This window comes from Kribbella sp. CA-245084 (assembly GCF_050942355.1).
GTDB lineage: Bacteria > Actinomycetota > Actinomycetes > Propionibacteriales > Kribbellaceae > Kribbella.
Genome location: NZ_CP192053.1, coordinates 6,846,260 through 6,902,357 on the forward strand (window position 1 = coordinate 6,846,260; position 56,098 = coordinate 6,902,357).

A 56,098-nucleotide genomic window follows, 5' to 3' on the forward strand; every position below is an offset into this window, starting at 1 on the left:
GCCGGGAAGATGCGGCGGTCGGCGAACTCGCGGCGCAGCCGGAGCTCCATGTTGCCGGTGCCCTTGAACTCCTCGAAGATCACCTCGTCCATCTTCGAGCCGGTCTCGATCAGCGCGGTCGCGAGAATGGTCAGCGAGCCGCCGTCCTCGATGTTGCGGGCCGCTCCGAAGAACCGCTTCGGCGGGTACAGCGCGGACGAGTCCACACCGCCGGACAGGATCCGGCCGCTGGCGGGCGCCGCGATGTTGTACGCACGGCCCAGCCGGGTGATCGAGTCGAGCAGTACGACGACGTCGTGGCCGAGCTCGACCAGCCGCTTGGCCCGCTCGATCGCCAGCTCCGCGACCGTGGTGTGGTCGTCGGCCGGACGGTCGAACGTCGAGGCGATGACCTCGCCCTTGACCGTGCGCTGCATGTCGGTGACCTCTTCGGGCCGCTCGTCGACCAGCACGACCATCAGGTGCACTTCGGGGTTGTTCGTGGTGATCGCGTTCGCGAGCGCCTGCAGCACCATCGTCTTACCGGCCTTCGGCGGCGAGACGATCAGGCCGCGCTGGCCCTTGCCGATCGGGCTGACGATGTCGACGATCCGGGTGGTGAGGATCCCCGGCTCGGTCTCCAGCCGCAGCCGCTCGGTCGCGTACAGCGGGGTGAGCTTGTTGAAGTCCTGCCGCTGCTTGGCGATCTCCGGGTCGGCGCCGTTGACGGTGTCGATCCGGACCAGCGGGTTGAACTTCTCCTTGCGCTCGCCCTCCTGCGGCTGCTTCACCGCACCGGTGATCGCGTCACCCTTGCGCAGGCCGTAGCGCTTGACCATCGAGAGTGCGACGTACACGTCGTTCGGGCCGGGCAGGTAGCCGCTGGTCCGGACGAACGCGTAGTTGTCGAGTACGTCGAGGATGCCCGCCGCCGGGACGAGGACGTCGTCCTCGCTGATCGTCGGCTCGGCGTCGAACCGCTCGCCGCGACCACGGTTGCGGTTGCTGTCGCGACCACTGTCACGGCCGCTGTCCCGCCCGCCGTCACGGCCACCGTCGCGGCTGGTCGGCTGGCCGTCGCGGTTGCGCTCCCGGTCGCGACCCCGGCGACGGCGACGACGTCCGTCGCCATCCTCGCCACGGTCGTCCTGGCGGTTCCGCTGGTTGTCGGTCTGGCCGTCGCGGACGTTGTCGCGCCCGGTGTCGCGGGCATTGTCGCGGCCGGTTTCGCGGTTCCGGTCGCGGTTGCCGTCCCGGTTCTGCTCGCGGTTCTGCTCGCGGTTGCCGTCGCGGCTGCCCTGGCTGTCGCGCTGACCGTCCCGGGTGGTGTCCCGGCTCTGGTTGTCGCGGTTGCGGTCCCGGTTCTGGTTGCCGTCGCGGCTGTCCCGGCTGTCCCGAGCGCGGTCGCGGTTGCGGCTCTGGTTGTCGCCGCGGTCGTCGGCGCGCTCGTCGCCACGGGTCTCGACCCGCTCGGCGGCGCCGTTCTGGGCGGTGGTCCCGGCGTGCCCCGAACCCGCGACCGTGGCCGGCGCCTCGGCCGGAGCCGAGGAAGTGACGGTCGCGGCGGCCGGAGCGGTCACCTCGGGAGCGGCGCCGTTCTGCGCCGGCTCGTCCTTCGGAGTGTCGAGCGGTGTGTCTTTCTGGGCCGCGGCGCGGGTCCGGCGACTGCCACCCTCGCGCTTGGCCGGCGCCCCAGCGGTCTTCGCCGCGGGCGCTGGAGATGACGCAGACGACGCAGATGACTCAGATGACTCGGTGGCCTCATCGAGCGTCGGCTGTGTCACCTTCGCCCGGGAGCCACCGGTCGAGCCGCCCTTGGCGGTGGAACCGCCGGTCTGAGCGGCCTTGATCGCCTCGATCAGCTGGCCCTTGCGCAGTGCGCCGGTGCCCTTGATGCCGAGCGTCCCGGCGAGCTGCTTGAGCTCGGGGAGCAGCATGCCCTCGAGGCCGCCACCAGCTTTGCGGCGACGCGGCGCGGTGGTAGCCGCGGCGTCTCCTGCGCTGGAGGCTTCAACAGTTTCTGTCACGTGAGGTCCTTCCCACACGGATCGTCGAAGGCCTGCACGGCTCATCGACCAATTTCATTCCACCCACGACCGCACAACGGGCACGCGGGTTACAAGAGGCTCTCGCTCGATCTGAGTCCCCCCGGACTTCTCCGACGCAGGCGGCGCAAGGTCACATCCACAGGAGGGTCGCCACACAACACAGGGTGCCGGGAGCACAGCCCGGATCGTGACGAGAGTTCACCGATCACCTGGAGGGGATCGGGTGAGTCGAGACTAGCACCACTACGGGTCGTCCGGTTGACTCGGTCTGTACAACGCGTGTCAGCGCCTCAGGATTCCCCCGCCTCAGCCGGCTTCCATGGACCAGACCTGTACGCCGACTGGATCAATGCCCAGCTCGTACTTCGTCCAGCCGTCCGGCGGCTCCGGCGTACCGCCGAAAAGATCGCCCTGACCTGCACCTTTACCGTCGTGACCGCCCAGTACGGCGACTGTCGGACCGGCTCCGCTGATGATCGCGGCCAGCCCACTGCCGCGCAGTTTGTGCACCAGCGCGAGGCTCTCGGGCATCGCCGGCTCGCGGTACTCCTGATGCAGCCTGTCCTCGGTCGCGGTCAGCAGCATTTCCGGCCGGCCGGTCATCGCCGCGACGAGCAACGCGGCCTTGCCCGCGTTCGCCGCCGCGTCGGTGTGGGAAACAACGCCCGGCAGCAGTCCGCGCGCCTCTTTGGTCAGCACGCGATTGTCAGGTACATAAGCAACCGCAGCCAATCCGTCCGCCGGCTCCAACCGGACCGCGCGGCCACGCCCCTCAATCGATGCAGGCCCTTCTGTCCAAGCGATTGTGAACCCTCCGAGGGCTGCCGCCGCAACGTTGTCCGGGTGCCCTTCGAGCTCGTTCGCCAGTACGACGAGACGCTCGCGATCGACCGGCTCCCCCGCCAGTGCGTACGCCGCCGCGAGGCCGCCGACGATCGCCGCGGACGACGAACCGAGCCCGCGACCGTGCGGGATCCGGTTCTCGCAGCGCAACGTGAACCCGGGCACCGACGCACCGAGCGTTTCGAGCCCGGCCCGGATCGACTGCACCACCAGATGCGTCTCGTCCAGCGGTACTTCGCCTTGGCCACATCCGCTCACCTGAACGGTCACGCCCGATCCGCCGGGCGTCACGACCAGGTCGTCGTACAGCGTCAGCGCGAGGCCGAACGCGTCGAAGCCCGGGCCGAGGTTCGCGCTCGTCGCCGGAACCCGGACCCGGACCTGATCACAGGATTTGTGTTCGCCCATGGCTGTCAGGCGAGCCCGGCGACGCGGGCGACCGCGTCGGTGTCGGCAGGGGTGATCGGCGACTCGTCGACCGTGGCGTGGTCGAGGGCCGTGTCGATGTCCTTCAGGCCGTGGCCGGTGACCGTGATCACAACGGTCGAGCCGCCTGGGAGCCAGCCCTGCGCCTTGGCATGCAGCAGACCGGCGACGCCGGCCGCCGAAGCGGGCTCCACGAACACGCCCTCACGCGCGGCGAGCTCACGCTGTGCGTTCAGGATCTTCTCGTCGGTGATCATCTCGATCCGGCCGCCCGACTCGTCCCGCGCGGCCTCGGCCGGCGTCCAGGACGCCGGGTTGCCGACCCGGATCGCGGTGGCCGCGGTCTCCGGCTTCTCGACGATCGCACCGCGCACGATCGGCGCCGCGCCCTCGGCCTGGAACCCCCACATCTGCGGGGTCCTGGTCGCGAGCTTGTCCTTCGCGTACTCCTGGTATCCCTTCCAGTAGGCCGCGATGTTGCCCGCGTTGCCGACCGGAAGCAGGTGCAGATCGGGGGCGTCACCAAGCGCGTCGCACACCTCGAACGCCGCGGTCTTCTGCCCTTCCAGGCGGACCGGGTTCACCGAGTTCACCAGGGCGACCGGGTAGTGCTTGCCCAATTCGCGCACGATCCGCAGGCAGTCGTCGAAGCCGCCGTCGATCTGCACGAGCTTGGCGCCGTGCACGACCGCCTGCGCGAGCTTGCCCTTCGCGATCCGGCCGGCCGGGATCAGCACCAGCGGGACCATCCCGGCGCGCACGGCGTACGCCGCGGCCGAGGCCGACGTGTTGCCGGTCGAGGCGCAGACGACCGCCTTGTCGCCGGCCTGCGCCGCGAGCGAGATCGCCACGGTCATGCCGCGGTCCTTGAACGAGCCGGTCGGGTTGTTGCCCTCGACCTTCAGCCAGACCTCGCAGCCGGCCTGCTCGCTCAGCCACTGCGCGGCCACCAGCGGCGTACCGCCCTCGCCGAGCGTGACGACCGGCGTGTCCGCCGATACGGGAAGCCGGTCCCGGTATTCCTCGATCACGCCCTGCCACTGGTGAGCCATAGTTCTACTCGCCTTCCACCCGCATCACACTGCTGACTTCCCGAACGATGTCCATATCGCGCAAGGCCTCCACGGTCGCGGACAACGCGGCGTCGGTCGCGGTGTGAGTCACCACCACCAGCTCCGCGTCACTGCCCCGGCCTTCCTGGCGGACGGTCTGGATCGACACGTCGTGCTCGGCGAAGGCCTGGGCCACCGCCGCCAGCACACCGGCCTTGTCGGCCACGTCCAGCGACACGTGGTAGCGCGTCATCGCGTCGCCCATCGGCCGCACGGACCGCTGGGTGTACGACGACTCGCCGACACCCGGCACGCCCTTGAGCCGGTTGCGCGCGGCGGACACCAGATCCCCGAGGACTGCACTGGCCGTCGGGGCGCCGCCGGCACCACGACCATAGAACATCAGCCGCCCGGCTGCCTTGCTTTCCACGAAAACCGCGTTGTACGCGTCCCGAACACTGGCCAACGGATGCGTGACCGGGATCATCGCCGGATACACCCGGGCGCTGACCGAGTCGGTCGTCTCGTCGAGCTCGCAGATCGCCAGCGACTTGACCACACAGCCCATCTCGCGGGCCGACGCGATATCGGTCGCACTCACCTCGGTGATGCCCTCGCGGTGTACGTCGGCGATCGAGACGCGGGTGTGGAACGCCAGGCTGGCAAGGAGCGCTGCCTTCGCGGCCGCGTCGAATCCCTCGATGTCCGCGGTCGGGTCGGCCTCGGCGTACCCGAGCGCCTGGGCCTCCTCGAGCGCCTCGTCGAAGCCGGCGCCGGTGGTGTCCATCTTGTCGAGGATGTAGTTCGTGGTGCCGTTGACGATGCCCATCACCCGGATCACGTCGTCACCGGCGAGCGACTCGCGCAGCGGCCGCAGGATCGGGATCGCGCCGGCGACAGCGGCCTCGAAGTACAGGTCGCGCTCGTACTTCTCGGCGGCGGCGAACAGCGTCGGGCCGTCCTCCGCGAGCAGCGCCTTGTTCGCCGTAACGACGGAGGCGCCGTGCTCGAGCGCGGTCAGGATCAGGCTGCGGGCGGGCTCGAGACCGCCGATGACCTCGATCACCAGATCCAGGTCGCCGCGCGACACCAACGCCTGCGCGTCGGTCGTGATCAACTCCGGGTCGACCGCGATGTCGCGCGCGCGGCCGGGACGGCGTACCGCGATGCCTGCGATCTCCAGGCGGGCGCCGACGCGGGCCGCGAGATGGTCCGCCTGCTCGGTCAGGATCCGCACCACTTCGGTGCCGACCACTCCGCAACCGAGCAGGCCTACCTTAAGAGGTTTGTTGTCGTTCATTCGGCGGTCCCCATATCAAGGCGCAGCAGGTCGTCTTCGGTCTCACGGCGTACGACGACCCGCGTTCGACCGTCCTTGACCGCGATCACCGGCGGCCGCGGCACGTGGTTGTAGTTGCTCGCCATCGAGCGGCAGTACGCGCCGGTCCCCGGGACGGCGATCAGGTCGCCGGGCTGCACGTCGGCCGGCAGGAACTCGTCCTTCACGACGATGTCCCCGGCCTCACAGTGCTTCCCGACCACGCGGGCCAGCGTCGGCTCGGTGTCGGAGTACCGGTTGGCGATCGTGCAGGAGTAGTCGGCGTCGTACAGCGCGGCGCGGATGTTGTCGCTCATCCCGCCGTCGACGGACACGTACGTCCGCATAGCGCCGGCGTCGAGCTCGACCTCCTTGACCGTGCCGACCGTGTACACCGTGCACATCGCCGGTCCGACGATCGCGCGCCCCGGCTCGATCGACACCTTGGGCACGTCGACCTCGAACGCGCGGCACTCGTGCTCGACGATCTTGCCCATCTCGGTCGCGAGCTGCGCCGGGTCGGACGGGTCGTCCTGCGTCGTGTACGCGATGCCGAACCCGCCGCCGAGGTCGAGCTCCGGCATGTCCACGCCGAGCTCGTCGGAAACCCTTGCGTGCAGGGCGATCACGCGCTTCGCGGCGACCTCGAACCCGGACGAGTCGAAGATCTGCGAGCCGATGTGCGAGTGCAGGCCGAGCAGCTCGAGCTCGGGCGCTTCGTTGACCCGGGCAACGGCTTCGAAGGCCGCGCCGGACGTGATCGAGAAGCCGAACTTCTGGTCCTCGTGCGCGGTCGCGATGTACTCGTGGGTGTGCGCCTCGACGCCCGCGGTGACCCGGATCATCACCGGCGCGACGACGTTGCGCTCCCCCGCCAGCTCGATCAGCCGGGAGATCTCGTACTGCGAGTCGACGATGATCCGCCCGACCCCTGCGTCCAGCGCGCGTGCCAGCTCGGACTCGGACTTGTTGTTGCCGTGGAACCCCAACCGCTTCGGGTCGGCACCCGCCCGGAGCGCGACGGCCAGCTCTCCGCCGCTGCAGATGTCGAGGTTCAGGCCCTCTTCCATCACCCAGCGGACGACCGTCGTACAGAGGAAGGCCTTGCCGGCGTAGTAGACGTCGAAGTCCTTGAAGGCGGTCTTGAACGCCCGGGCGCGGGCCCGGAAGTCGTCCTCGTCCAGGACGAAGGCCGGGCTGCCGTGCTCGGCGACCAGGTCACGGACGTCGACGCCGCCGACGACCAGCGAGCCCTCGGCCGTCTTCTTGGCCGACATCGACCAGAGCGAGGTGACGAGGTCGTTGGGGTCCCGCGGCGCGCGCAGCCAGGGCGGAGCCCGGTGGCCGATGTCGGCGTGCAGCGCGCCCGCCTCGTGCGCCCTCACATCCGCTCCGGTGCGGAGACGCCGAGCAGGTCGAGCCCGTTGGCGAACACGGTCCGGGTCGCGGAGACCAGGGTCAGGCGAGCCTTGTGCACCGGCTCCACCTCCTCGTCGCCGCGTGGCAGCACGCGGCAGCTGTCGTAGAACTTGTGGAACGCCGACGCCGTGTCCTCCAGGTACCGCGCGATGCGGTGCGGCTCGCGCAGCTCGGCGGCGGTGGCGACGACGCGCGGGAACTCGGCCAGCGCGCGGAGCAGGTCGCCCTCGCGCTCGTGGCTGAGCAGGCCCGGATCGAACTCGTCCAGCTTGATGCCGAGCTCGTCCGCGTTGCGCAGGATCGAGGCCAGCCGGGCGTGCGCGTACTGCACGTAGTACACCGGGTTCTCGCTGGCCTGGCGGGTCATCTCCTCGATGTCCAGGGTCAGCGGCGAGTCGGTCGGGTAGCGGCAGAGCGTGTAGCGCAAGGCATCGACGCCGCCCTCCTCGACCAGCTCGGCGAGCGTGACGATCGTGCCGGCCCGCTTGGACAGCTTCATCTCCTCGCCGCCCTTGAGGATCTTCACCAGCTGGCCGATCAGGATCTCGATGTTGTGCTCGGGGTCGTCGCCGGCGCAGGCCGAGATCGCCTTGAGCCGGTTCACGTAGCCGTGGTGGTCGGCGCCGAGCATGTAGATGCAGGTCTCGAAACCACGCTCACGCTTGTTCACGTAGTACGCCGCGTCGGAGGCGAAGTACGTCGGCTCGCCGTTCGAGCGGATCAGCACGCGGTCCTTGTCGTCGCTGAAGTCCGTGGTCCGCATCCAGAGCGCGTCGTCCGCGTCGTACAGATGGCCCTGCTCGCGGAGCTTCTGGATCGCGTGGCCGACACCGTCCTGCTCGTGCAGGCTGCGCTCGGAGAACCACACGTCGAACTTGGTCCGGAAGTGCTCGAGCTGGGACTGCTGCTCCTTGAGCTGGCGCTCGTACCCCGCCTCGCGGAACGCGATCGGCTGCTCGGCGTCCGGCAGCTCGGTGATCCCCGGCACCTCGGCGACGATCTGCTTGGCCAGGTCGAGGATGTACTCCCCGTGGTACCCGTCCTCGGGGATCGGCTGCCCGTGCGCGGCCGCCTGCAGGCTGGCCCCGAACTTGTCCATCTGGTTGCCGCGGTCGTTGATGTAGAACTCGCGGGTCACGCTCGCGCCCGCGGCGGCCAGCACCCGGGCGAGCGCGTCGCCGACGGCCGCCCAGCGGGTATGACCGAGGTGCAGCGGGCCGGTCGGGTTCGCCGAGATGAACTCGACGTTGATCGCGCGGCCGTGCAGGCTGTCGCTCGACCCGTACGCCGCGCCGGCGTCGAGGATCGACTGCGCGATCTTGCCCTGGGCGTCGGCGGCGACCCGGAGGTTGATGAACCCCGGTCCGGCGATGTCCACCGCGGTGATCGCCTCGTCGTCGCGGAGCCGGGCGGCGAGCAGCTCGGCGAACTGCCGCGGATTCATCCCGGCACGCTTGCCGAGCTGCATCGCGACGTTCGTGGCGTAGTCCCCGTGCTCGGGGTTCTTGGGGCGCTCGACCTTCAGCTCGCGCGGCAGCCCGCCCTCGACGGCGATGGCGCCGTCGTCGGCGAGCGCGGCCAGGGCCTGCAGGATCTTCTCAGCGAGCTGTTCCGGAGTCACCGCCTCAGCCTAATGGCCCTACCCCCAAACCCTTGACCCGCTATCCACAGCCCGGTACGCGGTCAGCTCCGCGCGCTCACCGTGATGTGGCCGTTACGCACCAGCGGGGTGTCCCAGGCGGCGGGTGAGCCGTTCACCGCGACCTTCAGGCCGGCGCAGGCATCCGCCAGGCAACGGGCGTCGTACTTGATGCCCCAGAGGGTGAAGAACTGGGACAGGGTGGGGTGGTCGGAGGTGGTTTTGGCCTCGACCCAGACCAGGCCGTCGGTGGTGTGGGTGTGTACGGCGGCCTGCTCGGCCCGGAGCTTGTCGATGCCGATGCCGGCCGGGACCTCTACCGGCTTGCCGTCCACGGTGACCGCGATGTGCACGGTGTACGGCGACGGGCCGGAGAAGTCGAGCGGTAGGCGTTCGAAGCCGGCCTTGTCGATGTACGAGACCGCGTCGCGCGGGGCGTCCCAGGGCGGTGCGGTGGTCCGCAGTACGGCGGCGGCCGGGGGCGCGGGACCGACCTGGCAGCCGCCCACCACGCTGCTCGTGAGCAGCAGAGCGGCTACCGTAACGGCCGTTCGCCAGCTGCCTGCTCTCATGCAGAGCAGGTTGCCATGCGGCGCGACGTACTCCGCCGGAGGGTCAGCGCTCCGACGGCATCAGCACCCACAGCACGATGTAGACGAGGAACTGCGGGCCGGGCAACAGACAGCTGACCACGAAGATCAGGCGCATCGTGTTGGACGAGATACCGAACCGGCGAGCGAGTCCGGAACAGACACCGCCGATCCAGCGATCATTTGACGGGCGGACCAGAGAGCTAGCCATGAGTACCGTTTTCCTTTCCACTGTTGGGCCTTACCCCCACTATGACGGCGCCGGTACCCGATCTGATCCCGCCGCACGGGGGTTCCAGGGTCCGCTCAGGGGTCCCCCGTACGACGATCGAATTAGCGCTGGAAGCGGTACGTCTTGCTGTCGATCCCGACGCAGACACTCGGTGACATGACCACGACCCGCAGCGTCCCGTCGTTCTCGTAGTAGTCGATTCCCTCCACCTCGAAGGAGCCGGAGCAGCCGCTCTGGAGCGGGAGCTGGCCTAGTGAGGTGACGTGGCCGGTCACGTCGCCGGACCCGACCGGCGCGGTCAGATCGACCTGGAGCAGCGGCTTCGTCGTACCGAACAGGCTGCCGTCCGGGTCGTCGGAGGAGCAGAGCAGCTGTGTCGCGGTGGCGAAGTCACAGCCCTGTACGTCGCGGATCTGGTGGTCGAGGCGGACCGCTGAGGCGTACGGGAGGTTCTGCGCCGGGTCGGTCGCGGCGACACCTGGCATCGGGAGGACGAGCAGGCGGTCCATCGTTCCCCACTCGCCGGTGACCATCCACTGCGCGTCGGGCGAGACGGCGGCGAAGCTGTTGTTGTTCGCCTCCCACGGCTCGAGCGCGTGGACGTAGTTGGCCCAGGTGCCGCTGGGCGACTGCACGCGGTACAGCTTCCCGTTGCGGTCGTCCCGCTGGTACGGCTCGACGTACCAGCCCTGTGCGGCACCCGGGTCGCCGACGTGATTCCAGCCCCGCACCAACAGGTCGGCCGGAATGGTGCCTAAACCGGTGTAGCGGTACTGCGTACTGCCGCCACGTGTGACTGTGGCGAGTCCCTGACTTTCATCCAGCGGCCGGGCGTTGTCGGACCCGACGATCCTCCATCCGGTGACGGCTTGAGCCTGAGCAGGCACAAGCAGGGCGGCGAACACCATGACAAGAGCAATCCCCAGTTTGCGCATGCCCCGGTTTCTACCCGGCCCAGGTGTCCCCCAATTCGGGATCAAGCGAACTTTCCTGCTACTGTTCTGCAAGTTCCTGAGCCCCCGTAGCTCAGGGGATAGAGCACCGCCCTCCGGAGGCGGGTGCGCAGGTTCGAATCCTGCCGGGGGCGCGTACAAGCCGAACCATTGCGGTTCGGCTTTTGTCGTTTCAGAGCCCGATTGCGGACCGGCAGTAGGTCCACATCTTGTGGCGGTCCGCGTCTGTTTCGCGGGTTCGGTTGAGGTAGTGGGTGGGGCGGGGCTTGCGGTCGTGCCAGAAATGGCCGGTGGGGAGGGGGTGGGTTGTGGCGGCCAGCCAGACGGTTGTGTCGGCTCCTTCGGTGGGGGTGCGGAGGAGGGGGCGGGTGAGTTTGGTGAAGAGCGGGAGTGATGTGGTCAGGCCCGGAGTGGTGGACCAGCCGGGGTGCATGGTGGCTACGAAGGTGGGGGCCAGGTCGGTGGCCAGGAGTGGGGTCAGGGCTACCTGGATGCGCTTGGAGCGCGCATAGGCGGTCGCACCGCGGTAGGTGCCCTCGCGGTACTCCGGATCCTCGGTCGGCAACTGCTGCGTGTACATGCCTCCGGACGCGACGAAGATGACGCGGCCGTTCGTCAGCAGGGGTTTCAGGAGCTCTGTCAGTAGTAGCGGGCCGAGGACGTGGGTGGCCAGCGTGAGTTCGTGGCCCTGGGGTGATTCGGTGCGCTGAGGTGGCATGACGCCGGCGTTGTGGATCAGAGCGTGGATCGGCTCGGTCAGCCGGCCGGCATAGCGGCATACGGCGTCGAGGTCGGAGATGTCGCACTCGTCGACCACGAAGGTGGCATCGGGGACCTCACCGCGCAGATCGGCCACGGCGCGCGCTGCCTTGCCGGCGTCGCGGACTACCAGACGGACCGTGGCGCCCAGCCCGGCCAGGCCGGATGCGGTGGCTTTGCCGAGCCCGCTGCGCGCACCGGTGACCACAACGGTCTTGCCTTGCAACGCGTCACGCGCGGGATCGTTGCCAGGCCATGCGCGGCTGCGGAGCCGGTAGCCGAGTTTGCTGTAGCCAGGGATGACCGTCCGGTCCAGGAGCGTGTCCAGCACACTCATGCCGCTAGCTTCCCCAGAGCGTCGCGCAGCCCCTGCTCGGCATCCTCTCCGAGCCGGTCGAACGGCTTGCGGAAGAAGGGCTCGGCCAAGCGGGCCAGGCCTTTCAGCTGGAACTCGGCGCGATAGGTGATCCGGGTGATGTGCGCCTCGACGCGGAACGACATGGTGTCGTGGGCAACGACTGTGCGGTTCTCACCGCGCAGGACGATGCGGTCCGGCCGGATGCACTCCACCACCTCGTAGAGCAGCTCGGTCTCCCGGCCGGCGAAGCGCGAGGTGTTGCGGTACGTCGTACCGATCCCGCCGTCGCCCTGCAGCAGCACGGTCCGGACCGTACCTGGGTCCCATTCCTCGGTACTGCGGAAGTCGGCGAGGTAGTCGAAGACGCGCTCGGGGGTGGCTGCGACGGCCACTTCACGTTCGATGACGATCATCGGGCCTCCTCGGCTCGTTCGGCGGCGTGCGCGATGTTGCGTTGCATGCCGCCGAAGACGACGTCGTGGAACGGCCGGATGGCCGCCCAGTACAGCTCCCCCGGCAGACCCCGTGGATGGAACAGCGCGCGCTGCCGGAACAGCGTCCGCCCGTGCTCGTCAGTCCCGGCCCGCAGCTCGAGCCAGGCCTCCCCCGGCAACCGCATCTCGGCGCGCAACCGCAGCAGCCGGCCGCGCTCGAGCGTCTCGACCCGCCACCAGTCCAGCGGATCGCCGACCGACAACGTGTCCGGATGCAACCGGCCACGCCGCAGCCCGGGCCCACCGACGATCCGGTCGAGCAGTCCGCGAGTCCACCAGCCCAGGCGCCACGAGTACCAGCCGCGGCGACCGCCGATGCCTTCGATGACATTCCAGAGCCGCTCCGGTGACGCGTCGACCGCACAGTCGCGTTCGTCGAGGTACAGCGAGCCGCCCGACCAGTCCGGGTCGCTCGGCAACGGATCGCTCGGCGCACCGGGTGTCGAAGCGGACGCCCACGACGTACTGACGTCCAGGTCGTGCACCTTCTTCAGTGCGAGCGAGACCGCACGGTCGAACCCGATCCCGCCGGACGGCCGCGGCTCGACGTACCTGTCGATGTCGTGGTCTTTGCAAACCACCTCATGCACCAGGCTGTCGACCAGTGGCCGTGCGATGCCACTGGGGACCGGCGTGACCAGTCCAACCCAGTGACTGGACAGACTGGGAGTCAGCAACGGCACCGTCCTGATCCGGCGCGGGCGCAGGCCCGCTACGGCGGCGTACCGCTGCATCATCGCGCGGTAGGTCAGCACGTCCGGTCCGCCGATGTCGAAGCCACGGTTCACCTCGGCCGGCATCCGGGTGGACCCGACGAGGTAGTGCAGTACGTCGCGAACCGCGATCGGCTGGATCCGCGTGTCCAGCCAGCGCGGCGTGATCATCACCGGCAGCCGCTCGGTCAGGTAGCGCAGCATCTCGAACGACGCGGACCCGGACCCGATGATCACCGCCGCCTGCAGCACCGTCGTCGGTACGCCGCTGGCGAGCAGGATCTCCCCCACCTCACGACGAGAGCCCAGATGCGGCGACAGCTCCTCGCCGTCGGGGTGCAGACCGCCCAGGTACACGATCCGCCCGACACCGGACTCGCGGCAGGCCTCTCCGAACGCCAGTGCCGTACGCCGATCGCGCTCCTCGAACCGCCGGCCGGTGCCCATCGAGTGGATCAGGTAGTACGCGACGTCGACGCAGTCCAGTGCCCTGGTCAGCACCGCCGGGTTGGAGGCATCACCCTCCACCACGTCGATCCGGCTGCGCCACGGACGCGCGTCGAGCCGCTGCGGATTCCTGGCCAGGACGCGGACCTCGTACCCGGCCGCGAGCAGCTCCGGCACCAGCCGTCCGCCGATGTAGCCGGTGGCTCCCGTGACGAGGACACGAGTCATCGGTCGGTCCATTGCTCGGCGGCGGTCACCGGGTCGGCATCGACGTACTGCGCACCGACGGCGGCGGCGAGCTCGGTGGACGCACCAGGTCCGGCTAGAGCGACAGGCCAGACCCGCGCCAGCTGGGTCAGGTCGGACTGCACCCGCTCGAACCGCTCGGGATCAGAGGCCGACAGCATCACCACATCCGGCTGCAGCACTCCGGCTGCATGCTCGATGTCGACCATCGGCGAGTCCGAGCCCAGATAGATCACTCGCCAGCCGGACCGCCGCAGTACCAGCCCGAAGGACAGCAGGGCTATGTCGTGCAGCTCACCGGGCGGACAGGCCAGCAGTGCCCGCGGGCCCTGGCCTCCACCCCACCCAGGGGCCAGGCCCGCGAGCCGGGACCGGATCAGGTTGCTGGCGAAGTGCTCCTGCCCGACCGTCACTTCGCCCCGGCCCCACCGGTCACCCAGCTCGTGCAGGTAAGGAATCAGCACGTCCCGGATGACAGCCTCGATGGTCAGCGCACCGAACAGCTCGTCCAGCACGCGGTGCGCCGCCCGCTCGTCCAGGTCGTCCAGCGCCGCCCGCAGGTTGGCTGAACCGCCGGCCTCCGCCTTGCGTACGGAGACCGGGTCGGCAGCCACGGTCGAGCGTTCGGCCAGCACTGCGCGAGCCGCCTCAGCCGCGGACAGCCCCTGGGCGAGGAACGCCCGCATGCGCTGCACCCGGCGTACGTCGCTCTCGGAGTACAGGCGGTAGCCGCCGGAGGAGCGCGTCGGCGTCAGCAGCCCGTACCTGGTCTCCCAGGCACGGAGGACGTGCTCACTGACGCCGGCGCGCTTGCTCAACGCACCGATCCGCAGACCGCCGGGCACCGAAGTCTCCACAAGGACACTATACAAACTCTAGACAGACCTTTGACTAGCTTCAACCGATCTGCCTAATCTCTAGACAGACCTTAGACAAACCGTGAGGTGCTGCCGATGCGAGAGACCGTGGCCGTGGTCGGTGCCGGAGTGTCCGGCCTGACCGCCGCGTATCTACTGACCCCTTGGTACGACGTGACGCTGTTCGAAGCCGAACCGCGGCTGGGCGGGCACGCCCATACCCACGACCTCACCGACCCCGCCGGCCGTCCGCTCGCGATCGACACCGGCTTCATCGTGCACAACGCGCGGACCTATCCCCTGCTCCGCCGGCTGTTCGCGGAGCTGCACGTACTGACACAACCGACCGAGATGAGCATGAGCATCAGCGACCCGGCCAGCGGCCTGGAGTTCGCGGGAGGTCGCGGGCTGACTGGTGTCTTCGCCCAGAGCCGCCGCCTGTCGGACCCACGTTTCCTCCGCCTGCTGACCGAGGTACGCCGCTTCCACCGCCGCGCCGCCGCCTATGTCGAGCGGACCGCCGACGACGATCTCGCGACGTTCGGCAAGTTCCTCGAGGCGGAGCGGTTCAGCCCGGCCTTCATCCGCCTGTACGCGGTCTCCGTCGTCTCCTGCGTCTGGTCCTGCGGCGGCGGTTCGGCCCTCAGCTACCCGGCGCGCTACCTGTTCCGGTTCCTCGACCACCACGGGATGCTCTCGGTGAGCGGTTCGCCGCAGTGGCTGACGGTCACCGGCGGCTCCCGGCAGTACGTCGATGCCCTCGCCGCCCGGCTGGATGCTGTCCGTGCGGGCCTTCCGGTGCAGGCAGTTCACCGCCACCCCGACGGCGTCACCGTGAACGTTGCTGACGGCAACACAATGGACTTCGACCGGGTCGTGCTGGCGACGCATGCCGATAAGGCGCTCGATCTGCTCACGGACGCGACGCCCGCGGAGAAGACGGTGCTCGGCCAGTTCGAGTACAGCCGCAACGAGACCGTCCTGCACACGGATGCGTCGTTGCTCCCCGCAACGAAGAACGCGCGCGCCAGCTGGAACTACGTCGTCCGCGACGAGGCGCCGCTGACGACGTACTGGATGAATCGGTTGCAGGGCCTCGAGACCGAGGAGACGTACCTGGTCACGCTCAACGGTGGCGAGGCCGTCGATCCGGCGAAGGTGATCGCGCGGATGGACTACGAGCACCCGATCTACACCCCGAAGGCAGTGGCCGCGCAGAGCAAGCTGGCGGCGCTGAACACCGGCCGGATCGCGTTCGCGGGGGCGTATCACGGCTGGGGATTCCATGAGGACGGCTGTCGCGCCGGGGTCGCGGCGGCGGAGTCCTTCGGGGTGCGCTGGTGACGATCGTCGGTGAGTTCCCCACCCTCCCGGCGGTCGTCACCGGCTTCGTCCGGCACGCGCGCTCGATCCCGATCCGGCACGCGTTCCGGCACCGGGTCTACCAATGGCTCGTCGATCTCGACGACCTGCCGCGCCTGCCCTGGTACCTGCGGCCGCTCGGCGGGTTCGACGTACGCGACCATCTCGGCGGCGACGGCCCGACGATCAAGGCCGGGGTACGCCGCTACCTGGCCAGTCAGGGCATCGAGTACGACGGGCGGATCGTGATGCTGTCCAACGCCCGCGTACTCGGCCACGTCTTCGACCCGATCACCGTTTTCTGGTGCATCGACAGCCCGTACGTCGTCGCCGAGGTCCACAACACGTACGGCGAACGGCACGCGTATCTGCTCACGCCGGATGCGGACGGCAACGCCGAGACCGCGAAGAAGTTCTACGTCTCGCCGTTCAACGACGTGTCCGGCGACTACCGGCTCCGGTTCGAGCTCGATCGAAGCCGGGTGCGGGTCCAGGTCAGTCTGTCCCGCGGCCACCACACGGTCTTCGGTGCGAGCTTCGACGGCGTACCGCGACCAGCCACCCGCCGGGCGGTGCTCGGGGCCGCCGTACGCATGCCACTGATGCCACAGCGGGTGTCGGCACTGATCCGGCTGCACGGCCTGTACCTGTGGGCCCAGCGCCTGCCGGTCGTGAAGCGGAAGTCACTGCGCGGCCGCGTCGCCCGGTCGATCGTCGACCGGGTGCTGGACCGCGTGCCGGTATGTGCGGTCTACCCGGACGGCACCGTCCGCGGCGGCGGTCGCCCGGACGCGCCGACGCTACGGATCGTCCGGCCTGACGCAATGTTCGAGCGGCTCGCGCACAATCCGAAGATCGGTCTCGGCGAGGCCTACACAGTAGGCGACTGGACAGCGGCCGAGGGCACGGACCTCGGTGAGCTGCTCACCCCGTTCGCCGCGCAGCTAGCTCAGCTCATGCCGCACTGGATGCTGCGCTTCCGTCGGCTGGTCGAAGAGCGCGTCCCCGACCGACTGCGCAACACGCCGAATGGTGCCCGCAGCAACATCAGCGCGCACTACGACCTCAGCAACGCCTTGTTCGCGGCCTTCCTGGATCCCGGGATGTCGTACAGCTCAGCCATCTTCGAGAGCGCCGAGCAGTCCCTGGAAGACGCGCAGACGCGCAAGGTGGAGCGCATCCTCGATCTGGCCGGGGTCCGGCGAGGCAGTCGCGTGCTCGAGATCGGCATCGGCTGGGGCACGCTCGCGATCGCCGCCGCACGCCGTGGCGCCCACGTCACCGGCATCACGCTGTCGAGCGAACAGCTGACGCTCGCCCGCAAGCGGGTCGCTGAGACCGGGCTGAGCGTCGATCTGCGGTTGCAGGACTATCGCGCGGTGACCGGTTCGTACGACGCGATCGTCAGCGTGGAGATGATCGAGGCGGTCGGCGAGGAGTTCTGGCCGGAGTACTTCGGCACGCTCGACCGGCTGCTGGCACCCGGCGGATCCGTTGCCCTGCAGGCGATTCTGATGGACCACGACCGGATGCTCGCGACCCGGCACTCGTACAGCTGGATCCAGAAGTACATCTTCCCGGGCGGACTGATCCCCTCCCGGACCGCGATCGACGAGACGCTGGCGCGCCATACCGCCCTGGTGGTGCAGGCCGATCATCGCTTCGGTCCGGACTACGCCGAGACCCTGCGCCGCTGGCGGCGGCAGTTCAGCGCGAACTGGCCGGCCGTCCGCGCGCAGGGTTTCGACGAGAGCTTCCGGCGTACGTGGGAGTTCTATCTGGCCTACAGCGAGGCCGGCTTCGCGTCCGGCTACCTCGACGTCGGCCAGCTCCTGCTCAGGCGGTCCGATCCTCGCCCGGAGTCCGGCCGAACGCCTGATGGTAGGTCCGGGTGAAGTGCGCGGAGCTGGTGTAGCCGACCTGGAAGCCGACTTCGGCAGCGGTCAGGGACTGGGTGCGGAGCAGGATCCTGGCCTCCTGCAGCCGGATCTGTTTCTGGAACTGGATCGGTGTCATCGAGGTCGCCGCGCGAAAGTGCCGGTGGAACGTCGACGGACTCATGCCGGCCAACTCGGCGAGGTCGGCGACCAGAAGAGGTTCGTGGTGATGGCGGCGGATCCAGCTGATGGCTCGGGAGATGTGAGCCAGCATGCCGTCGGCCAGACCGATCTGCCGGACCAGTCCGCCCTGTTCACCGGTCAGGAGCCGCCACAGGATCTCCCGCCGGATCCCCGGCCCAAGCACCCGTACGTCGTCCGGACGGTCGGCGATCCGCAACAGCCGTACGACGGGATCGAGCAAGTCAGGCGTCGCGTCGCTCACCACCAGACCGGCGTACTGCGGCGGCCGCGGCGGGATGTCGAGCAGCAGCGGAGCGATCTCGACCGGATCGAGTCGCAGGCTGACGACGGCGAACGGTTCGTCCGGCGTCGCCTTGAGCGCCTGGCCGACGACCGGGAGATCCAGCGAGGTGACGAGGTACTGGCCGACGCCGTACTCGTAGGCGACGCCGTTGAGCATCGTCAGTTTGACGCCTGAGGCAACGATCGCGACCGATGGCTGGGCGATGCTCGCGGTCAACTCGGTCGGTTCGTCGCGCCGACTGACCTGTACCCCGTCGATCAGGTGCACGCTGTGCCCGCGCTGGCCGGCCGCGTGCCGAATGATCAGAGTCCGGAGTTCGTCGAGCGGGTCCACCTCTCCAGTGGAGCGACTTTGACAGGATCGCGCAAGCCGGCGCCAGGATGACGCTCACGCCCGGTCGCCGTCCGGTGCTCTGATGAAGGGACCACCACGAGAAAGGCACCACCCGTGAATCGCAGAATCCTCGGCGGCACCGGTATCTCGGTCAGCGACCTGGCTCTCGGCGCGATGATGTTCGGCGCGATGGGCAATCCCGACCACGAGGACTCGGTCCGGATCATCCACCGCGCCCTCGATGCGGGGATCAACCTGATCGACACCGCCGACGTCTACTCCGGCGGCGAGTCCGAGGAGATCGTCGGTACGGCGATCCGCGGCCGGCGCGACGACGTCGTACTGGCGAGCAAGTTCGGCCTGCCGCGGGGCGAGGACGCGAACCAGCGTGGCGCGTCCCGCCGCTGGATCAGGCAAGCGGTCGAGGCGAGTCTGAGGCGGCTCGGCACCGATCACCTCGACCTGTACCAGCTGCACCGTCCGGACCACGACACCGATCCCGGTCAGACGCTGTCGGCGCTGTCGGATCTGGTCCAGGCGGGGAAGATCCTCGCGTTCGGTTCGTCGATGTTCCCTGCCGAGACGATCGTCGAGGCGCAGTGGACGGCCGAGCGCCGCGGCACCCATCGGTTCCTGACCGAGCAGACCATGTACTCGATCCTGACCCGGCGGCCGGAGGCGTCCGTGTTCCCGGTGGCTCAGCGGCACAACCTCGGCGTACTCACGTTCGGGCCGCTCAATTCTGGCTGGCTGTCCGGCCGGACCGACATGTCATCGACCCATCGCGCCGCGACCCGACCGTCGAGCTTCGATCCGACCAGCGCTACCGGTCAGGCCAAGGCCGCAGCAGTCGCGAAGCTCGCGACGGTGGCCGCCGAGGTCGGGGTGACGCTCCCCCAGTTGGCGATCGCGTTCGTCCGGTCCCACCCGGCCGTGACCTCGGTCCTCATCGGCCCACGCACGCAGGACCAGCTCGACAGTCTGCTGCCGGCCGCCGAAGTCCAGCTGACCGGCGACATCCTGGATCAGATCGACGAGATCGTTGCACCAGGCACCGAGCTGGACCCGGCCGACAACTACGCGGCCACCCCGCCCGCAATCGAGCATGCCCACCTCCGCCGCCGCTGAGCGTCCCGCCCCCGGCACTCCTCCGGGCCGGCGGCCACAGGTGCTCAGTCGTCGGGCAGCGCGACCAGCGAAAGCACCACCCGGTCCTTGCCGGACGACTCCCGCAGGTGCGGTTCGAGGAGGGCGTTGATTCCCCGGCGGATGGTCTCGAGGTCCTCGGGAGCGACGTACAGGGCGACCTGGCTGTAGCCGAGTTGGGGCAGCCGGGTCTCCAGGTCGCCGCGCTCGACCGCCCGGTCGAAGTCCGCGGCCAGGCGCGTGAGCATCATCAGGAACGCCTGGCGGTGCTGCTCCGGCGTCATCGCGCGCGCCTCGCGTTCGTCGATCCGGCCGACCTTGGTCTGGTCCAGGCTGAGCGTGCGCTCCGTCGTACCGCGGACCTTCCGCTCGCGGACCACGGTCAGGAAGCCGGCATCGATCAGTACGGCGACGTGGCGGTACAGCGACGTGCTCGGGACGTCGGGGAGGTCGCGCTTCAGGTCGGTCGTGGTCAGCTCGCGGCCGAGGACGCGCTGGACGATCCGCCAGCGGATCGGGTGCAGGAGCAGGTCCGACACCGGCGTGGATGACGGCTCGTCCATCAGGGTCGCTCCAGGGTTTTCACGGGTCACCATTAATCCCAAGTTTGGTAATAATAGCGTGAACGGAAGCATTTCCCCGTCGCCCAAGGAGAACGTGCTGTGTCGCTCACCCGTCGTACCGTGCTCAAGTCCGCCGCTGCCGCTGTGCCGGTCGCCGCGCTCTCTTCTTTGCCCGCATCAGCCACCGCCGTGCGTGAACCGGTCGCGATCGGGCGGCTGGCCGACAAGATCGAGGCAGGGATGGCGAAGTACGCGATCCCCGGTGTCGGTCTCGGCCTCTGGTACCGCGGTCGCGAGTACGTCCGCGGCTTCGGGATCACCAGCGTCGACACCAACGAGCCGGTGTCCGGCGACACCGTGTTCCGGATCGGCTCGACCACCAAGACGTTCACCGCGACCGTGATGATGCGGCTCGTCGAACGCGGTCGGGTCAGCCTCGACCGGCCGGTGCGCGCGTACCTGCCCGACTTCCAGACGGCCGACCCCTCGGTCGCCGCGCGGGTGACCGTGCGCCAACTGCTGAACCACACCGCCGGCTGGCAGGGCGACTACCTCGAGGACTACGGGGAAGGCGACGACGCGCTCGCGAAGTACGTCGCGGGGATGTCGAAGGTCCCGCAGCTCACCCCGCTCGGGAAGGTGTTCGCGTACAACAACGCCTCGCTCGGGGTGGCCGGCCGGATCATCGAGGTGGTGACCGGCAAGCCGTACGAGCTCGCCGCGCGCGAGCTCGTGGTGGATCCGCTCGGGCTCGACCACAGCCGTTTCTTCCGGAGCGAGCTGGGCGGATTCAGCGTCGCGGCGTCGCACAACATCGTTGACGGCAAGGCGGTCGTGGAGCCGGCGTTCGATGCGATTCCGCGCAGCCTGCAGTCGATCGGCGGGCTCATCTCGAGCGCCCGCGACCAGCTGCGGTACGCGCGGTACCACCTGGGTCACCGCGGTCTCCCCCACCTGCTCAGCGATCGCAGTCGATTGGCGATGCAGTCTCACCCTGGTCCCGGCGGCACTCTGTTCGTCGAGCTGAACGGTGTGGGCGTCAGCTGGATGCTGCGTCCGACCGCACAAGGCCCGACGGTCGTGCAGCACGGCGGCGACTGGTCCGGTCAGCACTCCGGCTTCCTGTTCGTGCCGCAGCGGGACTTCGCGATCACGTTGCTGACCAACTCGGAGAGCGGTCCGCTGCTGGTGGCGGAACTGTTCGCGGACGACTGGGCTCTGCAGGAGTTCGCCGGCCTCAACAACCTTCCCGCCGTACCGCGTGAGCTGCCGCCACGCCGGCTCGCGGAGTACGAAGGCACGTACGTCTCCCAACAGATCGGCCTCGACGGCAAGCCGGAGGACCTGGCACTCGACCTGACCGCCGACAAGGGCCAACTGGCCGCCGGCGCGGGTGGACAGGCGCTGCTCCGTCTCGCCTTCTACCGCAAGGACTACGTGCTGTCCCTGAACCCGGACGGCACCTCCACCCACACCCGCGCCAACTTCGTCCGCGGCAACAACGGCCAGGTCGAATGGCTCCGCTACGGCGGCCGCCTGTTCCGCCACCAGGCCACGACCGCTGGATCCCGTTCCCTGCGTCCTGCCAACCTCACCACCCGCCTGCTCTGACCGTTCCCCGGCTGGCCGTCGCCGTCATCAGGGCGGCGACGGCTTGCGGGTCGTCCCCCATCGGGACATGGCCACAACCGGGCAGCGTCTCGAGCCAGGCGCCGGCCGGGAGTTGCTCGACGTGCCGCGACCCTCGCCGCAGCAAGAGATCCCGTGAGCCGAAGGCAACCGTGATCGGCACGCGCAACCCGGCCCACCCGGCCAGGTAGTGCCGATCGAGGGTGGCCTCGAGGGTGGCGTCGAATCCGGGACTCATCGCCATGTCCCACACCATCGACCGGGCCAGTCCCGGGCTGATCCGAGCCGGCCGGCCAACGATCTGACGGAGCACGACGGCACGTCCGGCCCGGTGGCTCACCAGCCGCGAGAGCGGCTTGGCCCAACGCGTCGCGAGCCATCTCGTGGCCTGCAGGCTGAGCCGGTTGTACAACGGGGTGCGTCCCGGCCAGAGACCCGCGGGCGAGATCAGTACGAGCGCGGCGGTCGGTCTGACCTCGGCCAGTTCGAGGGCGACCCATCCGCCGAGCGAGTTCCCGGCGACAGTGGGTGAAGCGATGCCGAGACTGTCCAGGAGGGTGGCAACCGCATCCGCCAGCGCGGCGGGATCCGGTTCCACTTCTGCGGGTAGCGGCGGCGACTCCCCGAACCCCGGAAGATCAACGGCGATGACGTCGAACTGTTCGGCCAGTACGTCGACGACCGGGGACCACACCTGACGGGACGACCCGATGCCGTGCAACAGCACCAGTGGCGGTCCGTTCCCGGTTCGGTGAAAGGCAAGTCCGGCCATCGTCAGGCCCCTTCCTGAACCTGGAAAATCTCGTCGGCCAGAAGCCCGTGCGCTTCCCGGTGCACTGTCGACGCCGCTTCTGCCGACGGTGCCTCGACCAGGCAGAACACCTTGCCGTGTTGCTCGTTCACCCAGTACCGCAGGTAACGCACCTCGTGTTTGCCTTCGGTCTGCAGGTCGGCGGCGTGCGCCTTGGCGACATCGTCTGCCGAGACGCCGTCGGTGATGGTGTGGATGTCCAGATACAGCGGCATGATGCGCTCTCTTCCGTTCGTTGGTTGTTTCCGCAACGAACGTAGGTCGGCAGCCTCGGTCGGGAGATCCGTGCCGAGTACCCAGATCCCGCGCGTGCCGACCTAGTTCCTGGCGGCGTCCGGCCGGCCGGGAGCGTCGAGCAGGCCGCGCCGGCGGGCCTCGGCCGCAACCAGCGTGCGCGATCCGACCCCGAGCTTGGCGAGGACCGCGGCCACATGGTGCTCGACGGTCCGTGGCGAGATCACCAGATGCGCGGAGATGGCCGCGTTCGACTGCCCGCTCGCGACCAACGTCATCACCTCGCGCTCACGACGCGTCATGCCGGCCGCGTCGGAGCGGGTCGACGGCTGTGCACCCGCAGGGATCGCGCGCAGGCCGAGCCGACGCATCTGCCGGCGCGTCAACCGTGCGGCCGCGACCGCACCGATGGCGTCGAGGCGGCCTAATGCCTGCCGCAGCCCGGACTCCGAACCGGAGTCGAGCAGCGCGAGCGCGGCGTCGAACGGACTGCCGAGACCGTCCCAGAGTTCAGCAGCCCGATCGAAGTCTCCGCTCACCGAGCAGGCGTGCGGCTCCGGGAGCCTGGCCGGCGCCGGCGTCACGACGGCGCCGAGACGTACCTGCCAGGTCGCGATCTGGCCTTGGATCCAGTCGTGTGTCCGATCGGCGTGGACGCTCCCGACGGCGATGTCCTGCAGCGCAGCGTCGAGATCCCCAGCCAGCCAGTGCGCCTCGGCCCGCGCGGATCGGGTCAGCCCGGTCAGGTCCGGGCGCCCGGTCGCGTCGGCGCTGGTCACCGCTTCGTCCAGGTAAGGCCACGGATCGCCGTCGCCCCGCCGGGCCAGGACCCGCCCAAGAACGATCGCTGCCGACAGCCGGTTGAGCGGCGAGGCGCCACTGGCGAGAACCTGCCGGCACACGTCGGCTGCCTCGTCCCACCGGCCGAGGCCCAGCAGGATCTCGGCCCACGTGGCGCGCAGGTTGATCCCGAACCGGACCATGCCGGCCTCGTCGCAGAAGGCCGCTCCGAGGATGTAGTACGACTCGGCCTCAGCGGGCCGGCCGAAGTCACTCAGCGCCGTACACAGGTTCGCGTACGCACGCGCCGTCTGCTCGCGGGCTCCTAGTTCCAGCGCGATGTCGAGGGCGTGGCGCAGCAGGGGCATCCACTCTTCGCCGGACGTCCAGGCGACCACGGCTGCGGTGTTCGCGACGTCGCTCCGGACATCCGGGAGGTCCAGCTCGTCGGCCAGCTCTCCCGCCTGACGCAGCAAGGACGAGGCCGCTCCGATCTCGCCGTAGTGACTGCGCAATTGCGCGAGGTGTGCGTATGCACGGGCGAGCTCGGGGGTCGCGCCGCCGTCACGAAGGACGCCGACGGCCGCGACGGCAAGCTCCATGGATTCGGGACCACGGCAAAGGCGCCACATGGTCGCGGACAGCGCGCGCATCGCGTCGCACCTACGAGCTGGATCGGCGACCTCGGTCCACAGCTCGAGCGCGCGCTGACCGGCGTCCAGAGCCAGCTGCCAGCGCTCGACCACGGATGCCTCGGTCGCGAGCCGCGAGTACAGATCGGCGGCCGTCCGCGGCGCCAGGTGTCCGGCGTAACGCACCGCGGCCCCGAAGTGCTCGACGGCCTCACGGTGTGCGCCCAGGCCGGCTGCCCGCTCCCCGGCGGCCGGTGCGTGCAGCAGTACGGCGTCCCGATCGCCGGCGCCGTCGGCATGAGTGGCCAGCAACGCCTCGTCGGTGCTGCCCGAACGCAGGAGCGCCGCGAGGAGCTGGGCGTGCAGGGCAGCTCGGCGGTATTCGGGGATCTCGCTCAGCACAACTCGCCGGTTGATCTCGTGGCGGAACCGCAGCGTTCTCGCTTCGCTGACCAGCGCACCGGCCGCGACCAGCTCGTCCAGATCGGGCGTCGTCGTACCCAGCGACTCGAGCAGGCCGACGTCGATGCGGAGCCCGGCCACGGCGACGAGGTCGAGCACAGCTCGCGCCGAGTCGCTCAGCCGCGCGACCCGGGCGAGCACGGCATCCCGCGCGGAGGCTGGCAGCTCGCCGCCGGACTGCACGAGCTCGTGCACGAAGAACGCATTCCCACCGCTCAGCCGGTACACCTCCCCGGCCGCGAGCCCGCTGTCGGCGGCAAGGATCGCGACCGCGGCCTCCGACAGCGCGGGAACGGTCACCCTGCGCATCGCTCGTTCGCCGGCGAGGCCGCCCAGCGCGATGCGCAGCGCCTCGTCCGATCCGAGCGCGTCGTCGCGAAAGGTGACGAGGAGCAACGACCGCGTCGTACGGATCCGGCGACCGAGGAACCGGACCAGATCGAGCGTGGATTCGTCGGCCCAGTGCAGATCCTCGATCGCGACGACGACCGGCGTACCTGGAGCTGACAGGCGGCGGAGCAGGAGCGCGAACAGCTCGTCGCGTCCTGAGCCGTTGCCGCAGGCCTCGAGTAGTTCACCGCCCAGCTGGTCGGCGATCTCGAACAACGGGCCGAGTGGTCGCGGGGTGATCAGGCCGTCGCACGTACCGCCGGCCCAGCGGACATCGGCGAGGTCTCGTTGCAGCTGTTCCAGCAAGGCGGACTTACCGGCACCGGCCTCGCCCGAGATGAGAACCACTCGCCCCTCGCCGGCACGAGCCTGTTCTGCGTACTGCGTCAACGCCTCGAGAGCGCTGTCGCGCTCGAGCAAGAGCATGGCCCCAGTGTGGGACGGGCTCCGTCGAACCGTAAACACCGGGCGCCGGAATGGGTAGCGCCGCCCAGAAGGTGGGTGGATCCGTCACCGAAGTGCGGGCCGGCTGCCGATCCGCGCGGGCGGCCCCCGGCCGGACGATCGGCTGGCGAGCGGCTGTCGCTCGCTCTCGGTGACGGAGGATCTCATGCTGCATCCCTATCTCAGCCAGGCGATGGCCGACGCCAAGCACCAGGAGCTGCTGCGTCAGGCGGAGCGGTATCGCCTCGCCCAGGCAGCGCGGTCCGGACGGCCGCCCTGGCACGCTCGTTGGCGACGCACAGCGCGCGTACGGCGGTTTCTGTTCGCTACGTGGTTTCGACCATCCACAGGTGGCCGTCCGGGTCGGTGAAGGTCGCGAGGTAGGCCCACGGCTTCCGGACCGGCTCGGTGACGACCTTCGCGCCGGCGGTCACCGCCTTCGCCACCTGAGCGTCCACAGCGGCTTCTGACTCGGCGTGGATGCTGAGGATGCATTCGCTCTGGCCGTACGGTGCGGCGGGCTGGTCGCCCAGGACCCAGCTGAAGCCCTCGGTGGGTATGAGCATCATGGTTACGTCGTCCGCCAGGGCGAACTGCAAGGGCTCGGGGATGCCGTCGTCGGCCAGCTCGCCGACCGGCTTCAGGCCGAGAGCCTGCTGGTAGAAGGCGTACGAGCGGGGGCGGTCCTCGATCGGGAGGCTGATGATCATCGGGTTACTCCTGCGGTGAAGCGGGCGGCCAGCGGGCCGGACAGGTGGTTTGGTGGGAGGGTGCGGCCGCAAAGGATCAGTAGTAGGTGCTGCGCAGTTCCATTGAGCGGTGTGCCGGTGCCGTAGGTCCAGTCGAGGTCGGTGGCCTGCAGTTGGATGCCGGTCAGGTCGACACCGAAGTACTTGACCTGCCGCGGGTTCATGTCGTCGAGGATGTAGTGCAGTCGATCGGCCGGGACCTGGCGATCGATGCCTAGTGCAACGGTCACGTCGAGGCCGTGGATCACATCGTGGGACAGTGCGCCCACGTAGCCGCCACCCGGTGGCTTCCACGGGTGGTTGACGTTCTGGCGAAGGCATTCGACGAGTTCGGCTGATGACAAGGCAGCAGCGTCCGCGCGGGCCTGCCGGTCGGCGTACCGGTCGAACTTGCCGCCTGCCCGGATCAGTCCGGCGAGGAACCGTGGCGTCGAGATCCGGTACGGCATGGTGATGTGCGCGACCAGCTCCCGCACTCGCCACTCCTTGCACAACGTCGGACTGTCCCAATCTGGCAGTCCGGCCAGCACGTCCGCCAGCTCGGTGCGCTCGGCCGCAACCGCAGTTCTGATATCCGTCATACCCCACCGACGAACGACTCAGGACCGCACAGACACCTCGTGCAATCTTTTCTGGAGGTACAGCCGCTCCGCGTCCGTAGTCGCGAGTTCCAGGGCCTCTTCGTACGCCGTCTTTGCGTCGGGCCAGCGTTCTAGCCGGCGGAGGAAGTCGGCTCGGGTGGCCGGCAGGAGGTGGTAACCAGCCAGGGGGCCTTCGGCGAGCTCTTCGACGAGGCGGAGGCCGACCGCTGGGCCGTCCGCCATACCGATGGCTACCGCGCGGTTGAGCGTGACGACCGGAGTCTGTGGGAGCTGGGCGTACAGGGCTGCGATCTGTGGCCAGTCCGTGTCGGCTGCGGTGCGGGCGGTCGCATGGCAGGCGGCGATGGCGGCCTGCACCTGGTACGGGCCCGGAGCGCCACGGTCGAGAGCAGAGTCCAGCAGATCGACACCCTCTTTGATCTGGCTGTGGTCCCAGCGGGGGCGGTCCTGGTCATCAAGGGTGATGAGTGCGCCATCCTGAGCGAGCCGCGTATCGCGTCGCGCGTCGTGCAGCAGCATCAGAGCGAGGAGTCCGGCGGCCTCAGGCTCGGATGGCATGAGCTGGACGAGCAGTCTGGCGAGTCGGATCGCTTCACCGCTCAGATTGCTTCGGACGACATCGGAGTACCCCTCGTTGAAGAGCAGGTACAGCACGGCGAGTACGGCGGGCGTCCGCTGCGGCAGGAGATGCGCAGGGGGTACGCGGTACGGGATGCCGGCGTGCTGGATCTTCTGCTTCGCGCGGGTCAATCGTTTCGACATGGTCGTTTCCGGGACCAGGAATGCCCGCGCGATCTCCGCAGTACTCAGACCGGCCAGCGTGCGCAGCGTCAAGGCCACCCGCGCCTCCATGGCCAGTGCCGGATGGCAACAGGTGAACATCAACCGCAGCCGGTCGTCCGGTACGTCGTACGGCGGGTCCTGGTCGTCCTCGAGTGCAGCAACCTCACGCAGCTTGGCGGCACCCACCGCCTCACGACGCAGCCAGTCGATCGCACGGTTGCGTGCGGTCGTGGTCAGCCAGGCACCAGGCCGGTCCGGTACGCCGTCAACCGGCCATCGCTGGAGCGCCGCGGCGAAGGCCTCCTGCGCGCACTCCTCGGCGAGCTCCCAGTCGCCGGTCACCCGGATCAGAGTGGCGACCACCTGGGCCCACTCCTGCCGGTAGATGTCCTCCAACGTCACACCGGCGGCTCCAGCACCGGACGGATCTCGATCGTGCCGTAGCCGGCAGCCGGGTGTTTCGACGCGATCTCGATCGCCTCGTCGAGGTCGGCGCAGTCGATCAGCACGAAGCCGCCGATCTGCTCCTTCGTCTCGGCGAACGGCCCGTCGGTGAGCAGCAGCTCGTCGTCACGCACCCGCACGGTGGTGGCCTCGTGCGGCGGCCGCAGCCCCGCACCGCCCGCCACCACGCCCCGGGCCTCCATCTCCTCGGACCACCCGCCGCACCCGTCGTTCGCGTACTCGGTCGCGGAGGCATCACCGCAGATCATCAGCAGGTACTTCACCCAGCCATCGTCGCAGGTTTAGTGTCCTAAGTCGGGGGTTGGGCGAGCGATTTCGGTGGTCAGGTGCGTGCATCGGGGTGCTTGGGCAGTGGCCTCGATGCGGAGCATCGTGGGCGCTGGCCAAGTGCCGCGAGGTGCGTGCCTGGGCGCCGAAAGCGCCGTCCAACCCCCGACTTAGGACACTTGCTTCGAGAGCAAGGGAACTTCAAGCGGGAGGCATGCCATGACCGGACGGATCGTGCACTTCGAGGTGCCGTACGACGACGGTGAGCGAGCGCGGGCGTTCTACCGCGAGGCATTCGGGTGGAACCTGATGGAGATGCCCGAGATGAACTACACGATGGTGTCGACCGGACCGGTCAACGAGCAGTCGATGCCGTCCGAGCCCGGCTTCATCAACGGCGGCATGTACCAGCGCACCGGCGAGCTGACCCGCCCGATCCTGACCGTCGACGTGCCGGACATCGACGCCGCCTGGAAGACGATCGAGAGCCTCGGCGGCGAGCGGGTCGGCGAGAAGCTGCCGGTCGGCGACATGGGCTTCGCGGCGTACTTCAAGGACCCGGAAGGCAACATCCTGGGGCTCTGGCAGACCGCCTGACACCACCTGACACCACGGCGACCGGCTCCCGGAGGGCCAAGGTCTTGACAAGCTTGCGCAACTTGGCGCAATCTTGCCGAAACCTTGGCGCAACCTCTGGGAGCCTTCGTGAACCCCACCCTGACCGACGTCGCGCAGCGCGCGGGCGTCTCGCTCTCGACCGCGTCCCGGGCGTTCAGCGACCCGGACCGGATCGGCCGCGACACCTTGCGCCGGATCATCACCGCCGCGGAGGAGATCGGGTACGTCGCCTCGGCCGGCCGCCGCTCGCGGTCGAGCCTGCCGACCCGCTCGGCCACCGTGGCGATGATCGTCCCGGACATCGGCAACCCGGTCTGGGCGGGCTTCGTCAAGGCTGCCCAGGCGCACGGCTGGAACCGCCGCCAAACGGTCGTGCTGACCGATACCGACGGCAGCCCGGACCGCGAGCGGGAGATCATCGGCGAGTTGCACGAGCGCGTCGACGGGTTCGTCGTCTGCTCGCCGCGCCTGCCGGCGCACGACATCGTCGAGCTGTGCGGTGACACCCCGCTCGTCCTGGTGAACCGGACGAGCAACGAGACGAACAGCGTCGTACCGGACGCCGTGGACGGACTGCGCCAGGCGCTGGAGTACCTGCGCGTCCTCGGCCACGAGCATGTCGCGTACGCCCAGGGGTCGCCGCTGTCCTGGTCGAACCAGACGCGGGTGGAGGCCATCCAACAGCTCGCCGACCAGGCCGACATCGAGCTGGAAGTGCTCGGCTGGCAGGCGGAGACGGTGGCCGGCGGCCAGGCAGCGGCGGCCAGCGTCGTCGCCTCCGGCGCCACCGCGGTGATCGCCCACAACGACTTGATGGCGCTGGGCATCATGTCCGGCGCGGCCGCGCTCGGTGTCGAGGTGCCCGGCGAGCTGAGCGTGGTCGGCATCGACGACACCCCGCTCGCCGAGGTCGGCCGGCCGACGCTGACCAGCATCCAGGTGCCGATGTCGCGTGCCGGAGTGATGAGCATCGACATGCTCCACCAGCAATTGACCGCGGAGACGCCGGCCGAGCCTCGCACCATCACGCTGCCCACCCAGCTGGTCGTCCGCCAGAGCACCGGCCCGGTCGCCGGCTGGACGCCGGCCCGTCGCGATCGGAGCGACGGATGAGAGTCGTCATCACCGACCCCAACCTGCTGCCGTTGCGTTCTGAGCTCGAGGCTCTACTGCCTCACGCCGAGCTGGATTGGCTCCCGGACGAGCTCCTGGTCAGCCTCAAGTCCGCCGATGTCCTCGTCGGTCCGGCGTTCGACCAGGAGATGGCGGACGCGGCGCCGGGTCTCCGGCTCGTCCAGGTCGCCGGTGCCGGCACGGACCGGATCACCGCCGGTGGCGTACCGGTCGCGAACACCTATCACCACGAGGACTCGATCGCCGAGTACATCGTCTGGGCCTTGATCGCCCTTCGCCGTGAACTCCCCCAGGCTGACGCCGCACTGCGCACGAACCGCTGGCGCTCGCCCGTCTACGACCGGGCGCTCCCCCAGCCACAGACGCTGGCTGACGCGAAGGTCGGTTTCCTCGGCTTCGGTCACATCGGCCGGGCCACCTGGCGAGTCTTGCAAGCCTTCGGCGCCCAGGCCCAGGCCGTGACAGCGAGCGGAAATGCCGATGGGCTCAGCTGGGCCGGTGACACGAGTCAGCTCCCGAGACTGCTGGAAGAGTCCAATGCTCTCGTCGTCTCTGCACCGCTGACCGAGGACACCCGCGGCATCATCGGCACCGCAGAGCTCGAGCAACTCGGCGCCGACGGCGTACTCGTGAATGTTGCCCGCGGCCCGCTGGTCCAGGAGCAACCGCTGTACGACGCTCTGCGCAACCGTACGATCCACGGCGCCGCTCTGGACGTCTGGTACTCGTACCCGTCGAGCGGCGACCAAGCCCAACCCGCCAAAGCCCCGTTCGGCGAGCTCGACAACGTCCTGCTCACGCCGCACCTGTCCGGGATCACCCGGCAGACGTTCCGCGGCCGCATCCACGACATCGCAGCGAACATCGCGGCCCTTGCCGAGGGCAACGAACTGCGCAACCTACTCTGAAGGCAGCCGCCATGAGCGATCGCATCATCGCCGCCGAGGTCATCGTCACCAGCCCCGGCCGCAACTACGTCACCCTCAAAGTCCAGACCGCGGAAGGCCTCGTCGGATACGGCGACGCCACCGTCAACGGCCGCGAACTCGCCGTCGCGAGCTACCTGCGCGACCACGTCGTACCGCTGCTGACCGGCCTCGACCCGGCGCGGATCGAGGACACCTGGCAGTACCTGTACCGCGGGGCGTACTGGCGCCGCGGCCCGATCACAATGGCGGCGATCAGCGCGGTCGACCTGGCCCTGTGGGACATCAAGGGCAAGGCGGCCGGGATGCCCGTGTACCAACTGCTCGGCGGCGCGGTCCGCGACAAGGTCCTCGCCTACACCCACGCATCGGCGTGGGAGCTGCCTGCGCTGCTTGACGAGGTCGACGCGCGGAGGCAGGACGGGTTCCGGGCGGTCCGCGCGCAGTCCGGCGTACCAGGGCTGGAGACGGTGTACGGCGTGCATCGCGACGCCGGCGGATACGAGCCGGCGAAGCGTGGCGCCGTACCGGCGGTCGAGTCGTGGGACACCGACGCGTACCTGCGCCACATCCCTGGTGTGCTTACGGCGGTCCGTGAGCACGTCGGCCCTGAGCTGGCGTTGCTGCATGACGCGCACCACCGGCTCACCCCACAGCAGGCCGCGCGGCTCGGCAAGGCGCTCGAACCCGCGGACCTGTTCTGGCTCGAGGACGTGACCCCGGCTGAGAACCAGGACGCGTTGCGCCTCGTCCGGCAGCACACCACCACCCCGCTCGCGATCGGCGAGGTGTTCAACTCGATCTACGACTGCAAGGACCTGATCACCGAGCAGCTGATCGACTACATCCGCGTCGCGGTCGCGCATGCCGGCGGGATCAGCCACCTGCGCACGATCCTCGCCCTAGCCAGCGTGTACCAGGTCAAGGCGGCACCGCATGGCCCGTCCGACGTTTCGCCGGTCTCGTTCGGTGCGAGCGTCCACCTCGGATTGTCGACGCACAACTTCGGCATCCAGGAATACATGGGGTACGACGCGCTCGCGCACGAGGTCTTCCCGCATTCGTGGTCGTTCAGCGACGGCTACCTGCACCCGGGTGAAGCGCCCGGCCTCGGCGTCGAGCTCGACGAGACGCTGGCCGCGAAGTTCCCGTACGAACCCGCCTACCTGCCCGTCGCGCGCCGGCTCGACGGCTCTGTGACCGACTGGTGAGCGCGTTGAACCGCACCTCGGTATCCCAACACCTCCTGGCCGGACCGCCCGCGGGCACTGGCATCGTGCACCTAGGCCTCGGCAACTTCCATCGAGCTCACGAGGCCGTCTACACAGCGAAGGCCGGCGACGGCTGGGGGATCCTCGGTGTCGCGAGCCGCTCGGCCGAGGTCGCCGACGCGATGAACGCGCAGGACGGTCTCTACTCGGTACTCGAGCTGTCGCCCGAGGGCTCGTCGATCAGCGTGCCCGGTGTCCACACCGGCGCGATCGTTGCCGCCAGCAACCCCGCTGGGGTGGTCGACGCCATCGCCGCCGAGGACACCCGCATCGTCTCGATGACTGTGACCGAGCACGGCTACTGCATGGACCCCAGCACTCACCGGCTCGCACTGGATCACCCCGGCATCGTCGCGGACCTGTCCGGCATCACACCGCGCACTGTCATCGGCCAGATCGCTCGTGCGCTGGAACGCCGGGCTGAGACGCACGGCGCGCCGATCACCGTCCTCAACTGCGACAACATGCAGTCGAACGGGAACCAGACGCGCGAGCTGATCCTCGAGTTCCTGCGCGGCAGCAAGGCCGAGAGCTGGATCGCGGAGAACGTCGCCTTCCCGAACTCGATGGTCGACCGGATCGTGCCCGCGACCACGGATGCCGACCGCGCGGCGGCGTACGAGCTGCTCGGGGTGCGCGACCGCAGTCCGGTGCCGGCCGAGCCGTTCACGATGTGGGTGATGGAGGACCGGTTCACCGCCGGGCGACCGGCCTGGGAGCGGGCCGGCGCGATCTTCTCCGACGAGGTCGAGGCCTACGAGTTGCTCAAGCTCCGGCTACTGAACGGCACCCACTCCCTGATCGCGTACCTCGGTGCGCTCGACGGGCACGCGACGATCCCCGAGGCGCGCGCCACCGGTTTCATCGAGGCCGCTGCCCGGGCGGTCCTCGAGGACGAGTACCTGCCGACCGTCACGCTGCCGCGCGACTTCGACGTCAAGGCGTACATCGCCTCGCTGTTCGAGCGGTGGTCGAACGACGCGCTCGGTCACCGGACCCAGCAGGTCGGCAGCGACGGATCGGTCAAGCTCCCGCAGCGGGTCCCCGAGCCCGCGCTCGAACTGCTGAAGCAGGGCGTGATGCCCGAACACCTCGCGCTCACGGTCGCCGCGTGGCTGTGTTGCGTCGTACCCCTGTCCGGGTTCGATCCCGGTCCGCATGCGCGGGCGATGGTCGATCCGGCCCGCGAGCGGCTCGGGGCGCTCGCGGCGCAATCCCGCAGTACCGAGGAACTGGTCCGGTCGGCGATCGGACAGGTCTTCTCCACAGAACTTGCCGAGAGCAATGACTTTGCCCGGCGCGTGACCGACTACGTCGCCGTCATCACCCGTGACGGCGTCCGCGCCGCGGCCCGTGAGGCCGCGCGCTCCCGTACGTCCCGGCCGCACGCATCGCCCGCGGCCTGAGACCCCGAAGGAATCCGCCATGGAACCCCAGCCCTCGGCCCCTGAGCCGACCCCGCAGGAGACCCGCCGCACCGCCCTCGCCGGCCTGATCGGCACCGCGCTCGAGCAGTACGACTTCGTCATCTACGGGACCGCGTCCGCGCTGGTCTTCAGCCATCTGTTCTTCCCCAACATCTCCGCGACGGCCGGGCTGCTGGCGAGCTTCAGCGCGTACGCGGTCGGCTTCTGTGCGCGGCCGCTCGGCGGCCTGTTCTTCTCGCGGTACGGCGATCGGCTCGGGCGCAAGTGGATCCTGGTGGCCACGTTGACCCTGATGGGCGTCGCGACGATGGCGATCGGTGTGCTGCCGACGTACGAGTCCGTGGGCGTCTGGGCGCCGATCCTGCTCGTGCTCAGTCGGTTCCTGCAGGGCTTCGGCGCCGGCGCCGAGCAGTCCGGCGGCGCAACCCTGCTGACCGAGACGGCCGTGCGCGGCAAGCGTGGGCGGCTGGCGGCATTGATCATGACCGGTGCCGCGGCGGGTACGGCGCTCGGTGCCGGGGCGTGGGCGCTGGTCCAACTGCTTCCCGACGATCAGTTGATGTCGTGGGGCTGGCGGCTGGTGTTCCTGAGCAGCGCCTTCGTCACGATCGCGGCGTACATCCTGCGGCGGAAGCTGAAGGAGACGCCGGTCTTTTCCGAGATCAAGGCGGAGCGTACGGCGGCTGCCGCCCCGGTGCGCGAGGTGTTCCGGAACGGCAAGAAAGCCGTTGCCCTGGTCACCTTGATGACGGTCGGGCTGAGCGTGCAGTCGTACACGTACCAGGTGTTCATGGCCTCCTACCTCAAAGGCACCGTGAAGATCGACGCGCAGACCGTCCCGGAGATCCTGCTGGTGGGAGCGATCTTCGGCGGCATCGGCGCGGTCGTGCTCGGGTACCTTTCCGATCTGTTCGGGCGGCGGCCGTTGTTCCTCGGCATCACCGGGCTCCTGCTGCTCCTGCCGTTCCCGACGTTCATTGCCTTGAGCACCGGTAATCTCACCGTCATCTACCTGGCCATGATCATCGGCTTCGTCTTCGCCTGCCAGGGCGGGGTCGCGGTGACGATGAGCTACTTCCCGGAGCTGTTCGGCAGCCGGTACCGGTACGCCGGTGTCACGCTGGGGCGCGAGTTCGCCGCCGTACTCGGTGGTGGTTTCGCACCGCTGATCGCCGTCGCGCTGATGGGCGCCTTCGACTCCTGGGTGCCGGTCGCGATCTACATGACGGTCGCGATGGTGATCACGTTCGGCGCTGGACTGGCCGCGCCGGAGACCCGCGACCGCGACCTGCTCGCGCCGGAGAATGCCACCGACCGCACCCCGATAGCCGGGACCGCAACGGCACCCGTCACCGCCACGGCCTGAAGGAGAGACATGAAGGCGATCGTCATCCGGAGCAAGCTCGACCTGATCGAGACCGAGCTGCCGACCCCGGAACCGCAGGCCGGCGAGGTTCGCCTCCGGATGGCGTACGGCGGGATCTGCGGGTCCGACCTGCACTACTACCACGACGGCGCGAACGGCTCGTTCGTCGTCCGCGAGCCGCTGGTGCCCGGTCACGAACTGTCGGGCACCGTCGATCTCGACCCGTCCGGGGAGTTGGCGCCCGGCACACCGGTGACCATTCATCCGGCCACCTTCGGTACTCCGGAGCCCGGCATCGAGGACCGCCCGCACCTGTGGCCGAACGGCGCCTACCTCGGCAGCGCGTCCACCTGGCCGCACACACAGGGCGGCCTGAGCGAGTTCGTTGTCGTAGGCAAGCACATGCTCCGGGCCCTGCCGTCCTCGCTGCCGCTGCGCCGTGCGGCGCTCGCCGAGCCGCTCGCCGTCGGGCTGCATGCTTTGCAGATCGCCGGCGGCGTGAAAGACCGGCGCGTGCTGGTCTCAGGTTCGGGCGCGATCGGCCTGCTGACTGCAGCCGCAGCACTGGCTGCCGGTGCGATCGAGGTGGTCACAACGGACGTCCTCCCGGGCCCACTGCAGCGTGCCCGGGAGCTCGGCGTGCATGGCACACTCCAGGTTGGCACGGACGAGATCCCGTCCGGGTACTTCGACGTCACGCTCGAGTGCACCGCCGTACCGGCCGCGATCAGCACCGCGATCGACGCAGCCCGCCGCGGCGGAATCGTCGTACTGGTGGGCATTCCGGCCGACGAGCCGCGTGGCGTGAACCTCGCTCCGGTGGTCTCCCGCGAACTGCAGGTCCGGGGCACCCTCCGCTTCAACAACGAGATCGACCACGCGATCGAGCTCCTGGACGCAAATCCAGGGCTCGAGCGCGTGATCACCCATGAGTACCCGGCTGATCAAGCCGTCGAAGCCTTCGCAACCGCGACCGACTCCAACACCTCCGGCAAAGTCCTGCTGTCCCTCTGGGTCTAACTCTGGAGGTGCCGCATCGAGCCGTAGCGGGTGGTGAGGCGTTCGAAGTCGGTCGGGTCGAACAGACTGCACTCGCCGGCGCCGTAGGTCTTGGCGGCTTCGATGCAGAAGCGGGCGGCCGACTCGACGCTGGCCAGGTCGGTCGCGCCGGTGCCCGAGCCCGGCACTGCGGTCTCGGTGGTGATCGCTACACCCACCACCGGCGCCGTGGTCGCGGTGCACGGCTGCAGGATCGAGTTCACGTGGTAGACGTCGTTCCCGTACGGCGTGATGTCCTGCATCGTCAACGGGAGTACGGCGGGCAGCCGGCCCGTGACCTGGGAGGCGAGGTCGAGGAGGTCCTCGCTGACGCGGAGGATCCAGCCCTCCTTGACCGTCGGCGAGATCGCGAACCCGTGGTGGTTCACGATCCGGTTGCCCTTGGTGGTGTCGACCGAGAGGATCGCGTCCATCGCGGGCTCGACCTCGTGTTCGTTCATCGCGCCGACGTCCACCGGCGAGTCCATGAACGGGACCGGGTCGTGCGGCCGGGTCGGCGCGTCCGGGCAGACGTGGGTCGCGACGATCACGTCACCCGGCAACTGGTCGCCGCGGCGGAGCATCTTGCCCAGCTTGCCGGCAACCGCGAGTGACACCAACGCTCCGTCGCCGTCGGATACGAACCCGATCCGCTCCGGTCGCGCACCGAGTCCGCCGAGCCGCCCGATCACCCCGAGCGTCGGCGCATCTCCGCCGGCGACCCGGCCGCGGCTGCCCGGGATGACCGCCCGCACGAAGTCCGTGCTGCCCTTGCCACCCTTCACCGTCGTCACACTGACGTCGTCGACACCGCGCTCCCGCAGCCACGCCGCCACCGCTTCACCCGAAGCAGCCGCGTCGTCGAGAACGTCATACAGATCAAGAACCTCACGCCAAGCCATATGTGTATCTCCTAGTCAGAATTTCGTCTTGATCAGGCTGTTGCCGAAGCCCCACAGGGCGTCGCCGGCGATGAAGCCCGCGGCGGCGATGGTCATCTGCGACTCGGCCTCGGGGCCCTTCCAGCGGCGGTACGCGATCCGCAGCACGATCCCGGCGAGCACGGTCCAGCCAGCGATCGGGTTGACGATCAACGTGCCGGTGGCGAGCAGGATGCCCATCTGCCGCTTCGGGCCGCCGATCGCCTGGATGATCGCGCCGGGCACCGCCCACAGCAGCAGCTTGCCGATCAGGCCCGGGTCGACGCCGGCCTGGATCGTCTTCGCGTAGACCTGCACGATCGGTGGGAACTGGCCGCGGTCGAAGTACACGTGGTAGGTCAACGCGACGACTGCGGCGGCGACCGCCATACCGATCACGCCCGCGAACAATTGTTGCCGACGGCCCGCAAGTTCGAAGCCGGGATCCGCTCCACGGCCGCGGAGCAGCCAGCCGGCCTTGAAGTCGTACCCCGCGTCGGCGAACGCCGGCCCGCCCGCCGCGATGAAGCCGACGAGCAGTGCGAGCGCGATCGGCGGGAACCCGAGCAGCATCCCGATCGTGAGGAAGATCAGCGAGGTCGCGAACGACGGGAACCAGCCGGAGTGCATCGCGGACAGCCCGACGATGAACTCGGCGATGATGCACGACACGGCGGCGTACAGCACCCACAGCACGAGCTGTCCGACGCCGAGATCGCCGATCAGGCCGCCCGTGATCGCGAGCAGGATCGCTGCGCCGACGTACAGCACGAAGCCGCGGGCGAGCCCGCGTCCGGCGGCCGAATCGTCGCGGGTGTAGGTCTCGGTCTTCGGCTCCGACGGCGCCTGCCTACTGCGGAAGACAACCACCAGAGCCTGGATCAGAGCGACCAGACCGGCGCCGACCATCAGACCGTGGGGGATGTAGTGCGCTGCGATGTCCACGCCGAACCAGTCCGCGCTGTAGCCCCGTGCCAACAGCCCGACCCCGAACATCGTCAGTGCGACGACGTTCCCGATGAACGCGACACCGAACGCCGACATCGGTATCCCGAGCCACGATCCGAGCAGGCCGACCGCCGTACCTGCACCGAGCAGCGCAGCTCGTTTGCCGCCTTCGTCACCGGCCTTGATCGCCTCGGCCGCAGCGACGCCCGGCGGCCACGCGGCCTTGCCCGGGAAGACCTTGGAGTCGTAGAGCCAGTACAGCATCACGAAGTCGATCAGCATCGCGAGGCCCGCGCCGATCAGCATCGGCCAGACCAGACCTGGCCGGCCGAGTACGACGGGGATCGCGATCGGCAGCAGCAGCGAGTTGGCCGCCGCGAAGGTCGCCGTGGAGATCGTCGACTGGACCAGGTTCTGCCGGTGCACCGACCGGAACGGACGCAGTACGGCGAGCGGCACCCGGCTGATCGCGATCGCGACCAGGACGCCGATCAGTGCGGTGTTCGGCGTGACGCCCAGCGTGGTGATGATCTGCAGCCCGATGACCGAGCCGACGGCCGCGCAGATGATGAGCAGGACGAGGGTTGCCGGCTCGAAGGCCCGTGGGTGCTTCGTGGTCTGTGACTTCGTCGGAATGGTCATGTCAGCTCCGCAGTTAGTCGTGCGACGACAGAACGTGAGAGGACCACTGGGAGCCCGGAAGCGTCCGCGGCCGCTTGCCGATGCTCCTGCGTGTATCCCATGCAATCGAGAACCAGCAGCTGGGCACCTTCGGCAGCCAACTCACGCGCCGCCTTCTCCAGCTCGGTCAGCCCGGGTTGGTACGGCGTGGCCCACGCGACCTTGATCTTCTCGTCGAGGTGCTCGAACTTCTCGTACGACTGCTGCTCCTGCTCCGCCAGCGGACACACCACGCCCACCAGCGAGTCACCCGCCAGAGCGGACAGCCCCGCGCTCATCAACGGTCCAGCCAGCAACAGCGGACGACTGTGCCGGAACGCCGGGAACTCGCCGGTGCAGACGATCAGTACGACGTCCGCCCCGCCCGCCTCGAGGATGTCGATCGCAGCCTGCAGCCGCGGCAGGATGCCGGCCCGGCCGATCACGACCGACGAGCCGTCCCGCAGGCGCGTGGTCAGCGTCTCGTCACCCGGCTCCGGAGCCAGCGCCGCGAGACCGGCGGGCGACAACCCGTCCAGCGCGCCACGTTCCCGTACCTCGACCGACGGGGGCAGCCACTGCCGCATCTCCGGCACCATGTCGCTCCGCGGCGACTGCCCGATCGTCACAACTCCGAGGACTGTCATGCCGACGAGAGTCGGGGAACTGCTGCGGCATCTGCAACAACTTCTCGTTATATGAGAGACCAAATCGATAATCGGGCGATTGCGCTACCGTTCTGGGCGTGGAGCAATCACCGCTGCAGACCGTCGACCGGGCGCTGCAGATCCTGATCTCGTACTCCGAGCAGCGGCGGGACTGGGGTGTGATGGAGCTCGCCGACGAGCTCGGCATCGACAAGTCCTCCGCGCAACGACTGCTCGCGGCGCTCGCGTTCCGCGGGTTCCTGCGACCGGATCCGATCAGCCGCCGGTACAGCCTCGGGCCGACGATGTGGCGGATGGCCGCGCTGTGGGAGCGCACCGGCGGGCTCGCCGCGCTGGCCGACGGCGTACTCGCGCGGCTCGCGCAGGACACCGAGCGGACCGCGACGTTCACGATCCCGGACGGCTTCCACGTGCGTTGCATCGCAGCGGTCGACGGCGGCGGTGGACCGCTCCGCAGTCACCCGCTCGTCGGCGACCTCTATCCGGCACACGCCGGCGCGACGTCCCGTGCCTACTTCGCCTTCCTGGACCGCAACGAGCGCCGCGCGCTGCTCTCCGGGCGGCCGTTCGCGCGGTTCACCGATCTCACCGAGGTCGACGAGGCCGCGCTCGAGCAGGTCTTCGAGGACACCGTCCGGACCGGCTGGGCATTCTCCGACGGCGAGTACGACGCGGCCACCCGCGCGATCGCCGCGCCGGTCCGGCTCGGCCGTCGCCCGATCGGCTCCCTGACCGTGGTCGAGGGCAAGTCCGAGGAGCTGCCCGACGACATCCACGACCACGTCCCACGGTTGCTGGAGGCAACGGAAGAACTGTCGAACCTGCTCGCCCACCGCACGCCCGCCCGCCGTCGCTAAGGATCCCTGTGGAACTGCTTCTGCTCTCGAACTCCGCCACCCACGGCCGCCCCTACCTCGACCATGCCCGCGATGCCGTCCGCAACCTGCTCGGCGACATCGACGAGCTTGTGTTCGTCCCGTACGCGCTCGCCGACCACGACGCGTACCTCTCGACGGTCCGGACGGCGTTGGAGCCGCTCGGCGTTTCCGTTGTCGGGCCTTCCGATGCGGCCTTGCAGTCGGCGAGCGCGATCTTCGTCGGCGGCGGGAACACCTTCCGGCTGGTGAAGACGTTGCAGCTGAACGGCCAGTTGGACCTGATCCACGACCGGGTGCGGGGCGGTACGCCGTACATCGGGTCGAGCGCGGGGACGAACCTGGCCGGGCCTTCCTTGCGGACGAGCAACGACATGCCGATCGTGCAGCCGCCGTCGTTCGAGACCCTCGGGCTGGTCCCGTTCCAGCTCAACCCGCACTACCTCGACCCGGACCCGACGTCCACGCACCAGGGCGAGACGCGGGAGGTACGGATCACCGAGTTTCTCGAGGAGAACGACGTACCGGTGCTCGGGCTTCGGGAGGGGACGTGGCTGCGGTTGCGCGGTGAATCGCTCCTGCTGGACGGGCTTCCGGCCGGGGCGCGGCTCTTCCGCCGGGGGGCCTCGCCTGAGGAGATCGCGGTCGGCAGGGACCTGTCCGAGTTGATGTCGCTCACGCCTCGGTTCGACGTACACCAGTAGTTCATAGTGGAGTGCCTAGACTGCGAGGTGTGTTGGCTCCGGTGGTGTCCTCGGGAGGACTGAATGCCTGACCGTATCCAGACCATTGCGTATCCGGCGCCGGGATCCCGGCCCTCGCGGCGGGATCCGGATCCGCTCGCGCCGCATGTCATCGTGCTGTTCGGGGCGACCGGTGATCTGGCCAAGCGCAAGCTGCTGCCGGGGCTGGCCTATCTGCAGCAGTCCCGGTTCACGCCCGACGTACGCATCATCGGTACGGCGACCGAGGAGATGACGTCGGACGAGTTCCGCGCCCGCGCCCGGGAGGCCGTCGAGACGTTCGGGATGCACAAGCTGACCGACGAGCAGTGGTCGCAGTTCTCCGAGACGCTCGACTACGTGCCGGTGACGGCCGGGCCGGAGGCGCTGGCGAACGCGGTGAAGGCGGCCGAGGAGCACCTCGGCCCCGACGTACGCCGGTTGCACTACCTGTCGGTGCCCCCGAAGGCGGCCCAGTCGGTGATCGCGATGCTGCGCGACGCGGACCTGGTCGACCGGGCGCGGGTGGTGATGGAGAAGCCGTTCGGCGACGACCTGGCCAGCGCGATCAAGCTCAACGACTTCGTCCACGAGACCTTCGACGAGTCGCAGGTCTTCCGGATCGACCACTTCCTCGGCAAGGAAGCGGCGCTGAACATCCTCGCGTTCCGGTTCGCGAACGGCCTGTTCGAACCGATCTGGAACCGGAACTTCATCGACCATGTGCAGATCGACATCCCGGAGTCGCTCGGGCTGGACCAGCGCGCCACCTTCTACGAGCCGACCGGCGCGTTCAAGGACATGGTTGTCACGCACCTGATGCAGGTGATGTCGTTCGTCGCGATGGAGCCGCCGACGGCCCTGGAGCCGCGGGCGATCTCGGAGGAGAAGAACAAGGTCTTCCGCTCGATGCTGCCGCTCGACACCGCCTGTGTTGTGCGCGGCCAGTACGGCGGCTACCGCAGCGCGGAAGGCGTCGCGCCCGACTCCGACACCGAGACGTTCATCGCGCTGAAGGTCGAGATCGACAACTGGCGCTGGGCCGGCGTGCCGTTCTTCCTGCGGACCGGCAAGAAGATGGCCGAGGGCCAGCGGATCATCTCGATCGCCTTCAAGGAGGCGCCGAAGACGATGTTCCCGGCCGGCTCCGGCGTCGGCTCGGAAGGCCCGGACCACCTCACCTTCGACCTGGCGGACTCGTCGCGGGTGTCGCTGTCGTTCTACGGCAAGCGCCCCGGACCGGGGATGCGGCTGGAGAAGCTGTCGATGCAGTTCTCCACCCAGGAGACCGAGAGCGCGGGCGACGTACTCGAGGCCTACGAGCGCTTGATCCTGGACGCGATGCGCGGCGATCACACCTTGTTCACCACCGCCGAGGGCATCGAATCGCTCTGGGATCGCGCCGCCCCGCTCCTCGACGACCCGCCGCCTGTCAAGCCGTACCAGGCCGGCACCTGGGGCCCGAACGCGATCCACCAACTGATCGCTCCGCGCGCCTGGCGCCTCCCCTTCGAAAGGGAGTGGCGGGAGTAGCCCATTGCCGTCCTGCCCGCCTAGGCGCACTATCGAGGATGTGATGTAAGTCACGAACACCTCGAGGGTGCGAGGAGGTGGGCGAATGACGGGCACGAAGACGCATCTCACTGGGGAGCGGGCGCCGTGTGGGCGGCTCGGGGATGCTGATCGAAGCCAGGAAGACGACTTCGAGGGCTTCCGGTTCGACGACATGCTGTTCGCCTGTGGATGCCGGCAGATCCGGCACGAGTTCCACGACGGCAGCGTCCGGATCCGCACGGTGCGGCACGACGGCAAGGTGCTGATGGACGAACACAGCGGCGACCACGAAGCCTGACCATGGCGACCTATCACGACGTCGTGGTGATCGGAGGCGGCGGCGCCGGGTTGAGAGCTGCCATCGCGGTGGCCGAGACCAACCCGGCGCTGCGCGTTGCGGTGATCTCCAAGGTCTACCCGATGCGCAGTCACACGGTGTCCGCGGAGGGCGGCGCCGCCGCTGTCGCCGGGGCGGACGATTCCCTCGACGAGCACGCCTACGACACCGTGTCCGGCAGTGACTGGCTGTGCGACCAGGACGCGGTCGAGGCGTTCGTCGCCGAGGCGCCCCGCGAACTACTCCGGCTCGAGCACTGGGGTTGCCCGTGGAGCCGGCAACCGGACGGGAAGGTCGCCGTCCGCGCGTTCGGCGGCATGAAGAAGATGCGCACCTGGTTCGCCGCCGACCGGACCGGGTTCCACCTGCTGCACACGCTCTTCCAGACCGCACTGTCCTACTCCGACATCGTCCGGTACGACGAGTGGTACGTCACCAAGATCCTGGTCGACGACGGTCGCGCGTACGGGGTCGTCGCGATCGAACTGGCGACCGGGCGGATCGAGACGATCACCGCGAACGCCGTGATCATCTGCACCGGCGGCTGCGGACGGGTCTTTCCGTTCACAACGAACGCCAACATCAAGACCGGCGACGGGATGGCCCTCGCGTACCGTGCCGGGGCCGCACTCAAGGACATGGAGTTCGTCCAGTACCACCCGACCGGCCTGCCGTTCACCGGCATCCTGATCACCGAGGCGGCCCGGGCCGAAGGCGGGTGGCTGCTCAACAAGGACGGCTACCGCTACCTGCAGGACTACGACCTCGGTACGCCGACACCGACACCGGTCCTGCGCAACATGGAGCTCGGCCCGCGGGACCGGCTGTCGCAGGCGTTCGTGCACGAGGTGGAGAAGGGCCGCACGATCGACACGCAGTACGGCCCGGTGGTCAACCTGGACCTGCGGCACCTGGGCGCGAAACTGATCGACGCCAAGCTGCCGTTCGTCCGTGAGCTGTGCTCGAAGTACCAGAACATCGACCCGGTGCGTGAACTCGTCCCGGTGCGGCCGGTCGTGCATTACATGATGGGGGGCATCCACACCGACATCCACGGCGCCACGTCGCTCGAGGGTCTGTACGCCGCCGGCGAGGTCGCCTGCGTCAGCATCAACGGCGCCAACCGGCTCGGCTCGAACTCTCTCCCGGAGTGTCTGGTCTTCGGCAACCGCGCCGGGCGGGCCGCCACGGTGTTCGCCGGCCGTTACCACCGCGCCGTACCGGCGTCGATCCTCGCGCAGGGCCGGGACGAGGAGCAGCGGGTGGCCGGGGAGTTGCGGCGGCACGCGGACGAGCACGAGCGGATCGCGGACATCCGGACCGAGATGCAGACCACGATGGAGAACGGCGCCGGGATCTACCGCGACGGCGACTCGCTCACCAAGGCCGGCCATCGGCTGGCGGAGCTGCAACTGCGCTTCCGGCACGCGGCGATCGACGACCACAGCACGAATTTCAATACCGAGCTGATCGCGTGGCTCGAGCTCGGGTTCATGCTGGACATTGCCGAGACCATCATTGCCTGCGCGGCCCGCCGGGAAGAGTCGCGCGGCGCACACCAGCGGACCGACTTCCCGGCCCGCGACGACGAACGTTTCCTGACGCACTCGCTGGTACGACGTCAACCGGACGGAACCAGCCGCGTCACGTATCTCCCGGTGACGATCACTCGCTGGCCGCCGGGAGAACGGGTGTACGGGAGGTAGCGATGGCAGACGAGATCACCCTCGAGGTCGCACGCTATCGGCCGGGGGTCGACTCCGAGCCGGTGATGCAGTCGTACCAGGTCCCGCTGCGTGAGCACTGGGCGATCCTGGACGGCCTCACCTACATCAAGGACCAACTCGACGGCACGCTGTCGTTCCGGTGGTCGTGTCGGATGGGCATCTGCGGCAGCTGCGGTATGACAGTGAACGGCGAACCCGAGCTGAGTTGCGCCACCTTCCTGACCGACTACGCCCCAGGTCCCGTCCGGGTCGAGCCGTTGCGCAACTTCCCGGTGATCCGCGACCTGGTCGTCGACATCGACGACTTCATGACCAAGCTGCCGACGGTCAAGCCGTGGATCGTCCGGGACGTGCACAGCCCGGTCGAGGAAGGCGAGTACCTGCAGACACCCGAAGAACTCGACGAATACAAGCAGTTCAGCATGTGCATCAACTGCATGCTGTGCTACTCGGCCTGCCCGGTCTACAGCCTTGACCAGGACTTCATCGGCCCGGCCGCGATCGCCCTGGCCCAGCGGTACAACCTGGACTCGCGCGACGAGGGTGCGGACGACCGTCGCGCCGTACTGACGTCGCCGGAAGGGATCTGGTCCTGCACGTTCGTCGGTGAGTGCAGTGCGGCGTGCCCCAAGGGTGTGGATCCGGCCGGTGCCATCCAGCGGTACAAGCTGACCGCGGCGACCCAGTCGATCAAAGAACTGCTGATGCCTCGGATGCGGACTTCTCGGGGCAAGGGATGAGCGTTTATCAGCGGCCGGTCCACTTGTTCTGGTGGCTGGAGCGACGTTCGTACGTGTTGTTCGTGCTGCGGGAGCTCAGCAGTGTGTTCATCGCATGGTTCGTGGTTTTCCTCCTGTTGCTGGTCAACGCGATCAGTGACGGTGCGGCGTCGTACCAGAAGTTCCTGGACTGGAGTGGGCACTGGTGGGTGATCGCGATCAACGTGATCGCTTTTCTGTTCGTGGCACTACACGTGGTGACGTGGTTCGCGCTCGCGCCGCGGGCAATGGCGATCAAGGTGCGTGGGCGTCGGCTGCCGCCGGGTCAGGTCGTTGCCGCGCACTACCTGGCGTGGTTGGTGCTCTCCGCGATCATCGCGTGGGTGGTCCTGAAATGAACCGCCGGCCAACTCCTGAACCGTTCCTCTGGATGCTGTTCAGCTCCGGGGGCATGGTGGCGGCGCTGATGGTGCCGATCCTGCTGTTCCTGTTCGGCATCGCATTCCCACTCGACCTGTTGCCGGCGCCTGATCATGCTCACCTCTCCGCAGTACTGCACAACTGGATCACCCGCCTGGTGCTGTTCGGACTTTGTGTCCTTGCTTTGTTCCATTGGGCGCACCGGTTCCGCTACACCTTGTACGACGGCCTCCAGCTGAAGCGGTACGCGGTTCCGATCGTGGCGCTGTGCTACGGCGGCGCGGTCGTCGGATCCGTCATCGCCGCCGCTTTGCTGGTGACGGTCTGACCTCACGTCCGGCCGCCCCTGAGCTGTGTTTTAGGCTGCCCGCATGCGGGAGATTTTGGTCATCGGCGTCGGTGCGGGCGATCTGGAGCAGGTGACGATGCAGGGCGTGTCGGCGCTGAACCGGGTCGACGTGTTCTTCGTGCTGGACAAGGGCGAGGTCAAGCAGGAGCTGGTCGACCTGCGGTCGGAGATCCTGCGCCGGTACGCGACGTCGAAGGATTACCGGGTCGTGGTCGGCCGCGACCCGGAGCGGGACCGCACGACTTCGGCGTACGTCGAGGCTGTGGACGACTGGCGGCGGCGCCGGGCCGATGTGTGCGCGGAACTGATCGCGTCCGAGCTGGGTTCGGATCAGGTGGGGGCGTTCCTCGTCTGGGGCGATCCGTCGCTCTACGACAGCACACTGGCGATTCTCGACGACATCCAGGCGCGGGGTGAGCTCTCGTTCGAGGTCGAGGTGATTCCGGGGATCAGTAGCGTGTCGACGCTGGCTGCGCGGCATCGGGTCGGGTTGAACCAGGTGGGTCGGCCGATCCAGATCACCACCGGACGGCGGCTCGCAGCCGGCTGGCCGGAGGGTGTGGACGACGTGGTGGTGATGCTCGACGCGCAGACGGCGTTCACCGAGCATCTCGACCAGGACGCGGACATCTATTGGGGCGCGTACCTCGGGACGCCTGACGAGATCCTCATCTCCGGTCCGTTGCGCGAGGTCGCGTCCGAGATCGAGAAGGCCCGCGCCGAGGCCCGCGACCGCAAGGGCTGGATCATGGACACCTACTTGGTACGGCGACCCTCCAAGTAGTGAATTGGGGTGGACTGCCGCCCAGGAAGCTGTCGACACGACGTGACAGATTCGCGCTCTGTCTCAGGTGGGTGACAGGATTGCCTCTATGGCCGACTCTCTCCTCGATCGAGCGATCTACTCGTACCCCGACGTAGACCGCCTCGTCGGCCTGTATTCGGGAACCGCCCGACGCTGGCTGGAAGGATACGAGCGCGGTGGCCGGTTCTACGACCCGGTACTGCGTACCGAGCCGACGGGCGGGGACGCGGTGACGTGGGGTGAAATGGTCGAGGCGAGACTCCTGGCCGAGTTCCGCAGCCGCGACGTGCCGGTGCAGCGCCTGCGCCCCGCGATCATTCGGCTTCGCAACGAGTTCGGACGCTATCCGCTCGCACATGCACGCCCATTCCTCGATGTCGAAGGCCGTGAGCTGGTCAGGATCGTCCAAGAGGAGCTAGGGCTCGAGCGTCCGTTACAGCTCGTAGTGGTTCGCAATGGTCAGCTGGTGCTCGCTGAGTCTGCGAAGCGGTTCAGCACAGCAGTCGAGTATGTCGGCGACATCGTTGGGCGACTGAAGCCCGACGCCCGTACGCCCGATGTGATGATGGACCCGAGTCGATCCTTTGGGCAGCCGTCTGTCCGCAACGTTCGCACCGAGTCTCTTGCCGAGGACTTCCGAGCAGGTACGACCCGCGAGGCGCTGGCCGACCTGTACGACCTCAGTCCGGAGCAGGTCGACAGCGCAATTCGGTTCGAACTGATCGCTGGTCGCGCCGTCTGATGGCTGCAGCTCTCGGACCGGTGTACTTCACCGACGAGAACACCTTGGGTCTCGGCAAGCTGCTGCGCCGCAGCGGACGCGATGACATCGTCTACCCCGGACATGAAGATCTCACCGAGGTGCCGCTGGGCACGCTCGACGTCGACTGGATGCCGATCGTCGCGAAGAACGGCCTCGTCGTTGTGACACGGGATCGGCGGATCCGCACGAGACCCGTCGAGCTGCGGGCGTACACGGAGCTCGGTATCCGGTCGGTGTGGATCGGGGCCAAGCAGGATTTAGGCCCCCACGATCAGCTGGAGCTGTTCCTCAAGCACGAACCTCGGCTTCGGCGCGAGATCACTAAGCGGGGCCCGGCCCATGGGCACTAGCAATGAGCGTGTCCGGAGTCAGGCCTCTGCATCTGCGAGGCGAGCACTAGACCAAAGTCGTAGTCGCTCTGGCCGCCGGACCGAAGCCTTCGTCCTACCGCCTGATCGAGGCTGCAGGCATGAAGAAACTCTTGGTGATCATGACGGCCGCCTTGGCGCCGGTGGGGCTGCTGGTGGGCCTCGCCGGGCCGAGTGACGCGGCTCAGCAGGACGTCGTACGGACCGACAAGGGACTCGTTGCGAGCAAGACCGTCGGCGACGCACAGGTCTTCGACGGGATCCCGTACGCCGCTCCCCCGGTCGGCCCGCTGCGCTGGAAGGCGCCGCAGCCCGCCAAGCCGTGGACCGGCGTACGCGAGTCGAAGCTCGGCAACGCGTGCCCGCAGCAGCCGAACTCGGAGGCACCGGACGGCTCGTCCACCGAGGACTGCCTCTACCTGAACGTCACCACACCGACCAAGCCCTCCACGAAGCCCCGCGCCGTCGTGGTGTGGATCCCCGGCGGCGGGTTCTTCTCCGGCGCCGGCAACAGCTACGAGGCGTCGAAGTTCGCCTCCCGCGGCGACCTGGTCGTCGTGACGGTCAACTACCGGCTCGGCATCTTCGGCTTCTTCGGATATCCCGGGCTGCCGGGCTCCGGTACGTATGGCCTCCAGGACCAGCAGGCTGCCCTGCGGTGGGTGCAGCGGAACGCGCGGGCCTTCGGTGGCGATCCGCACAACGTGACCGTCGCCGGTGAGTCCGCAGGTGGCATGAGTGTCTGCGCCCAGCTGACCTCGCCGACCTCAACCGGCCTGTTCGCGAAGGCGATCATGCAGAGCGGATCCTGCGAGTTCAACTGGGCCGCCAACAGCCAGTACCCCGGCCAGGCGGCGGACTCCCCGTGGATCCCGGCCGGCACAGTGCAGTCCAACGGCAAGGAGTGGGCTGCCGACAACAAGTCCGAGCTCGGCTGCAAGCCCGGACAGTCCATGCTCGACTGCCTCCGCGCCGCGAAGTCCGACGTACTGGTCGACGACACGCTCGCGTTCACCCAGATCGGGTACGGCGGGACAGCCGTCGTACCGCTATCACCTGCTCGGGCGTTGAAGGCCGGACTGTTCCACCGGGTGCCGATCATCTCGGGGAACAACCACGACGAGGCCAACGGATGGCTGGCGGCCTTTGGCGACATCAAGGACTACCCGCAACTGGTGAAGAACATGGTCGGCGCGTCGAAGGCTCCTCAGGTGCTGCAGCAGTACCCGCAGGCTCGGTACGACTCGCCTGCCGCAGCGTGGGGCGCTGTGACCACAGATCGGATCTGGTCGTGCACGCAGGTCTCTTCGGACCAGCAGGCGGCCGGCAAGGTACCTGTGTATGCGTATGAGTTCGCCGACAAGCACTCGCCGATCGCTGCACCCGGACTGGGCGCCGCGCACGCCATGGAACTGCCGTACCTGTTCCGGCTCGGCGGGTACGACTTCCCGATGTCGGAGGCGCAGCAGACGCTGTCGAACCAGATGATCGACTACTGGACGGCGTTCGCCCGGACCGGCAACCCGAACGGGGCCGGCCGGCCGCAGTGGTCGCCCACCGGTGTACGCGAGGTCAAGGGCCTCTCGCTCGCGCCGACGGACCAGACCGGCATCCAGCAGGTCAATCTGAGCGCTGAGCACCAGTGCGGGTTCTGGTCGACCTTCTCCTCCACACCGGCATGAGGACCGGCGACAGGAGCAGGAGGAGCAGCGCGTAGAAGTTCACTCCGGGGACGAGAGCCGCCAGGAGGAAGGCGACAACCGTCAGCCCGGTCAGCAGCAGGGAGCCGACCAGTTCCCCGCGGCTGACCGGGTTGTCCGGCTTCTCGAGCTCCTTGTGCCCGTGGATCATCCAGGTGATCGCCGTCTGGCAGACGCTGAGCGCCAGGATCGTGCCGGTGTACACCCCGGCGGTGAACCGGTCGCTCGGGAAGGCACCGATGATCTCGGTCGGGAACGGCAGGACGACGATCGTGAGCAGCCACAGCAGGTTCAGGCGCATCATCGCCGTGGTGTACCCGCGAACATGCTCGAACAGCCGGTGGTGGCCCAGCCAGAAATTGGCGATCACGACGAAGCTCAGCAGGAACGTGAAGATCTCCTGCCAGTGGTCGCTGATCACGCTGACCGCGTCCCCGCCTTCGGCCTTCACCTCTGGCACCAGGTCGACCAGCGGCAGCACCAGCAGCGTGATGGCGATCGCGACAACCGCATCGGTGAACAGGACCAGGCGGTCAGGGTCTCTCGTCGTACTCACGGCCGAAAGAGTAGCCGTCAGGTGTGTCGTTCGCGGAGCAGGCTGATCGACAGGACGGCCGCGGCGAACACGAATCCGGCTGCGGCGAGCCATGCTGCGCCGTACCCGTCTCTTAGTGCTTGGAGGCTGCCCTGGGCTGCTCTGTGCGCGGTGGTCCAGGCTGCGAGGGTCGCTAGTACTGCGGTGCCGATGGCCGCGCCGGCTTGCTGCGCGGTGTTGTTCAGCCCGGAGGCCAGTCCGGCGTCGCTGGCGTCCGCACCGGACATGGCGAGCATGATCGCGGCTGGGATGGCCACGCCGATACCAGCGCCCATCACTGCGAGCACAGGACCCACGTTGACGACGTACGAGCCGTCGACCGGCGCCTGGCTGATCCAGAGCAGTGCCACGAGGAACACGACGAGGCCGGCGATCAGCATCTTGCGCGGGCCGAACCGGACGGTGAGGCGTGGGGCGATGGACAGCGACATCAGTGCGTTCATGATCGGCGCGGGCAGGAACGCCAGGCCGGTGGTGAGCGAGTCGTAGCCGAGCACACGCTGCACATACAGCGCGGTGGTGAACTGGAAGCCGAAGCCGGCGGCGAAGAGCAGCACGACCACCACGTTGGCCACGCTGAGCTGACGGCGCCGGAAGATGCGCAGGGCAAGCAGTGGGTTGTTGATGCGTGCCTGGCGTCCTACGAAGGCAGCCAGAAGTGCTATGGACGCCGCTGCCTGCAGGAGGGTGCGGGTGAGCGTTGCGTTGGGCTCTGCGGTCTGGACGATCGTGTAGACACCCAGGGACAGGCCTGCGGTCACCAGCACAGCACCTAGTACGTCGGCACCTCTGGCGAGGCCGAGTCCGGGCTGGTGCGACAGCAGCCGTACTGCGAACGCCAGCGCGGTCGCGCCGATCGGTACGTTGATCAAGAACGCCCAGTGCCAGCCGACGGTCTGCGTGATCACCCCACCGAGAATCAGCCCGATCGACGCACCACTCGCCGCCGTGAAGCTGTAGACACCCATGGCGCGCGCCTGCTCTCCCGGAGCCGGGTAGAGGTTCACGATCATCCCCAGGATCACCGCCGAGGCCAGCGCTCCGCCTACGCCTTGCAGGAAGCGGCCGGCGATCAGCACCTCCGCGTTGCCCGCCAGCCCGCACAGGAGTGACGCCGCCGTGAAGAGGGCGAGGCCGGCCAGGAAGATCCGCTTGCTGCCGATCAGATCACCGATCCGCCCGGCGAGCAGGAGGAGTCCGGCGAAGGCGATCAGGTACGAGTTCATCACCCACGCCAGGCCCGCCTGCGAGAACCCCAGGTCGCCTTGGATCGTCGGCAACGCCACCGTCACCACGGTCCCGTCGAGGATGATCATCAACTGCATCACGCACAGCACCACCAGCGCCTTGGCCCGCCCTCGCAGTACCGCCGGCTCCACCACGTCCACACTCACGGTCTTCTCCTCAGTCGGTCGTCTTGAAAAGACCATAACAGATAGTCCTGTACTAGACGATCTTTTATCGGATGACTCCTGGAAACGGGCTGAGACTTGCTCGGCGCGCAGTTAGGGTCGATCGGATGAGAGATGAGCCGACGGAGATCTCCTGCGACCTGGTAGCCCGGATCCTCAAGGAACACTGGGGTTTTGCGCCTGCGGAGGTTGCCTACGCACCGGTCGGGTTCGGCAGCTACCACTGGATCGCCTCCGGAACCGACGGGCCACGCTGGTTCGTAACCGCCGATCGAGTCGGCCCGGCCGACGGCGAATCGATCACCGCCGCCATGCAGACGTCACGCGAGTTGACCCACCGCGGCTACGACTTCGCCGTTGCGCCTTTGGCTGATCGGGGCGGGCAGCTCGTCCGCGAGGTGTCGCCGGGTTGGACGCTGACGGTGGGGCCGTACCTGCAGGGGTGGAGCACGCCGGACGGCGACTGGGACGACCCGGCTGAACGGGAACAGATCGCCCGAATCATCGGCCGACTACACACTGCTCCACCGCCGAAGGCCTTGCAGCGCTGGGATTTCGCCATACCTGACCGCGCTGCATTGCTCGCGGCCCTCAGCGACCTCGACCACCCGTGGTCCGATGGGCTGTATGCCGAACCGACCCGCCTGAGACTGGCCGGCGCGGCCTCATACGGACACAGCAGATTGCAGTACTACGACACCCTCGTCCGCGAGGTCGAGGCCTCAGCCGACCCCTGGGTCGTAACCCACGGCGAGCCCCACAGCGCCAACGTCCTCCGCACGGCCAACGGCGAGATGCGGCTGGTCGACTGGGTAACGGTGCGCCTCGCACCGCGCGAACGCGACCTCAAGTCAGTCCTCGGCGGTCCGACCGACGTGCTCCCGGCATACCAATCCGAAGCCGGCCCGATCACTCCGCGCACCGCAGCACTGGAGCTCTTCGACGCCTGGTGGGCCCTGGCCGAAACCGCGTCCTACGTCAAGCTCTTCCACCACCCCCACCCCGACTCCGAGGACACCAAGCAATCCTGGCGCGAACTAACGGAGTACCTCCCCGGCTAACCCAGATGCTGCGCCGACAAGACCGCGCTCCCCTCCCACGCAGACCACCACCAACCCCCCACCCGCCCGGCAGCCCGCTCGCACGCAGACGACCACCAAGCACTCACCCGCGCGGCAGCGCGCACCCGCGGCGGCAGCCCGCAAACCCGGCGGCAGCCGGAAGTTCCGGGCGATGAGCCCGGGGGCGGGTGGGAGCGGCGCGGAGTGGGTGTGCCGAGGAGCGGAGCGACGAGAGACGCCCGCGTAGCACCGCGCGGGGTGGTTCTCCCCGCGGGAGGGACGGGTTGTACCGCGGGGTTAGCTGGTGCGTTGGCGGGAGCGGCGTACGGGTTGGGCTGTGGTTGGGGTGGACAAGGGGCCGTCTACCAGGGTGGTGACGGCGTCTATGAAGGATTTGCGTTGGGGGGTGGGGAGGGTGTTGAGGGCGGTGGCGTGGACTTGGTCGACTATTTTTTGGCCCTCGGCCGCGATCTTGGTGCCGGCGTCGGTGACGGCGATGATGCGGGCTCGGCGGTCGGTTGCGGAGGGTTTGCGTTCGGCGTAGCCGGCTTCCTCGAGCGCGTCGACGGTGACGACCATCGTGGTCTTGTCCATGTACGCGAGCTCGGCGATCTGGATCTGCGTGCGTTCCGCCTCGAGCGCGTGCCGCAGTACGCACTGCATCCGCAGCGTCAGGCCGATCTCCGCCAGCGCCGCGGACAGCTGGGTCTCCAGGACATGGCCGGCGTGGGTGAGGTAGCCGGTCAGGTCGGGCACGGTACGTTCCGGAGGTTGCGCCATACCTTCGAGAGTAGCGCGGGATCGTCTGTCCGCAGATGATCCGGAGCTAGATCATTCTCCGCGGGCGCCGTCGATCAGCTCCCGGACCACGTCCAGGTGCCCGAGATGCCGCGCCGACTCCTGCAGTACGTCGAGCAACAGCCGCTCGACCCGTATCGGGCCGCGGTACCCCTCGATGAACCCGCTCCAGTCCACGTGACGCAGTGTCTCCTGCGACCGCTCCCACTCCGCGTCGTACGCCGCGACGACCGAGGCGACCGTCTCGTCCGGCCCGATCCGGAACTCGTAGTCGTGGTCGTCCGATCGCCACAACGACGGGAGATCCTGGCCGCCGATCGTCCGCTGGATGTGCTGCCGTTGCACCGCGGTCAGGTGCTTGATCAGCCCGAGGGGATTCATCACGGGCGACGTGGCGAGCGGAGTCGCGCGTGCCTGCTTCTCGTCCAGCCCGTCCAGTTTGTTCACCGCGGTGGTGTGGACGAACTCGAAGTACCCGATCACCGACTGCGCGAGCGTCAGGTCGTCATCCGGCCACGGCCGGTCTCTCAGCACCATGCGCCGCACCCTCTCACCCCGCGCCGACAATCGCGGAAATGCGACGGCTTGCTCGGCGACCACCGCGATGTCGCGAAACCGCGAGTCTGGCGAAACTGCAACTAGTTCGCTTGACACTATGACTCTTCTGGAAACCCGTACGCCGACCGTCCGGTGGTTCGGAGTCGTCGCGGTGACGCTCGGGATCTTCGCGATCGTGACCACCGAGATCCTCCCGATCGGCCTCCTCACTCCCATCGGCGCGGACTTCGCGCTCACGCCCGGCCGCACCGGCTGGCTGATGACCATGCCGGGACTGGTCGCAGCAGTTGCCGCACCGGTCGTCACGGTCGCGACAGCTCGACTGGACCGCCGCCTGATGCTCTGCGTCCTCATGGTGCTGCTGGCCATCGCAGGCTTCCTCGCAGCGATCGCACCGGTGTTCTGGCTCGAACTGGTCGCCAGGTTCCTCGTCGGACTCACGGTCGGCGGCTTCTGGTCGATCGGCGCCGGCCTGGCCGGGAGACTGGTCCCCGAGCGCTGGGCGCCGCGCGCGACAGCCGTCATCTTCTCCGCGGTCCCGCTCGGGTCGGTGCTCGGCGTACCGGCTGGCACGTTCGTCGGTGAGTTCGCCGGCTGGCGTACGTCGTTTGCTGCGCTCGGAGTACTCGCTGTGGTGGCGCTGGCCGTACTGCGTGCCACCGTGCCTCCACTGCCCCCGCTGCAGGTCACGAGAGCCGCCGTACTCCGCGACGCGCTCCGCGGCAGTCGGAATGCGCTCGTCGTGACCTGTCTGATCGTGACGGCACAGTTCGCGACCTATACCTATGTGACGCCGTTCCTGCGCGACGTCGTACGACCGGAGCTCATCGGACTGTTCCTGCTCACCTACGGGGCCGCAGGTCTGGTTGGCAACGTGATTGCCGGTACGGCGGCGGCGCGCAACCTCAACGCTACGTTCGCCACCTGCGCCGGGCTGATTGCGGCTGCGACGCTGCTCCTTCCGCTGGCGGGGCGTACTGCGGCTGGAGCGCTTGTACTGCTCGTGGTGTGGGGACTCGGGTACGGCGGCATCCCGGTCTGCTCGATGAGTATGTTCGCGCAGGCCGCTCCGCAGTCGCGTGAGGCGGCGACGGTGTGGTTCACGTCGTCGTACCAGGCGGTGTTGTCGATCGGCGCGCTGCTCGGCGGGCTGGTGGTGGATGCGTGGTCGATACCGGTGGCGATGGTGGCCGGTGGTGGGTGCGCGGTGCTCGCGGTGGCAGTGCTGCTGTGGTCCAGAACACAGCAGGTTCCGGGGACGTAGCATCGCGGGCATGGCGCGGACCGAGACCGATCGATGCCCTGGTGTGCTGGCAGTACACCAGGCGGCAGACGGCGGTCTGGCTCGCGTCCGGTTGCCCGGTGGGTGGCTGAGCGCTGAGCAGCTCGAGGTACTGCGGGTTGCCGCCGCCGAGGTGGGTGATGGGCGGCTCGAGCTCACGTCTCGCGCGAATGTGCAGATCCGCGGGCTGGACGCGCGCGGGCCGCGGGAGCTGTCGGACCGGTTGTTTGCCGCCGGTCTGCTCCCATCGATCGCCCACGAGCGTGTGCGCAACATCCTGGCGTCGCCGCTGTCCGGGTTGGACGAGGGGTCGCGGTACGACGTACTCCCGGTGGCCCTCACGCTGGACCGGGCGTTGTGTGGCCGACCGGGGCTGGCGGAGCTGCCGGGCCGGTTCTTGTTCGCGCTCGACGACGGGCGGGGCGATCTGGCGGACGTGCAGGCCGACGTTGCTGTGCGCGCGCTGGACGACCGGAGCGCTGTGCTGACTCTCGGCGGTCGCGGTGCGCGGGTGCCGTGGGCCGAGGTGCCGGAGTTGATGCTGGCCGCCGCGGAGGCGTTCCTGTCCGTACGCGACCAGGAGTGGCGAATCGCTGAGGTGGCTGACGCTGAGCAGCGGATCCTTGAACGGCTCGGCCTGACAGCGGACGAGGCGCTGGACCCCAGCACCACCCGGGTGACAGCTGGT

55 protein-coding genes and 1 tRNA gene (2 of these 56 cut by a window edge) are annotated in these 56,098 nt (G+C 68.6%); 27 read left to right on the plus strand and 29 right to left on the minus strand.

Translation table 11 applies throughout. From position 1 onward, the window contains the following. The 9 genes from rho to ACQPYH_RS32455 all read right to left on the minus strand — a co-directional run. On the minus strand, nt 1-2,006 hold the 5' portion of the coding sequence (rho, locus tag ACQPYH_RS32415) for a transcription termination factor Rho (protein ID WP_432879150.1). Its footprint begins 232 nt before the window's first position; only the first 2,006 of its 2,238 coding nucleotides appear in the window; it begins with the start codon at nt 2,004-2,006; its stop codon lies off the left edge, out of view. Nucleotides 2,007-2,333: 327 nt separating this feature from the next. Continuing rightward, nucleotides 2,334-3,278: a homoserine kinase gene (thrB, locus tag ACQPYH_RS32420; RefSeq protein ID WP_432879152.1), complete on the minus strand. Its 945-nt coding sequence runs from the start codon at nt 3,276-3,278 to the stop codon at nt 2,334-2,336. A gap of 5 nt (nt 3,279-3,283) precedes the next feature. Continuing rightward, nucleotides 3,284-4,348, minus strand: a complete 1,065-nt coding sequence (gene thrC / locus ACQPYH_RS32425; protein ID WP_432879155.1) for a threonine synthase — start codon at nt 4,346-4,348, stop codon at nt 3,284-3,286. Nucleotides 4,349-4,352: 4 nt separating this feature from the next. Further along, on the minus strand, nt 4,353-5,648 hold the full coding sequence (locus ACQPYH_RS32430; RefSeq protein WP_432879157.1) for a homoserine dehydrogenase: 1,296 nt from the start codon (nt 5,646-5,648) through the stop codon (nt 4,353-4,355). Then, nucleotides 5,645-7,051, minus strand: coding sequence for a diaminopimelate decarboxylase (lysA, locus tag ACQPYH_RS32435; RefSeq protein ID WP_432879160.1), 1,407 nt, complete (start codon nt 7,049-7,051; stop codon nt 5,645-5,647). Before lysA ends, ACQPYH_RS32430 begins: the two co-directional genes overlap by 4 nt. Beyond that, nucleotides 7,048-8,706: an arginine--tRNA ligase gene (gene argS / locus ACQPYH_RS32440; protein ID WP_432879162.1), complete on the minus strand. Its 1,659-nt coding sequence runs from the start codon at nt 8,704-8,706 to the stop codon at nt 7,048-7,050. Before argS ends, lysA begins: the two co-directional genes overlap by 4 nt. Before the next feature lie 62 nt (nt 8,707-8,768). Further along, the gene (locus tag ACQPYH_RS32445; RefSeq protein ID WP_432879164.1) at nt 8,769-9,296 is read right to left on the minus strand and encodes a hypothetical protein; all 528 of its coding nucleotides are present in this window, start codon (nt 9,294-9,296) and stop codon (nt 8,769-8,771) included. Nucleotides 9,297-9,339: 43 nt separating this feature from the next. Next, entirely contained in the window at nt 9,340-9,525 is a 186-nt protein-coding gene (locus ACQPYH_RS32450; RefSeq protein ID WP_432879167.1) for a PspC domain-containing protein, read from the minus strand. A 122-nt stretch (nt 9,526-9,647) separates the two neighbouring features. After that, complete coding sequence (locus tag ACQPYH_RS32455; RefSeq protein WP_432879170.1) at nt 9,648-10,481, minus strand: hypothetical protein; 834 nt, start codon at nt 10,479-10,481, stop codon at nt 9,648-9,650. Between the two features lie 80 nt (nt 10,482-10,561). Here ACQPYH_RS32455 and ACQPYH_RS32460 point away from each other — a divergent pair. Then, a tRNA-Arg gene (locus tag ACQPYH_RS32460) sits at nt 10,562-10,633 on the plus strand. A 38-nt stretch (nt 10,634-10,671) separates the two neighbouring features. Here ACQPYH_RS32460 and ACQPYH_RS32465 read toward each other — a convergent pair. Genes ACQPYH_RS32465 through ACQPYH_RS32480 form a run of 4 tightly spaced genes read right to left on the minus strand, consistent with a single transcriptional unit; the run spans nt 10,672 to nt 14,373 of the window. After that, a complete protein-coding gene (locus ACQPYH_RS32465; RefSeq protein ID WP_432879173.1) occupies nt 10,672-11,595 on the minus strand; it encodes an SDR family NAD(P)-dependent oxidoreductase in 924 nt (307 codons plus the stop codon). Then, a complete protein-coding gene (locus ACQPYH_RS32470; RefSeq protein WP_432879175.1) occupies nt 11,592-12,029 on the minus strand; it encodes an SRPBCC family protein in 438 nt (145 codons plus the stop codon). Before ACQPYH_RS32470 ends, ACQPYH_RS32465 begins: the two co-directional genes overlap by 4 nt. After that, entirely contained in the window at nt 12,026-13,498 is a 1,473-nt protein-coding gene (locus ACQPYH_RS32475) for an SDR family oxidoreductase (RefSeq protein WP_432879178.1), read from the minus strand. The genes ACQPYH_RS32470 and ACQPYH_RS32475 overlap by 4 nt, the downstream gene beginning before the upstream one ends. Continuing rightward, a complete protein-coding gene (locus ACQPYH_RS32480; RefSeq protein WP_432879180.1) occupies nt 13,495-14,373 on the minus strand; it encodes a MerR family transcriptional regulator in 879 nt (292 codons plus the stop codon). The genes ACQPYH_RS32475 and ACQPYH_RS32480 overlap by 4 nt, the downstream gene beginning before the upstream one ends. 96 nt (nt 14,374-14,469) lie before the next feature. Here ACQPYH_RS32480 and ACQPYH_RS32485 point away from each other — a divergent pair, with 96 nt between their 5' ends. After that, complete coding sequence (locus ACQPYH_RS32485) at nt 14,470-15,717, plus strand: NAD(P)/FAD-dependent oxidoreductase (RefSeq protein WP_432879182.1); 1,248 nt, start codon at nt 14,470-14,472, stop codon at nt 15,715-15,717. Beyond that, nucleotides 15,714-17,630 carry a DUF1365 family protein gene (locus ACQPYH_RS32490; RefSeq protein WP_432879185.1) on the plus strand — a complete coding sequence of 639 codons (1,917 nt, stop codon included), beginning with the start codon at nt 15,714-15,716 and terminating at the stop codon, nt 17,628-17,630. The genes ACQPYH_RS32485 and ACQPYH_RS32490 overlap by 4 nt, the downstream gene beginning before the upstream one ends. Here the strand turns inward: ACQPYH_RS32490 and ACQPYH_RS32495 are convergent. Next, nucleotides 17,572-18,432, minus strand: a complete 861-nt coding sequence (locus ACQPYH_RS32495; protein WP_432879187.1) for an AraC family transcriptional regulator N-terminal domain-containing protein — start codon at nt 18,430-18,432, stop codon at nt 17,572-17,574. The genes ACQPYH_RS32490 and ACQPYH_RS32495 overlap by 59 nt on opposite strands. Nucleotides 18,433-18,546: 114 nt before the next feature. On the opposite strand from ACQPYH_RS32495, the gene ACQPYH_RS32500 reads away from it, so the two are divergent. Next, complete coding sequence (locus ACQPYH_RS32500) at nt 18,547-19,560, plus strand: aldo/keto reductase (RefSeq protein WP_432879190.1); 1,014 nt, start codon at nt 18,547-18,549, stop codon at nt 19,558-19,560. A gap of 44 nt (nt 19,561-19,604) precedes the next feature. Here ACQPYH_RS32500 and ACQPYH_RS32505 read toward each other — a convergent pair whose 3' ends face one another. Then, entirely contained in the window at nt 19,605-20,141 is a 537-nt protein-coding gene (locus ACQPYH_RS32505) for a helix-turn-helix domain-containing protein (protein WP_432879192.1), read from the minus strand. Between the two features lie 99 nt (nt 20,142-20,240). Here ACQPYH_RS32505 and ACQPYH_RS32510 point away from each other — a divergent pair, with 99 nt between their 5' ends. Then, nucleotides 20,241-21,752, plus strand: a complete 1,512-nt coding sequence (locus tag ACQPYH_RS32510) for a serine hydrolase domain-containing protein (protein WP_432879194.1) — start codon at nt 20,241-20,243, stop codon at nt 21,750-21,752. Here the strand turns inward: ACQPYH_RS32510 and ACQPYH_RS32515 are convergent. The 7 genes from ACQPYH_RS32515 to ACQPYH_RS32545 all read right to left on the minus strand — a co-directional run bounded on the left by ACQPYH_RS32515 (nt 21,733) and on the right by ACQPYH_RS32545 (nt 28,385). Further along, the gene (locus ACQPYH_RS32515; protein WP_432879197.1) at nt 21,733-22,542 is read right to left on the minus strand and encodes an alpha/beta fold hydrolase; all 810 of its coding nucleotides are present in this window, start codon (nt 22,540-22,542) and stop codon (nt 21,733-21,735) included. The genes ACQPYH_RS32510 and ACQPYH_RS32515 overlap by 20 nt on opposite strands. A 2-nt stretch (nt 22,543-22,544) precedes the next feature. Beyond that, the gene (locus ACQPYH_RS32520) at nt 22,545-22,796 is read right to left on the minus strand and encodes a DUF4242 domain-containing protein (protein WP_432879199.1); all 252 of its coding nucleotides are present in this window, start codon (nt 22,794-22,796) and stop codon (nt 22,545-22,547) included. Nucleotides 22,797-22,898: 102 nt separating this feature from the next. Then, nucleotides 22,899-25,505: an ATP-binding protein gene (locus tag ACQPYH_RS32525; protein WP_432879202.1), complete on the minus strand. Its 2,607-nt coding sequence runs from the start codon at nt 25,503-25,505 to the stop codon at nt 22,899-22,901. 344 nt (nt 25,506-25,849) lie between these two features. Beyond that, on the minus strand, nt 25,850-26,233 hold the full coding sequence (locus tag ACQPYH_RS32530) for a VOC family protein (protein WP_432879204.1): 384 nt from the start codon (nt 26,231-26,233) through the stop codon (nt 25,850-25,852). After that, a complete protein-coding gene (locus ACQPYH_RS32535) occupies nt 26,230-26,853 on the minus strand; it encodes a maleylpyruvate isomerase family mycothiol-dependent enzyme (protein WP_432879207.1) in 624 nt (207 codons plus the stop codon). Before ACQPYH_RS32535 ends, ACQPYH_RS32530 begins: the two co-directional genes overlap by 4 nt. 18 nt (nt 26,854-26,871) lie before the next feature. After that, entirely contained in the window at nt 26,872-28,059 is a 1,188-nt protein-coding gene (locus ACQPYH_RS32540; protein ID WP_432879210.1) for an RNA polymerase sigma factor, read from the minus strand. Beyond that, on the minus strand, nt 28,056-28,385 hold the full coding sequence (locus ACQPYH_RS32545; RefSeq protein WP_130448576.1) for a YciI family protein: 330 nt from the start codon (nt 28,383-28,385) through the stop codon (nt 28,056-28,058). The genes ACQPYH_RS32540 and ACQPYH_RS32545 overlap by 4 nt, the downstream gene beginning before the upstream one ends. 223 nt (nt 28,386-28,608) lie before the next feature. Between ACQPYH_RS32545 and ACQPYH_RS32550 the strand changes: the two genes are divergently transcribed. From ACQPYH_RS32550 to ACQPYH_RS32580, 7 genes are all read left to right on the plus strand, one after another. After that, nucleotides 28,609-28,986 carry a VOC family protein gene (locus ACQPYH_RS32550; RefSeq protein ID WP_363878231.1) on the plus strand — a complete coding sequence of 126 codons (378 nt, stop codon included), beginning with the start codon at nt 28,609-28,611 and terminating at the stop codon, nt 28,984-28,986. Nucleotides 28,987-29,094: 108 nt separating this feature from the next. Beyond that, entirely contained in the window at nt 29,095-30,120 is a 1,026-nt protein-coding gene (locus ACQPYH_RS32555) for a LacI family DNA-binding transcriptional regulator (RefSeq protein ID WP_432879213.1), read from the plus strand. Beyond that, nucleotides 30,117-31,049, plus strand: coding sequence for a 2-hydroxyacid dehydrogenase (locus ACQPYH_RS32560; RefSeq protein ID WP_432879216.1), 933 nt, complete (start codon nt 30,117-30,119; stop codon nt 31,047-31,049). The genes ACQPYH_RS32555 and ACQPYH_RS32560 overlap by 4 nt, the downstream gene beginning before the upstream one ends. 11 nt (nt 31,050-31,060) lie before the next feature. Then, nucleotides 31,061-32,278: a D-mannonate dehydratase ManD gene (manD, locus tag ACQPYH_RS32565; protein WP_432879218.1), complete on the plus strand. Its 1,218-nt coding sequence runs from the start codon at nt 31,061-31,063 to the stop codon at nt 32,276-32,278. After that, entirely contained in the window at nt 32,275-33,744 is a 1,470-nt protein-coding gene (locus ACQPYH_RS32570; RefSeq protein ID WP_432879221.1) for a mannitol dehydrogenase family protein, read from the plus strand. Before manD ends, ACQPYH_RS32570 begins: the two co-directional genes overlap by 4 nt. A gap of 19 nt (nt 33,745-33,763) precedes the next feature. Beyond that, a complete protein-coding gene (locus ACQPYH_RS32575; RefSeq protein WP_432879223.1) occupies nt 33,764-35,131 on the plus strand; it encodes an MFS transporter in 1,368 nt (455 codons plus the stop codon). A gap of 9 nt (nt 35,132-35,140) precedes the next feature. After that, nucleotides 35,141-36,151, plus strand: a complete 1,011-nt coding sequence (locus ACQPYH_RS32580) for a zinc-binding dehydrogenase (RefSeq protein ID WP_432879226.1) — start codon at nt 35,141-35,143, stop codon at nt 36,149-36,151. On the opposite strand, the gene ACQPYH_RS32585 is transcribed toward ACQPYH_RS32580, so the two are convergent. Genes ACQPYH_RS32585 through ACQPYH_RS32595 form a run of 3 tightly spaced genes read right to left on the minus strand, consistent with a single transcriptional unit; the run spans nt 36,148 to nt 39,344 of the window. Continuing rightward, nucleotides 36,148-37,071 (minus strand): DUF1177 domain-containing protein, encoded by a 924-nt coding sequence (locus ACQPYH_RS32585; protein WP_432879229.1) that lies wholly within the window; start codon nt 37,069-37,071, stop codon nt 36,148-36,150. The genes ACQPYH_RS32580 and ACQPYH_RS32585 overlap by 4 nt on opposite strands. Nucleotides 37,072-37,086: 15 nt before the next feature. After that, the gene (locus tag ACQPYH_RS32590; protein ID WP_432879232.1) at nt 37,087-38,679 is read right to left on the minus strand and encodes an OPT/YSL family transporter; all 1,593 of its coding nucleotides are present in this window, start codon (nt 38,677-38,679) and stop codon (nt 37,087-37,089) included. Then, on the minus strand, nt 38,676-39,344 hold the full coding sequence (locus ACQPYH_RS32595) for an AroM family protein (protein ID WP_432879235.1): 669 nt from the start codon (nt 39,342-39,344) through the stop codon (nt 38,676-38,678). The genes ACQPYH_RS32590 and ACQPYH_RS32595 overlap by 4 nt, the downstream gene beginning before the upstream one ends. Before the next feature lie 98 nt (nt 39,345-39,442). On the opposite strand from ACQPYH_RS32595, the gene ACQPYH_RS32600 reads away from it, so the two are divergent. The 12 genes from ACQPYH_RS32600 to ACQPYH_RS32655 all read left to right on the plus strand — a co-directional run bounded on the left by ACQPYH_RS32600 (nt 39,443) and on the right by ACQPYH_RS32655 (nt 49,686). After that, nucleotides 39,443-40,222, plus strand: a complete 780-nt coding sequence (locus ACQPYH_RS32600) for an IclR family transcriptional regulator (RefSeq protein ID WP_432879238.1) — start codon at nt 39,443-39,445, stop codon at nt 40,220-40,222. Nucleotides 40,223-40,230: 8 nt separating this feature from the next. After that, nucleotides 40,231-40,944 (plus strand): dipeptidase PepE, encoded by a 714-nt coding sequence (gene pepE / locus ACQPYH_RS32605; protein WP_432879241.1) that lies wholly within the window; start codon nt 40,231-40,233, stop codon nt 40,942-40,944. Nucleotides 40,945-41,007: 63 nt separating this feature from the next. Then, nucleotides 41,008-42,495, plus strand: a complete 1,488-nt coding sequence (gene zwf / locus ACQPYH_RS32610) for a glucose-6-phosphate dehydrogenase (protein WP_198682092.1) — start codon at nt 41,008-41,010, stop codon at nt 42,493-42,495. An 85-nt stretch (nt 42,496-42,580) separates the two neighbouring features. After that, entirely contained in the window at nt 42,581-42,814 is a 234-nt protein-coding gene (locus ACQPYH_RS32615; protein WP_432879243.1) for a hypothetical protein, read from the plus strand. 2 nt (nt 42,815-42,816) lie between these two features. After that, nucleotides 42,817-44,559, plus strand: a complete 1,743-nt coding sequence (frdA, locus tag ACQPYH_RS32620; protein WP_432879245.1) for a fumarate reductase (quinol) flavoprotein subunit — start codon at nt 42,817-42,819, stop codon at nt 44,557-44,559. 2 nt (nt 44,560-44,561) lie between these two features. Continuing rightward, nucleotides 44,562-45,320 carry a succinate dehydrogenase/fumarate reductase iron-sulfur subunit gene (locus tag ACQPYH_RS32625; RefSeq protein WP_432879248.1) on the plus strand — a complete coding sequence of 253 codons (759 nt, stop codon included), beginning with the start codon at nt 44,562-44,564 and terminating at the stop codon, nt 45,318-45,320. Then, nucleotides 45,317-45,697, plus strand: a complete 381-nt coding sequence (locus tag ACQPYH_RS32630) for a fumarate reductase subunit C (protein ID WP_432879250.1) — start codon at nt 45,317-45,319, stop codon at nt 45,695-45,697. The genes ACQPYH_RS32625 and ACQPYH_RS32630 overlap by 4 nt, the downstream gene beginning before the upstream one ends. Next, entirely contained in the window at nt 45,694-46,047 is a 354-nt protein-coding gene (gene frdD / locus ACQPYH_RS32635) for a fumarate reductase subunit FrdD (RefSeq protein WP_432879252.1), read from the plus strand. Before ACQPYH_RS32630 ends, frdD begins: the two co-directional genes overlap by 4 nt. A 43-nt stretch (nt 46,048-46,090) precedes the next feature. After that, nucleotides 46,091-46,852 (plus strand): precorrin-6A synthase (deacetylating), encoded by a 762-nt coding sequence (gene cobF / locus ACQPYH_RS32640; protein ID WP_432879254.1) that lies wholly within the window; start codon nt 46,091-46,093, stop codon nt 46,850-46,852. A gap of 88 nt (nt 46,853-46,940) precedes the next feature. Next, the gene (locus ACQPYH_RS32645; RefSeq protein WP_432879257.1) at nt 46,941-47,615 is read left to right on the plus strand and encodes a DUF433 domain-containing protein; all 675 of its coding nucleotides are present in this window, start codon (nt 46,941-46,943) and stop codon (nt 47,613-47,615) included. Then, the gene (locus ACQPYH_RS32650) at nt 47,615-47,986 is read left to right on the plus strand and encodes a hypothetical protein (protein ID WP_432879259.1); all 372 of its coding nucleotides are present in this window, start codon (nt 47,615-47,617) and stop codon (nt 47,984-47,986) included. The genes ACQPYH_RS32645 and ACQPYH_RS32650 overlap by 1 nt, the downstream gene beginning before the upstream one ends. Nucleotides 47,987-48,105: 119 nt before the next feature. Beyond that, nucleotides 48,106-49,686, plus strand: a complete 1,581-nt coding sequence (locus ACQPYH_RS32655) for a carboxylesterase/lipase family protein (RefSeq protein WP_432879262.1) — start codon at nt 48,106-48,108, stop codon at nt 49,684-49,686. On the opposite strand, the gene ACQPYH_RS32660 is transcribed toward ACQPYH_RS32655, so the two are convergent. Together ACQPYH_RS32660 and ACQPYH_RS32665 are read right to left on the minus strand one after the other, a co-directional pair. Further along, entirely contained in the window at nt 49,625-50,260 is a 636-nt protein-coding gene (locus ACQPYH_RS32660; protein WP_432879264.1) for a TMEM175 family protein, read from the minus strand. The genes ACQPYH_RS32655 and ACQPYH_RS32660 overlap by 62 nt on opposite strands. Before the next feature lie 17 nt (nt 50,261-50,277). Next, nucleotides 50,278-51,693 carry an MFS transporter gene (locus ACQPYH_RS32665; protein WP_432879267.1) on the minus strand — a complete coding sequence of 472 codons (1,416 nt, stop codon included), beginning with the start codon at nt 51,691-51,693 and terminating at the stop codon, nt 50,278-50,280. Nucleotides 51,694-51,818: 125 nt separating this feature from the next. Between ACQPYH_RS32665 and ACQPYH_RS32670 the strand changes: the two genes are divergently transcribed. After that, entirely contained in the window at nt 51,819-52,772 is a 954-nt protein-coding gene (locus ACQPYH_RS32670; RefSeq protein ID WP_432879269.1) for a phosphotransferase, read from the plus strand. 297 nt (nt 52,773-53,069) lie between these two features. Here ACQPYH_RS32670 and ACQPYH_RS32675 read toward each other — a convergent pair whose 3' ends face one another. Both ACQPYH_RS32675 and ACQPYH_RS32680 read right to left on the minus strand, forming a co-directional pair. Further along, a complete protein-coding gene (locus tag ACQPYH_RS32675) occupies nt 53,070-53,552 on the minus strand; it encodes a MarR family winged helix-turn-helix transcriptional regulator (RefSeq protein WP_432879272.1) in 483 nt (160 codons plus the stop codon). Between the two features lie 51 nt (nt 53,553-53,603). Then, nucleotides 53,604-54,107, minus strand: coding sequence for a DUF664 domain-containing protein (locus ACQPYH_RS32680; RefSeq protein ID WP_432879275.1), 504 nt, complete (start codon nt 54,105-54,107; stop codon nt 53,604-53,606). A 118-nt stretch (nt 54,108-54,225) separates the two neighbouring features. Between ACQPYH_RS32680 and ACQPYH_RS32685 the strand changes: the two genes are divergently transcribed. Together ACQPYH_RS32685 and ACQPYH_RS32690 are read left to right on the plus strand one after the other, a co-directional pair. Further along, a complete protein-coding gene (locus ACQPYH_RS32685; RefSeq protein WP_432879277.1) occupies nt 54,226-55,392 on the plus strand; it encodes an MFS transporter in 1,167 nt (388 codons plus the stop codon). Between the two features lie 10 nt (nt 55,393-55,402). Beyond that, nucleotides 55,403-56,098 carry the 5' portion of a precorrin-3B synthase gene (locus ACQPYH_RS32690; protein ID WP_432879280.1) on the plus strand. 483 nt of this gene lie beyond the right edge of the window, so the window shows 696 of its 1,179 coding nt (coding positions 1-696); its start codon is at nt 55,403-55,405; its stop codon lies off the right edge, out of view.

Excerpts from the sequence above, each read along its gene's own strand:
- ACQPYH_RS32525 (WP_432879202.1), bottom strand. The coding sequence starts at position 25,505 with ATGCTCTTGCTCGAGCGCGACAGCGCTCTCGAGGCGTTGACGCAGTAC.
- ACQPYH_RS32645 (WP_432879257.1), top strand. The coding sequence starts at position 46,941 with ATGGCCGACTCTCTCCTCGATCGAGCGATCTACTCGTACCCCGACGTA.
- ACQPYH_RS32685 (WP_432879277.1), top strand. The coding sequence starts at position 54,226 with ATGACTCTTCTGGAAACCCGTACGCCGACCGTCCGGTGGTTCGGAGTC.
- ACQPYH_RS32625 (WP_432879248.1), top strand. The coding sequence starts at position 44,562 with ATGGCAGACGAGATCACCCTCGAGGTCGCACGCTATCGGCCGGGGGTC.
- ACQPYH_RS32675 (WP_432879272.1), bottom strand. The coding sequence starts at position 53,552 with ATGGCGCAACCTCCGGAACGTACCGTGCCCGACCTGACCGGCTACCTC.
- ACQPYH_RS32595 (WP_432879235.1), bottom strand. The coding sequence starts at position 39,344 with ATGACAGTCCTCGGAGTTGTGACGATCGGGCAGTCGCCGCGGAGCGAC.
- ACQPYH_RS32560 (WP_432879216.1), top strand. The coding sequence starts at position 30,117 with ATGAGAGTCGTCATCACCGACCCCAACCTGCTGCCGTTGCGTTCTGAG.
- ACQPYH_RS32590 (WP_432879232.1), bottom strand. The coding sequence starts at position 38,679 with ATGACCATTCCGACGAAGTCACAGACCACGAAGCACCCACGGGCCTTC.
- ACQPYH_RS32450 (WP_432879167.1), bottom strand. The coding sequence starts at position 9,525 with ATGGCTAGCTCTCTGGTCCGCCCGTCAAATGATCGCTGGATCGGCGGT.
- ACQPYH_RS32465 (WP_432879173.1), bottom strand. The coding sequence starts at position 11,595 with ATGAGTGTGCTGGACACGCTCCTGGACCGGACGGTCATCCCTGGCTAC.
- ACQPYH_RS32430 (WP_432879157.1), bottom strand. The coding sequence starts at position 5,648 with ATGAACGACAACAAACCTCTTAAGGTAGGCCTGCTCGGTTGCGGAGTG.
- frdD (WP_432879252.1), top strand. The coding sequence starts at position 45,694 with ATGAACCGCCGGCCAACTCCTGAACCGTTCCTCTGGATGCTGTTCAGC.
- manD (WP_432879218.1), top strand. The coding sequence starts at position 31,061 with ATGAGCGATCGCATCATCGCCGCCGAGGTCATCGTCACCAGCCCCGGC.
- ACQPYH_RS32550 (WP_363878231.1), top strand. The coding sequence starts at position 28,609 with ATGACCGGACGGATCGTGCACTTCGAGGTGCCGTACGACGACGGTGAG.
- ACQPYH_RS32615 (WP_432879243.1), top strand. The coding sequence starts at position 42,581 with ATGACGGGCACGAAGACGCATCTCACTGGGGAGCGGGCGCCGTGTGGG.
- ACQPYH_RS32470 (WP_432879175.1), bottom strand. The coding sequence starts at position 12,029 with ATGATCGTCATCGAACGTGAAGTGGCCGTCGCAGCCACCCCCGAGCGC.
- cobF (WP_432879254.1), top strand. The coding sequence starts at position 46,091 with ATGCGGGAGATTTTGGTCATCGGCGTCGGTGCGGGCGATCTGGAGCAG.
- ACQPYH_RS32475 (WP_432879178.1), bottom strand. The coding sequence starts at position 13,498 with ATGACTCGTGTCCTCGTCACGGGAGCCACCGGCTACATCGGCGGACGG.
- ACQPYH_RS32670 (WP_432879269.1), top strand. The coding sequence starts at position 51,819 with ATGAGAGATGAGCCGACGGAGATCTCCTGCGACCTGGTAGCCCGGATC.
- ACQPYH_RS32530 (WP_432879204.1), bottom strand. The coding sequence starts at position 26,233 with ATGATCATCAGCCTCCCGATCGAGGACCGCCCCCGCTCGTACGCCTTC.
- ACQPYH_RS32520 (WP_432879199.1), bottom strand. The coding sequence starts at position 22,796 with ATGCCGCTGTATCTGGACATCCACACCATCACCGACGGCGTCTCGGCA.
- ACQPYH_RS32650 (WP_432879259.1), top strand. The coding sequence starts at position 47,615 with ATGGCTGCAGCTCTCGGACCGGTGTACTTCACCGACGAGAACACCTTG.
- ACQPYH_RS32655 (WP_432879262.1), top strand. The coding sequence starts at position 48,106 with ATGAAGAAACTCTTGGTGATCATGACGGCCGCCTTGGCGCCGGTGGGG.
- ACQPYH_RS32505 (WP_432879192.1), bottom strand. The coding sequence starts at position 20,141 with ATGGACGAGCCGTCATCCACGCCGGTGTCGGACCTGCTCCTGCACCCG.
- ACQPYH_RS32455 (WP_432879170.1), bottom strand. The coding sequence starts at position 10,481 with ATGCGCAAACTGGGGATTGCTCTTGTCATGGTGTTCGCCGCCCTGCTT.
- ACQPYH_RS32535 (WP_432879207.1), bottom strand. The coding sequence starts at position 26,853 with ATGACGGATATCAGAACTGCGGTTGCGGCCGAGCGCACCGAGCTGGCG.
- zwf (WP_198682092.1), top strand. The coding sequence starts at position 41,008 with ATGCCTGACCGTATCCAGACCATTGCGTATCCGGCGCCGGGATCCCGG.
- ACQPYH_RS32575 (WP_432879223.1), top strand. The coding sequence starts at position 33,764 with ATGGAACCCCAGCCCTCGGCCCCTGAGCCGACCCCGCAGGAGACCCGC.
- frdA (WP_432879245.1), top strand. The coding sequence starts at position 42,817 with ATGGCGACCTATCACGACGTCGTGGTGATCGGAGGCGGCGGCGCCGGG.
- ACQPYH_RS32445 (WP_432879164.1), bottom strand. The coding sequence starts at position 9,296 with ATGAGAGCAGGCAGCTGGCGAACGGCCGTTACGGTAGCCGCTCTGCTG.
- ACQPYH_RS32485 (WP_432879182.1), top strand. The coding sequence starts at position 14,470 with ATGCGAGAGACCGTGGCCGTGGTCGGTGCCGGAGTGTCCGGCCTGACC.
- thrB (WP_432879152.1), bottom strand. The coding sequence starts at position 3,278 with ATGGGCGAACACAAATCCTGTGATCAGGTCCGGGTCCGGGTTCCGGCG.
- ACQPYH_RS32680 (WP_432879275.1), bottom strand. The coding sequence starts at position 54,107 with ATGGTGCTGAGAGACCGGCCGTGGCCGGATGACGACCTGACGCTCGCG.
- ACQPYH_RS32580 (WP_432879226.1), top strand. The coding sequence starts at position 35,141 with ATGAAGGCGATCGTCATCCGGAGCAAGCTCGACCTGATCGAGACCGAG.
- ACQPYH_RS32515 (WP_432879197.1), bottom strand. The coding sequence starts at position 22,542 with ATGGCCGGACTTGCCTTTCACCGAACCGGGAACGGACCGCCACTGGTG.
- ACQPYH_RS32585 (WP_432879229.1), bottom strand. The coding sequence starts at position 37,071 with ATGGCTTGGCGTGAGGTTCTTGATCTGTATGACGTTCTCGACGACGCG.
- ACQPYH_RS32630 (WP_432879250.1), top strand. The coding sequence starts at position 45,317 with ATGAGCGTTTATCAGCGGCCGGTCCACTTGTTCTGGTGGCTGGAGCGA.
- thrC (WP_432879155.1), bottom strand. The coding sequence starts at position 4,348 with ATGGCTCACCAGTGGCAGGGCGTGATCGAGGAATACCGGGACCGGCTT.